Annotated in this window: 47 protein-coding genes and 2 pseudogenes (1 of these 49 running past the window's edge); 28 read left to right on the top strand and 21 right to left on the bottom strand. The window is 69.1% G+C overall.

Annotated elements, in window-relative coordinates:
* Positions 1–177: 177 nt before the first annotated feature.
* From AVHM3334_RS14855 to gtdA, 5 genes and pseudogenes are all read right to left on the bottom strand, one after another.
* Positions 178–327, bottom strand: coding sequence for a hypothetical protein (locus AVHM3334_RS14855; RefSeq protein ID WP_284413499.1), 150 nt, complete (start codon positions 325–327; stop codon positions 178–180).
* A 79-nt stretch (positions 328–406) separates the two neighbouring features.
* Positions 407–1,732: an MFS transporter gene (locus AVHM3334_RS14860; protein WP_284413501.1), complete on the bottom strand. Its 1,326-nt coding sequence runs from the start codon at positions 1,730–1,732 to the stop codon at positions 407–409.
* An 87-nt stretch (positions 1,733–1,819) separates the two neighbouring features.
* The gene (gene maiA, locus AVHM3334_RS14865) at positions 1,820–2,461 is read right to left on the bottom strand and encodes a maleylacetoacetate isomerase (RefSeq protein WP_284413597.1); all 642 of its coding nucleotides are present in this window, start codon (positions 2,459–2,461) and stop codon (positions 1,820–1,822) included.
* A gap of 16 nt (positions 2,462–2,477) precedes the next feature.
* Complete coding sequence (locus AVHM3334_RS14870; protein ID WP_284413503.1) at positions 2,478–3,176, bottom strand: fumarylacetoacetate hydrolase family protein; 699 nt, start codon at positions 3,174–3,176, stop codon at positions 2,478–2,480.
* 48 nt (positions 3,177–3,224) lie between these two features.
* A pseudogene (gene gtdA, locus AVHM3334_RS14875) lies at positions 3,225–4,212 on the bottom strand (gentisate 1,2-dioxygenase).
* Positions 4,213–4,489: 277 nt separating this feature from the next.
* Here gtdA and AVHM3334_RS14880 point away from each other — a divergent pair.
* From AVHM3334_RS14880 to AVHM3334_RS14890, 3 genes are all read left to right on the top strand, one after another.
* Entirely contained in the window at positions 4,490–4,948 is a 459-nt protein-coding gene (locus tag AVHM3334_RS14880; RefSeq protein ID WP_284413504.1) for a LysR family transcriptional regulator, read from the top strand.
* 12 nt (positions 4,949–4,960) lie between these two features.
* A complete protein-coding gene (locus AVHM3334_RS14885; RefSeq protein ID WP_284413599.1) occupies positions 4,961–5,626 on the top strand; it encodes a LysR substrate-binding domain-containing protein in 666 nt (221 codons plus the stop codon).
* A 313-nt stretch (positions 5,627–5,939) separates the two neighbouring features.
* Positions 5,940–9,635: a hypothetical protein gene (locus AVHM3334_RS14890; RefSeq protein ID WP_284413506.1), complete on the top strand. Its 3,696-nt coding sequence runs from the start codon at positions 5,940–5,942 to the stop codon at positions 9,633–9,635.
* 185 nt (positions 9,636–9,820) lie between these two features.
* Here the strand turns inward: AVHM3334_RS14890 and AVHM3334_RS14895 are convergent, their stop codons facing one another.
* Positions 9,821–11,584: an NEL-type E3 ubiquitin ligase domain-containing protein gene (locus AVHM3334_RS14895; RefSeq protein ID WP_284413508.1), complete on the bottom strand. Its 1,764-nt coding sequence runs from the start codon at positions 11,582–11,584 to the stop codon at positions 9,821–9,823.
* A 173-nt stretch (positions 11,585–11,757) separates the two neighbouring features.
* Here AVHM3334_RS14895 and AVHM3334_RS14900 point away from each other — a divergent pair, with 173 nt between their 5' ends.
* From AVHM3334_RS14900 to AVHM3334_RS14950, 11 genes are all read left to right on the top strand, one after another.
* Positions 11,758–12,966: a threonine ammonia-lyase gene (locus tag AVHM3334_RS14900; protein ID WP_284413601.1), complete on the top strand. Its 1,209-nt coding sequence runs from the start codon at positions 11,758–11,760 to the stop codon at positions 12,964–12,966.
* Positions 12,967–13,095: 129 nt separating this feature from the next.
* The gene (locus AVHM3334_RS14905) at positions 13,096–14,697 is read left to right on the top strand and encodes an OpgD/OpgG family glucan biosynthesis protein (RefSeq protein ID WP_284413510.1); all 1,602 of its coding nucleotides are present in this window, start codon (positions 13,096–13,098) and stop codon (positions 14,695–14,697) included.
* 80 nt (positions 14,698–14,777) lie between these two features.
* On the top strand, positions 14,778–14,933 hold the full coding sequence (locus AVHM3334_RS14910) for a hypothetical protein (protein ID WP_272549895.1): 156 nt from the start codon (positions 14,778–14,780) through the stop codon (positions 14,931–14,933).
* Positions 14,934–15,009: 76 nt separating this feature from the next.
* Positions 15,010–15,714 (top strand): 7-cyano-7-deazaguanine synthase QueC, encoded by a 705-nt coding sequence (queC, locus tag AVHM3334_RS14915; RefSeq protein WP_284413512.1) that lies wholly within the window; start codon positions 15,010–15,012, stop codon positions 15,712–15,714.
* A gap of 84 nt (positions 15,715–15,798) precedes the next feature.
* Entirely contained in the window at positions 15,799–16,311 is a 513-nt protein-coding gene (locus tag AVHM3334_RS14920) for a sigma-70 family RNA polymerase sigma factor (protein WP_284413514.1), read from the top strand.
* Entirely contained in the window at positions 16,308–17,291 is a 984-nt protein-coding gene (locus AVHM3334_RS14925; protein WP_284413517.1) for a FecR domain-containing protein, read from the top strand. Before AVHM3334_RS14920 ends, AVHM3334_RS14925 begins: the two co-directional genes overlap by 4 nt.
* 101 nt (positions 17,292–17,392) lie before the next feature.
* Positions 17,393–19,909 (top strand): TonB-dependent siderophore receptor, encoded by a 2,517-nt coding sequence (locus AVHM3334_RS14930; protein WP_284413519.1) that lies wholly within the window; start codon positions 17,393–17,395, stop codon positions 19,907–19,909.
* Positions 19,910–20,221: 312 nt separating this feature from the next.
* A complete protein-coding gene (locus AVHM3334_RS14935) occupies positions 20,222–22,084 on the top strand; it encodes a phosphoenolpyruvate carboxykinase (GTP) (RefSeq protein ID WP_284413521.1) in 1,863 nt (620 codons plus the stop codon).
* Positions 22,085–22,407: 323 nt separating this feature from the next.
* Complete coding sequence (locus AVHM3334_RS14940) at positions 22,408–23,691, top strand: efflux RND transporter periplasmic adaptor subunit (protein WP_284413523.1); 1,284 nt, start codon at positions 22,408–22,410, stop codon at positions 23,689–23,691.
* Positions 23,692–23,735: 44 nt separating this feature from the next.
* A complete protein-coding gene (locus AVHM3334_RS14945; RefSeq protein WP_284413525.1) occupies positions 23,736–26,903 on the top strand; it encodes an efflux RND transporter permease subunit in 3,168 nt (1,055 codons plus the stop codon).
* Positions 26,900–30,010, top strand: a complete 3,111-nt coding sequence (locus AVHM3334_RS14950; RefSeq protein WP_284413527.1) for an efflux RND transporter permease subunit — start codon at positions 26,900–26,902, stop codon at positions 30,008–30,010. The genes AVHM3334_RS14945 and AVHM3334_RS14950 overlap by 4 nt, the downstream gene beginning before the upstream one ends.
* 64 nt (positions 30,011–30,074) lie before the next feature.
* On the opposite strand, the gene AVHM3334_RS14955 is transcribed toward AVHM3334_RS14950, so the two are convergent.
* Positions 30,075–30,515: a hypothetical protein gene (locus AVHM3334_RS14955; protein WP_284413529.1), complete on the bottom strand. Its 441-nt coding sequence runs from the start codon at positions 30,513–30,515 to the stop codon at positions 30,075–30,077.
* A 127-nt stretch (positions 30,516–30,642) separates the two neighbouring features.
* On the opposite strand from AVHM3334_RS14955, the gene AVHM3334_RS14960 reads away from it, so the two are divergent.
* Entirely contained in the window at positions 30,643–31,617 is a 975-nt protein-coding gene (locus AVHM3334_RS14960) for a LysR family transcriptional regulator (RefSeq protein ID WP_284413531.1), read from the top strand.
* 31 nt (positions 31,618–31,648) lie between these two features.
* Entirely contained in the window at positions 31,649–32,527 is an 879-nt protein-coding gene (locus tag AVHM3334_RS14965) for a metallophosphoesterase (RefSeq protein WP_284413533.1), read from the top strand.
* Positions 32,528–32,617: 90 nt separating this feature from the next.
* Here the strand turns inward: AVHM3334_RS14965 and AVHM3334_RS14970 are convergent, their stop codons facing one another.
* A complete protein-coding gene (locus AVHM3334_RS14970) occupies positions 32,618–33,238 on the bottom strand; it encodes a TetR/AcrR family transcriptional regulator (RefSeq protein WP_284413535.1) in 621 nt (206 codons plus the stop codon).
* Positions 33,239–33,291: 53 nt separating this feature from the next.
* Positions 33,292–34,203, bottom strand: coding sequence for a LysR family transcriptional regulator ArgP (locus AVHM3334_RS14975; RefSeq protein WP_284413537.1), 912 nt, complete (start codon positions 34,201–34,203; stop codon positions 33,292–33,294).
* Between the two features lie 88 nt (positions 34,204–34,291).
* On the opposite strand from AVHM3334_RS14975, the gene AVHM3334_RS14980 reads away from it, so the two are divergent.
* A complete protein-coding gene (locus tag AVHM3334_RS14980; RefSeq protein WP_284413538.1) occupies positions 34,292–35,635 on the top strand; it encodes a D-amino acid dehydrogenase in 1,344 nt (447 codons plus the stop codon).
* A 35-nt stretch (positions 35,636–35,670) separates the two neighbouring features.
* Positions 35,671–36,243 carry an NAD(P)H-dependent oxidoreductase gene (locus AVHM3334_RS14985; protein WP_284413540.1) on the top strand — a complete coding sequence of 191 codons (573 nt, stop codon included), beginning with the start codon at positions 35,671–35,673 and terminating at the stop codon, positions 36,241–36,243.
* A 14-nt stretch (positions 36,244–36,257) separates the two neighbouring features.
* Here the strand turns inward: AVHM3334_RS14985 and AVHM3334_RS14990 are convergent, their stop codons facing one another.
* The gene (locus AVHM3334_RS14990) at positions 36,258–37,481 is read right to left on the bottom strand and encodes a M14 family zinc carboxypeptidase (RefSeq protein WP_284413541.1); all 1,224 of its coding nucleotides are present in this window, start codon (positions 37,479–37,481) and stop codon (positions 36,258–36,260) included.
* The gene (locus AVHM3334_RS14995; RefSeq protein WP_284413543.1) at positions 37,478–38,260 is read right to left on the bottom strand and encodes an alpha/beta fold hydrolase; all 783 of its coding nucleotides are present in this window, start codon (positions 38,258–38,260) and stop codon (positions 37,478–37,480) included. Before AVHM3334_RS14995 ends, AVHM3334_RS14990 begins: the two co-directional genes overlap by 4 nt.
* A 99-nt stretch (positions 38,261–38,359) precedes the next feature.
* On the opposite strand from AVHM3334_RS14995, the gene AVHM3334_RS15000 reads away from it, so the two are divergent.
* Entirely contained in the window at positions 38,360–38,917 is a 558-nt protein-coding gene (locus tag AVHM3334_RS15000) for a flavin reductase family protein (protein WP_284413545.1), read from the top strand.
* Positions 38,918–38,993: 76 nt separating this feature from the next.
* On the opposite strand, the gene minE is transcribed toward AVHM3334_RS15000, so the two are convergent.
* The 5 genes from minE to AVHM3334_RS15025 all read right to left on the bottom strand — a co-directional run bounded on the left by minE (position 38,994) and on the right by AVHM3334_RS15025 (position 42,489).
* Entirely contained in the window at positions 38,994–39,257 is a 264-nt protein-coding gene (minE, locus tag AVHM3334_RS15005; protein WP_092744488.1) for a cell division topological specificity factor MinE, read from the bottom strand.
* A 3-nt stretch (positions 39,258–39,260) separates the two neighbouring features.
* Positions 39,261–40,076, bottom strand: a complete 816-nt coding sequence (gene minD / locus AVHM3334_RS15010; protein ID WP_284413547.1) for a septum site-determining protein MinD — start codon at positions 40,074–40,076, stop codon at positions 39,261–39,263.
* Between the two features lie 57 nt (positions 40,077–40,133).
* Positions 40,134–40,925 (bottom strand): septum site-determining protein MinC, encoded by a 792-nt coding sequence (gene minC, locus AVHM3334_RS15015; protein ID WP_284413549.1) that lies wholly within the window; start codon positions 40,923–40,925, stop codon positions 40,134–40,136.
* Between the two features lie 346 nt (positions 40,926–41,271).
* A complete protein-coding gene (pssA, locus tag AVHM3334_RS15020) occupies positions 41,272–41,895 on the bottom strand; it encodes a CDP-diacylglycerol--serine O-phosphatidyltransferase (RefSeq protein WP_284413551.1) in 624 nt (207 codons plus the stop codon).
* A gap of 129 nt (positions 41,896–42,024) precedes the next feature.
* Positions 42,025–42,489 (bottom strand): Lrp/AsnC family transcriptional regulator, encoded by a 465-nt coding sequence (locus AVHM3334_RS15025; RefSeq protein WP_284413552.1) that lies wholly within the window; start codon positions 42,487–42,489, stop codon positions 42,025–42,027.
* Between the two features lie 150 nt (positions 42,490–42,639).
* Here AVHM3334_RS15025 and ocd point away from each other — a divergent pair, with 150 nt between their 5' ends.
* Together ocd and rocF are read left to right on the top strand one after the other, a co-directional pair.
* Positions 42,640–43,779, top strand: coding sequence for an ornithine cyclodeaminase (gene ocd / locus AVHM3334_RS15030; RefSeq protein ID WP_284413554.1), 1,140 nt, complete (start codon positions 42,640–42,642; stop codon positions 43,777–43,779).
* A 153-nt stretch (positions 43,780–43,932) separates the two neighbouring features.
* A complete protein-coding gene (gene rocF, locus AVHM3334_RS15035; RefSeq protein ID WP_284413556.1) occupies positions 43,933–44,898 on the top strand; it encodes an arginase in 966 nt (321 codons plus the stop codon).
* Between the two features lie 32 nt (positions 44,899–44,930).
* On the opposite strand, the gene AVHM3334_RS15040 is transcribed toward rocF, so the two are convergent.
* From AVHM3334_RS15040 to AVHM3334_RS15055, 4 genes are all read right to left on the bottom strand, one after another.
* Positions 44,931–47,114, bottom strand: a complete 2,184-nt coding sequence (locus AVHM3334_RS15040; RefSeq protein ID WP_284413558.1) for an acetoacetate--CoA ligase — start codon at positions 47,112–47,114, stop codon at positions 44,931–44,933.
* A 113-nt stretch (positions 47,115–47,227) separates the two neighbouring features.
* Positions 47,228–47,464 carry a DUF6139 family protein gene (locus AVHM3334_RS15045; protein WP_284413560.1) on the bottom strand — a complete coding sequence of 79 codons (237 nt, stop codon included), beginning with the start codon at positions 47,462–47,464 and terminating at the stop codon, positions 47,228–47,230.
* Positions 47,465–47,667: 203 nt separating this feature from the next.
* Complete coding sequence (locus AVHM3334_RS15050; RefSeq protein ID WP_284413562.1) at positions 47,668–48,498, bottom strand: M48 family metallopeptidase; 831 nt, start codon at positions 48,496–48,498, stop codon at positions 47,668–47,670.
* Positions 48,499–48,806: 308 nt separating this feature from the next.
* Positions 48,807–50,414: an IclR family transcriptional regulator domain-containing protein gene (locus tag AVHM3334_RS15055; RefSeq protein ID WP_284413565.1), complete on the bottom strand. Its 1,608-nt coding sequence runs from the start codon at positions 50,412–50,414 to the stop codon at positions 48,807–48,809.
* A 185-nt stretch (positions 50,415–50,599) separates the two neighbouring features.
* On the opposite strand from AVHM3334_RS15055, the gene AVHM3334_RS15060 reads away from it, so the two are divergent.
* The 7 genes and pseudogenes from AVHM3334_RS15060 to AVHM3334_RS15090 all read left to right on the top strand — a co-directional run bounded on the left by AVHM3334_RS15060 (position 50,600) and on the right by AVHM3334_RS15090 (position 57,174).
* Positions 50,600–52,084 (top strand): aldehyde dehydrogenase (NADP(+)), encoded by a 1,485-nt coding sequence (locus AVHM3334_RS15060; RefSeq protein ID WP_284413567.1) that lies wholly within the window; start codon positions 50,600–50,602, stop codon positions 52,082–52,084.
* A gap of 627 nt (positions 52,085–52,711) precedes the next feature.
* Positions 52,712–53,674, top strand: a complete 963-nt coding sequence (locus AVHM3334_RS15065; RefSeq protein WP_284413569.1) for a YopJ family acetyltransferase — start codon at positions 52,712–52,714, stop codon at positions 53,672–53,674.
* A gap of 104 nt (positions 53,675–53,778) precedes the next feature.
* Positions 53,779–54,435 (top strand): helix-turn-helix domain-containing protein, encoded by a 657-nt coding sequence (locus AVHM3334_RS15070; RefSeq protein WP_502869919.1) that lies wholly within the window; start codon positions 53,779–53,781, stop codon positions 54,433–54,435.
* Positions 54,432–54,974 carry a GNAT family N-acetyltransferase gene (locus AVHM3334_RS15075; protein ID WP_284413571.1) on the top strand — a complete coding sequence of 181 codons (543 nt, stop codon included), beginning with the start codon at positions 54,432–54,434 and terminating at the stop codon, positions 54,972–54,974. Before AVHM3334_RS15070 ends, AVHM3334_RS15075 begins: the two co-directional genes overlap by 4 nt.
* A gap of 196 nt (positions 54,975–55,170) precedes the next feature.
* Positions 55,171–55,398, top strand: a pseudogene (locus tag AVHM3334_RS15080) (FAD-dependent oxidoreductase); the annotation flags it as partial.
* Between the two features lie 76 nt (positions 55,399–55,474).
* Positions 55,475–56,509 (top strand): FAD-dependent monooxygenase, encoded by a 1,035-nt coding sequence (locus tag AVHM3334_RS15085; protein ID WP_284413573.1) that lies wholly within the window; start codon positions 55,475–55,477, stop codon positions 56,507–56,509.
* A gap of 101 nt (positions 56,510–56,610) precedes the next feature.
* A complete protein-coding gene (locus tag AVHM3334_RS15090; RefSeq protein ID WP_284413574.1) occupies positions 56,611–57,174 on the top strand; it encodes a gamma carbonic anhydrase family protein in 564 nt (187 codons plus the stop codon).
* 22 nt (positions 57,175–57,196) lie between these two features.
* Here AVHM3334_RS15090 and AVHM3334_RS15095 read toward each other — a convergent pair whose 3' ends face one another.
* Positions 57,197–57,671, bottom strand: the 3' portion of a protein-coding gene (locus tag AVHM3334_RS15095) for an MBL fold metallo-hydrolase (RefSeq protein ID WP_502869920.1). Its footprint extends 575 nt past the window's final position; the window shows 475 of its 1,050 coding nt (coding positions 576–1,050); the start codon falls outside the window, past its right edge; its stop codon occupies positions 57,197–57,199.

The raw sequence follows: 57,671 nt of genomic DNA on the forward strand, positions 1-57,671 counted from the left end.
CAGCATGCGCATTTCTTCCAACACATTGTGGGCCAGGGTGCGTCCGTCTCTTTTCATGCCGTCAATGAAAGCACCGATCGCCGCTCTGCGCAAGAGAGTGTTCTCTAAGTTACTGACTTATGAGTAACTCCAGTTTCCCAGACCCATTCGGGTGAACAACCTATTGAGACATCACACCTAGCGCTGAACGGGCTCCACCTCCATGTTGAGAAAGCAGTCGCAGCCCGCGCCGACCCAGTAGTCCGCCCGCTGCGCGGCAGGGGCGGCATCGGTGGTCCATGTACGGATGCCACATTCCATGGCCTGCCATTCGACGATTGTCCTCAACCAATTGCTATGCTTTTTGATACCACAGTGATTGGTACATAAGCGCTGCAGGCCGTTTTCAATTGAATTGATACCTGGCTCACGCCCCCCTGCGCACACGCCCGAGCAGCAGCACCGCCACAGCCGCCAGCACCGCGGGCACGGCGGCCACCAGGATGATGGATGCGGGCGTCCAGGCCGCGGCCAGCAGGGCGCCGCCTGCCAGCGGCCCGACGATGGCGCCGATGCGGCCCACGCCCAGCGCCCAGCCCACGCCGGTGGCGCGGATGTGGGTGGGGTAGATGGCGGCGGCCAGCGCGTTGCAGCCGATCTGCGCGCCCACCACGCCGAAGCCTGAGAGCGCGGCGCCGGCCAGCAGGCACGTGAGGTTCTGCCCGCTGAAGGCGATCAGCGCGATGAAGCCGGCCGATGCGGCGTAGGCCGCGCCCAGCACGGTGTAGGCGCTGAAGCGGTCGATGAGCCGGCCCAGCGCGAGCGCGCCGACCACGCCGCCCAGGTTGAGCATGGCGGTGGAGAGAATGGCCTTTTCCAGCGGCAGGCCGGCGCTTTTGAGCAGCGTGGGCAGCCAGTTGACCAGGAAGTACATGACCAGCAGGTTCATGAAGAACGCCAGCCACAGCAGCACGGTGGTGTGTAGGCGGCCGTGGCGGAACAGTTCGAACACCGAAAAGCCCGCCTGCACGCCGGCCGCCTCGCCGCGCAGGCCGGCCATCACGGTGGCCGCGTCTTCGCCGGGGTAGGCGCTTTTGACGATGGGCTCGTAGCGCGCGGGCGCGGCGCCGCTGGCGGCCAGGTAGCGCAGCGATTCGGGCAGCAGCGCGGCCAGCACCGGCAGCACCAGCAGGGGCAGCACCCCGCCCAGCACGAACACGGCATACCAGTCGAAGTGCGCGATGAGCCAGCTGGAGAGCAGCCCGCCCAGCGTGGAGCCGAGCGGAAAGCCGCAGAACATCACCGTGACCAGCGTGGCGCGCAGGCGCTGCGGCGCGTATTCGCTCGTGAGGGCGATGATGTTGGGCATGGCCGCGCCCAGGCCCACGCCGGTGATGAAGCGGTAGGCCAGCAGCTCGTTCATGCTGGTGGCCCAGGCCGTGAGCAGCGCGAAGAGGCCGAAGATGAAGGTGGACAGCAGGATGATCTTCTTGCGGCCCCAGCGGTCGGCGGCGGGGCTGGGCAGGAAGGCGCCGGCCATGAGGCCGAAGAGGCCGGCCGCGAAGATGGGCCCGAACTCCGAGGGCTTGAGCCCCCAGCCCTCGGCGATGCGCGGGGCCACGTAGGCGATGGACTGGGTATCGAAGCCGTCGAGCATGGCGACGATGGCGCACAGCAGCGTCACGCGCAACTGCAGCGGCCCGAAGGCGGCGCGGTCCGCCGCCGGAATGCCGGCGGCCAGGGATGGGTTCATGGTGTCTCTCTCCGTTTTCGGGGGATGGATGCCCGGCCCGTCCGTGCCGGGTCAGGCGCCCGGCCGGCGGATCTCAGGCGGTGGCGATCAGGGTTGGTGGTCGGGCTGCTCCTGCGGCCGGGCCGCGATGAAGGCGGGGTGCTGCTGCGCGTGCGCGCGCACGGCCATCACACGGGGGTAGGCATCGAGGGCGCAGCCCGCGCGCAGCGCGTTGGCCACCTGCGGCACCAGGCACACGTCGGCGGCGGTGGGCTGGCTGCCGAAGCACCACGGCCCGCCGCCGCCATGCAGCGCCAGCAGCCCTTCCAAGGCCTCGAAGCCCTCGGCCGCCCAGTGGGCGTACCAGGCGTCCTTCTGCGCCGCGCTCAGGCCCAGCGGCCCCTGCAGGTATTTCAGGATGCGCAGGTTGTTGACGGGGTGCATGTCGCAGGCGATGGCATGGGCCAGCTCCAGCACGCGCGCGCGCAGCCGGGGCTCCAGCGGGATCAGGCGCGGCTCGGGGTGGCGCTGGTCCAGGTAATCGAGGATGGCCATCGACTGGCCCAGGGCGAAGTCGCCGTCCACCAGCAGGGGGACGGCCCGCGATGGATTCAGCGCCGCGTAGCCCGGCGCGCGGTGCTCGCCGTTGCGGATGTTCACCCCGTGGTAGTCGGCGGGCAGCCCTTTGAGGGCGAGCGCGATGCGCACCCGGTACGAGGTGGAGCTGTTGAAGAAGCTGTAGAGCTGCATGGCGGGTTCCATGGCGTCAGACCACGTCCACCCGCAGCTCGCCCAGGCGTTCCACGCCCACCACCATGCGGTCGCCGCGCACCACCGGGCCCACGCCTTCGGGGGTGCCGGTGTAGATGAGGTCGCCAGGCTCCAGGCGGAACCAGGTGGAGAGGTCGGCGATGGTTTCGGCCACCGACCAGATCAGGTGCGACACGTCGCTGCGCTGGCGGTCCGCGCCGTTCACGGTGAGCCAGATGCCGGCCTGCGCGAAGTGGCCCACGTCGCTGGCGCGGTGGATGGGGCCGATGGGCGCGGAGGCATCGAAGGCCTTGCCGATCTCCCAGGGCCGGCCCATCTGGCGCATTTCCATCTGCCGGTCGCGGCGCGTCATGTCCAGGCCCACGGCATAGCCCCAGGCATGTTCCAGCGCGTTCTCGCGGGCGATGTCGCTGCCCGCTTTGCCGATGGCGACCACCAGCTCGGCCTCGTAGTGGAAGTTGTCGGTGCGGGGCGGATACGGCAAGCGCAGCGTCTCGCAATGGGCCACGGGGACCACGGCATCGGCCGGCTTGCAAAAGAAGAAGGGCGGCTCGCGGTCGGGATCGAACCCCATCTCGCGGGCGTGGGCCGCGTAGTTGCGGCCCACGCAGTAAACGCGGCGCACGGCGAAGGCATCGCCGCTGCCGGCAACGGGCACGGCAACGGAGGGAGGAGCGGGAAACACGAGGGCCATGGAGGTGTCTTTCAAAACGGGGAACGAAGATTCAGAATGCGCGGCGGCTCACAGGCGCTCTTCGCGCAGCAGGCCCAGGGCGGCCTGCACCGGGCGGTCGGAATAGCTGAACAGCACCGCGTCCTGCGTCGCGGCCAGTTGCACGGGCGCCCACGAAGGTGCGACGAAGGTGTCGCGCGGGCCGAACTGGAAGGTGCGCTCGCCGATGCGCGCCGTGCCCTGGCCCTCGACCACGCTGAACACGGTCGCATCGGTGCCGCGGTAGGTGCGGCCCTGAAAGCCCGCCGGCAGGAACTGCATGAACGTGGCCATGGTGGGCATGGCCCCCCACCGGTGGCGGGGTTCACGTAGCGCAGCTTGACGCCGTGCCAGGCGTCCAGCTCGCCCTGGCGGAACAGCTGGTCCAGCGCCTCGCGGCTGCGCTCGTAGGGGTAGCTGAAGAGGGGCGAGGTGGAACCCTCCGCCGCGCGGTGGCGCACCGGCACCATGTTGTGGCCGAAGGCGGCGAAGCTGTGCCCCTCGGCCCGGCTCACGGGCTGCACCGCTTCGGGGTAGTTCTCCGCAAAGCCGGCATCCAGGTGGCCGATGAGGGGGATGTCGAGCCCGTCGAGCCAGACCACGGGCTCGCCGCCGTCCGCCACTGCGGGGTTGCCGTGGTCGTGCCAGGTCCACGAAGGCGTGATGATGAAGTCGCCCGGGTGCATGGTGGTGCGCTCGCCGTTGACGGCCGTGTAGGCACCCTGCCCTTCCACGATGAAGCGCAGCGCCGACTGCGTGTGCCGGTGGCGCTGGGCGCCACCTCGCCGGGCAGGATGAGCTGCAGCCCCGCATACAGCGTGGAGGTGATGCTGGCGCGGCCGGGCAGGCCGGGGTTTTCCAGGATGAGCACGCGGCGCACCGCCTCCTCGGCGCTGATGACGTCGCCGGCCTGCATGACCAGCGGGCGCACGTCTTCGTATTTCCAGAAGGCCGGCACGGCCTGCGGGCGGGGCTCGCGCGGCACCAGGCTGTGCAGCGACTCCCAGAGCGGGGCCATGCTGTGGCGGGCGATGTGGTCGTAGTAGGCCTGCCGCTCGGCGGATGCGGATGCGGATGCGGATGCGGGGGCGGGGGCGGGGGCGGGCGGGGCCAGGGTGGGCGTGTCCATGCGGTTGTCTCCTTTTTGTCTGCCGCAAGCCATGCACGCGGCACTTGGAAGGGCGCCGCAGCCGGGCCGATGGGCCGATTATTCGAACCCTCCGATAGTCCGTAAGATCATTCATTGGTCTCATCCATAATCTTTTGGATATACCTTCACCCACGACACGCCCTCCATGGACTGGACCCACCGGCTGCGCCTGCGCCAGCTGCAAATGCTTTTGAGCCTGGCGCAGACGGGCAACATGAGCCAGTCGGCGCAGTTGCTGCACACCGCGCAGCCCGCGCTCTCCAAGTGGCTCAAGGAGCTGGAGGATGACCTGGGCATGGTGCTGTTCGAGCGCCACGCGCGCGGGCTCAAGCCCACGCCACAGGGCGAGGCGCTGATCGCCCACGCCCGGTGCATCGAGGCCCACCTGGACAGTGCGCGCGACGACATGCACGCCCTGCGCGAGGGCGGCAGCGGGCTGGTGGCGGTGGGCACCTCGGGCGCTTCGGCCTCCGACGTGCTGCGCATGGCCGTGCTGCGCCTGCTGGAGTGGCTGCCGCGCGCCCAGATCCGGCTGGCCGAAAGCAACATGAACGTACCCATGCAGCAACTGGCCCATGGCGAGCTGGACGTGGTGGTGGGCTGATCCGCGCCCGAGCTGCACGACACGCACATCCACACCGAAATGCTGTACATGGAGCCCATCCACCTGGTGGCGCGCCCGCAGCACCCGCTGCTGCGGCAGGAGCGCGCATTGGACTGGGGCGATCTCATGGCCTACCGTTGGCTGGTGTGGCCGCGCGGCACGCCGATCCGCAATGCGCTGGAGGGTGCGCTGGCTGCGGCCGGGCACGCGCTGCCGCAGGGCAGCGTGGAGTCCAACTCCGTCACGCTCAACCTCACGCTGCTGGGCCACAGCGACATGATCGGCATGGCCTCGCACCACGCGGCGCTGCGCTTTTCGCACATGGGCGCGCTGGACGTGCTGCGCGCCCTGGCGCGCGAGCCCGAGGCCGCCGCGGCGCTGCTGCAGGACTTCGCCGATGCCGCCGCCGGCGAGCCGCGCATCCTCCCCGCGCTTCGGCCGCTCCGAGACCTGCTGGCCCTCCCGCCCGAACAACTGGAGCCCCTGGGCCGCCGGCTCGTGCAACACCTGGTGCTGGTGGCACAGGCCTGCCTGCTGCGCCGCCATGCGCCGCACGCGGTGGCGGACGCCTTTGCGGCCACCCGCCTGGAGGACGGCGGCGCAGGCCGCGTCGCAGGGGCCATCGACCCCCGCGCGGTGGACATCGGGGCGATTCTGGAGCGCGCGTTTCCGGCGTGATCCGGCCCGCGGTGCCTTCGCACCAGGGCGCAGGGCTTCGCACGGCCGCATGGCGCGCGGCAGGCACCGTCGCACCATGCGGCGGCAGCAGCCACGGCCAGCCGTTGGCCCCCACGCCACGCGTGCGCAAGCAAAACGCCCCATGCTCCCCATCTCCACACGACCCACTCTTGCCGAAGCGCGATCGACCGTTGCCGGCGAACCGGCAGCACCAGAGGCGCCGAGCCGTACGCCTTCGCGCTCGCCGTCGCCCCGGCTTCGGCATGGCGCCCTGCCCGCCCGCTCGGCAACCCCACCGCCACCGGGCACACCGATGGCGCCGCGACCTGCCGGGCTCGGCGCCTCCAGCTCCAGCGAGCGGCTGCAAGCCTTGATGCGCCACCAGGCCGAAGGGGCGGTGGGCAATGCAGACATCACGACGGATTCGGATTGGGAGTCGCAGTCGGATTCGGACTCCGAGGCGAGCTTTGACGTCATCGTGGACGACAGCGCGATCCAGGCTGCGCGCCAGGCCCGGACCGCCGACATCACGCAGGCCATGGCGCGAGCGCGCACGCCCCAGGATTTGAACGCCATGGTGGCGCAAGCCCTGCAAGCGGCCCGGCAAGCGGCGCAAAGCAGCCCGCTGCCCACGGGCGAGGACATCTCCAGTGCCCTGCAGCCCACGTACGACCATCGAACCAACGGCTTCATGGAGGCCAAGCAGATCCTCCGGCGCCTGGAGACGGCCGCGAACGCCTGGAAGGCCGCGGTGCAGAACCACCAGGCCGCGCTGTCTGCCCGCGACCTGCTGCTGCCGCACGCAGGCAGTGATTTTCTCGACGAGCAACTGATGCCGCTGCAGGCGCTGGCCTGCCGGGTGCGCGCGCAGGAAAAGACCCTGGGCGGCCTCCTGCTGCTGCGGCAATTTCCCTACGCGGGCGCCGCTGGCAAGGCCCGCCACCACAACGAGGCCGCGGACCGCCTGCGCGAGGCTTGCGCCCTGCGCGAGCACGAACCCAGGGACGGCCTGCCCAGCGGTATGGCCGATATCGACGCGGCGCTTCGCCAGGCGTTGGCGGGCATCGGCCCGTCGATGAAGGCGCTTTTGAACGCGATCGACCCCAGCGGCAAGCTGAAGGGCACGCCGTCGCAGTTCGCACCGCCGGGAAGCCGTGCCAGCCAGCCCGAAGCCATCGAAGAGGCCTGGCTGACGCACTATGCGCAGTCCTGCGCCACGCTGGAAGGAGCCGCGCGGGACTTGCTGGCGGCCTGGGGCCACCCCTGCGATGGATCGACGGCCGAAGCGGCAGAAATGGCCAGGGCCCTGACCAGCCCCCCGGCCCAGGAACACCGGGCCGCCCTGCGGCGCGAAGCCGCGCTGCACCAGGCCGTGGCCCCTTTGCTGAACAGCGTGCAAGGGCTGCAAGACCGCGCCACGGCGCGGCAGGACACCGCACCGCAGGCGCCCTGGCTGCACGCGTTGGAGGTGTTCGGCGACCTGAGCCTCGCCCTGCGGAGCGCGGACGATGCCGGCCGCAGGCTCCAGAGCCATGCCGCGCAATGGAGCCCTGAACACCGCGAGGCCTCCCGGGAGGCGATCGATGGCCTGCAAACCCGTATCGCTACCGCCCAGAGCCAGGCATCGACACGGGCACGCGCAGCCCTGCACCAGTCGCTCGGCCACCTGATCGAGCAAGGAACCAGCGTGCTGCAGAAGGTGCGCAGCGAGGCCGGTGCCTCTCAGGCCACGGCCCGGGCGGCATTGCCGGACCTGGCCGCGGCAGCGCGTAGCGCACTGGCGCAGCTGCAGTCATCGGGGCTGCACCCCCGCCTCGCCCCCCTGTCGCTGGAACAGTGCCGTCAGGTATGCACCGCCGTCGCCCAGGCCTGCGAGGACATGGCCCAGGTGCCCGGGACGCTGGCCGAAGCGCAGCAACACGCGGCGCGCCTGCAACTGGCCGAGCAACGGGCGCGGCAGGCGGCCCAAGGGGAACTCGCGCCGTCCATGCATCTGTTGGCCGACCTCTGCGGCGCTGCCGCCAAGGACGCGCTGGACACCGCTGCGGCCATGGAGCTGCAAGCCGCCAGCCGGTTAAGCACGCAGCGCGAAGGGGCCCTGCATGCGGCCATGGAGCCGGTGCTCTCGGCGTTGGAAAACCGGCCGCCGCCTGCCGCCGATGCGCAGTCCGCGCCAGCCCATTCATGGCAGCGCCACAGCGACGTTTTCGAGCCGCTGGACCGGGGCCTTCGCGCCGCGCAGGAAGCGCAAAGCGCGCTCGACCGGCACATCGCCCCGTGGAGCGAGGCGCAGCGCCATGAATCCAGCGCCGTCATCGGAGCGCTGCAAGCACGCATCACCGCCGCCGGCACGGCCGTGCGCGAGACCGCCAGCTCCGCCGTGTACCAGGCGTTCGCGAGCATCTGGCGGACCGGGGCGGCGATGCTGTCGGGCGCGTCCGAGGACGGGCCGGACCACGCCGCGGCGCAGTCCCTGGCCCACCAGGCCCTGGCCGCCGCCCGCGATTTCCACGGCGCACTCCAAGCCTTCCTGGCAAGGGTGCCCCCGCAGGAACACGAGGGCCTTGCGCTTTTCGCCAAGGCTTTCCAAACCCTGTCCACGGCCGGGGAAGCGCTGCGCATGCCGCTGGACGAACCCGCCCAGGCCCTGGCACGCGCCGCCCTGCTGGAAACCGCAGCCAAGCAAGCGCGGGAAGCCGCGCGCTCCGAATTGAAAGCGCCATTGCAGCAGTGGGCGCTCTGGTGCGATGATCTTCGCACCGATGCCATCGGCGCCGCAGTGCTTCACGACATGAAAGCGATCGAAGCACTGTGCGAGGCCAGCGACGAAGCCCTTTCCGCGGCGACGTGGCAACTCAGCGATCGGCTCCTGGCAACGCATGAACTGGCTTTCGATCTGCCTTTCCAGGTCACGGACGAAGGCAAGGTGGAGATGGCCGAGGCATCGCCCGCGCCGCCAACGCCTGCAGAGGATCTGGCCATGGCAGAAGAAGCGGCAGCCATCGCGCAGCGTGCCGCCCACCTGCGCGCCAGCCTGCTGACCAAGATCCCGCACGGTGCGCTGCGGGAAATGGTGCAGAACCATCAGTCTTCTCGCAGCGAGCTCAGCGAGACGGCCTACTCGGCCCGGGTGGTCTCCAGCCTGCTGCCTCTCTTTCACGAGGCATCGCAGGCCATCGCCCAGGCGTCCCCGGGCGAACGGCACCGCGTGGCCCGGCGATTCGCCGAAGCCGCAAAGTCCTATCAGCAGGGCGCGACCGAGGCCCTGGGCGACTACCTGGAAGCCAGCATGCGCCTGCAATCGCGCAGCGACCGCCAGTCGGCCGCCATCGACGGCGCGAACGTGCGCCAGAGCGAACGGCTGGTGACGCTGATGCAGCGGAGCCTGGAGGGTCTGGCCGAGCTTCTGGAGTGCCGCAAGATGGTGATCGGCATCCACGCGCGGAAGGCCAACAGGCACCGCGAAGTCAAGGACGGCCTGATGACCATCAACAACCGGTACGGGCGGGCGGTCCAGAAGATCGACGACAGCATGGAGCAACTGGCGCAACGGCTGGATGTGGAAGCCCAGCGCCCGGGCTATGCCGACATCGCGAACGAGCAAAAAGACAATCTCATTGTCGCATTCAGCATGCTGATATGGCGGGGCAAATTCGAAAACGCCATCGTTCAGGCCCAGATGGCGATCGACTGGCTGGGAAGGTTCCTGGGCCCGGACCAACCGCAGCGCACGGCGTCGGAGCTGACGGGATGCATCGAGTTAGTCAACATGCTCCAGAGCATGCTGTCCGAACAAAACAAATTTGCCCTCGACACGGTGAAGCATGAGAGCAATACGCATCTGGTTCGGAAAATGCTCACGGCCTCGCTGGCCTGCGTGCAGCAGTTAAAGGTCTTGGAGGCGCGGATCGGCGTTTTGCCCCAGGCACTGGCCCCGGCCGCTGCGGCGTCGTCCAGCACGGCGCCGGCCACCGCCTCGCAGAAGACACGCCCACGCCGCAGGCGCTGAGGGTGCCTGCGGATCAGCGGATGGGCATCGCCATCGCAACGCCGAAATTGCTATAAATTCAATAGCAATACAGGCATACAAAATACCGGCATACCGCTGTTTCTGCTTGAAAACAGGTCAGGGGCATGCCGCGATGGCCCATGGCGCGCTCGTGGCCGTCCCGGCGCCCATGCCGGGTAGAACGCTCACACCGGCACGCCACCCCAGCGCTGCAGCAGCAACGCGTCTTCGGCAGCGCGCCGGCGGTGCATGAAGTCGGCGGCGGCCTCGTTGTAGGCCACGCGCTCCTGCACATGGGCATCGCCATCGCGCGGAAGGTCGCGGTCATGGAAGGGGTCTTCCTCGAACGCCGCATCGAGGCGGGCGAACGGCTCGCGGTGCAAGTGCCGCATGCCGACGCGCCAGGTTTCGTTGGACAGCAGGTAGGCCGTGAGTGGGCGCCCGTCGCTTTCGGCGTCCATCACGCCCGCAGCCAGCGCCGAGAGGTCGCCGGGCGTCAGGACGCTTTGCCCGGCATAGGTCATTTCAGAGGGCACGCTGTCCGGCAGCGCCAGCAAGGCTTTCAGGCTGACCTTGGCATGCAGCATGGTCTCCAGCGGCTCGCTGCGGAGCTGTCGCTCCATGTCCTCGGGAACACCGGGCGTCTCCAGCGCCTGCAGGATGAAGTGGTGCACGGCCGTCTCCAGCGTTCCCAGCCGAAACTGCTGCCGCGCCCAGCCGTCCAGCCCCGCCGCGTCGATCCGGCCCTCGCGCACCGCGTGGGCCATCTGGTGGTTGCGCACCATGAGAACGATGGCGGAAAAGCCTTCGGCCACGTTGTCGCCGCACGACCCGAGCGCGTTCTCGGCCATGGCCAGAACCAGCGCCCGGAGCCGGCCGTCGCCAGCGATGGCCCGAATCACCTGCGCACCCTCGTGCAGGAGGGTGGCGCCCGGCCCGTGCGCGTTCTCCAGCGCCAGCGTGGATGGCAGCCTCCGCTCCAGCAAGCGGGCGAACGCGGGGGCATTTTCTTCGCCATCGAAGGCCTCCTGGGCTTCCAGCCAGAGCGAGAAGGATTCGCGCAGTTGCGATGCAAGCCGGGACGGCACGGATTGGTGCAGGGCCCCGGCTCCGATGGCCCGGTAGCCCCGCTCCGCGAGGGCAGCGATTCCCTCGCGGGACAGCCGTGCGGCATGGTCCGGCGTGAGCGTGGATTCGCTATCGCAATGGGCCTGCAATGCACCTTCGGCGGCATCGCGCAGGGGTTGCGACAGCGATTCGTCACCGATCACCCGCAGGAGGTGGTTGAAGGCGGCGCGGTACTCGGGGCCCCGCATGGGGATCTCGCCGTCGGGGGCCACGGCCATGCCGTCCACCGGAACGCAGGCCCGCAGCAGGGACAAAGCCCGCTCGCCGGCCTGGGCCAGAAGGCCCGCACCATGGCGGCTCTCCTGGCGGGCCCGCAGTTGCGCCTTCAGGACCGACATCCACAGCCCCATTTCCTGGGATGGCGCCGGCAGATCGGGGCCCTGGCGCCAGCGCGCCTCCAGGGTTTGCGCGAGAAGCTGGCGCTGCTCGGGCGCCAGGGCCTTGGCATGCAGATATCGGGCGCTGGGAGACGCTTGCAGCCAGTCCTCCCATGCCGGCAAGGACAGGGCCGGCGCCTCGGCGGTTGCGCCTGGCGCGGGCGGCCCGGCGGGCGGCCCGGCCGTTGCCGGCGCATCCTGCGCGGCCCCTTCTGTGGGCGTGGGCAGGATTCTCAGCATCTCCCCCAGCGTGCGCCGTGCGGGGGCGGCGGATGCCAGCGTGTCGGCGGTCATTCCCGGCGCCGAAGGGGCGCGCGCCGCCAAGGCCTCCGGGGGCCGTCTCCACAGCGATCCGAGCGTTTGCCTCGCCGGCGCGTTGGTGGCCGAGCCGACGGGTGCGGCCGAGTGATCGGCCGGCCTCTGCGGCGGCAGCGCGGCAGGCATGGACGGCGCACGAACAGGGCCGGACAAGGGCATGGCGCATTGCGAAGTGAATAACACCAGCATGATGCACCGGGCCCAGGGCCGGTACGCCCACCACTCCGAAGAGCGCGCGCTGCAAGCGAACCGCGCTGCCCGCACCACCCATGGCGGCGCACGGTTCGGCACAGGCCACAATGGCGCCCATGCTCACGCTCCAAAACATCCAGGATGCCGCCGTTCGCCTGCGCGGCCATGTGCTCGACACGCCCTGCGTGGAATCCAAGACGCTCTCGCAGATCGTGGGCGCGCAGGTGTTCCTCAAGTTCGAGAACCTGCAGTTCACCGCCTCCTTCAAGGAGCGCGGCGCCTGCAACAAGCTCAGCCAGTTGTCGCCCGAAGAGCAGCAGCGCGGCGTGATCGCCATGAGCGCCGGCAACCATGCCCAGGGCGTGGCCTACCACGCGCAGCGCCTGGGCCTGCACGCCGTGATCGTGATGCCGCGCTTCACGCCCGGCGTGAAGGTGGAGCGCACGCGCGGCTTCGGCGCCGAGGTGGTGCTGCACGGCGACACGCTGGAAGAATCCCGCGCCCACGCCTATGCACTGGCCGAGGAGCGGGGCCTGACCTTCGTGCACCCCTACGACGACGAAGCCGTGGCGGCCGGCCAGGGCACGCTGGGCCTGGAAATGCTGCAGGCCGTGCCGGACCTGGACACGCTGATCATCGCCGTGGGCGGTGGCGGCCTGATCTCCGGCGTGGCGACGGGGGCGAAGGCGATCCGCCCCGGCATCGAGATCGTGGGCGTGCAGACCGCCCGCTTTCCGGCCATGGTGAATGCCATCAAGGGCACGCAGCATCCGCAGGGCACATCGACCATCGCCGAAGGCATTGCCGTGGGCACGCCGGGCACGATCACGCGGGAGGTGATAGCGCGGCTGGTGGACGATCTGGTGCTGGTGCAGGAGGGCGACATCGAGCAAGCGGTGCTCATGCTGCTGGAGATCGAGAAGACGCTGGTCGAGGGTGCGGGCGCCGCAGGGCTGGCGGCCCTGGTGCGCTATCCCGAGCGCTTTCGCGGCAAGAAGGTCGGCCTGGTGCTGTGCGGGGGCAACATCGACCCGCTGCTGCTGGCGGCCATCATCGAGCGCGGCATGGTGCGCTCCGGGCGGCTGGCTCGCATCAAGGTCAGCGCGCGCGACATTCCAGGGGTGCTCGCCCGCATCACCGCCACCGTGGCCGAAGCCGGCGCCAACATCGAAGAGGTACACCACCAGCGGGCTTTCACCATGCTGGCGGCCCAGAACGTGGAGATCGAACTGGTGCTGCAGACACGCGGCAAGGCGCATGTGCAGCAGGTTCTGGAGCAATTGCGCGCCGCCCACATGGAGGCCGACCTGATTTGACGGCGGCCATCGGCGTCGGCCCGCAGCAACCGGTTTTTTGTAGGAGAAAAGCGGTTTTTTGCGGAAATTCCCTGCCAAACACAGGACGTTGCATGGGATGGCGCACGGTTTTCGGCACACTGCGGGCCCATGCAGCAACCAAAACGACGCCATTTCCTGCGCACCCTCGGCCGAGGTGCCGCCCTGGCTTCCGCCGGCACCCTCGGCCTGAACTGGACCCAGGCCTTCGCCAAGCTCAAGCCGTTGGGCAAGCCGCAGCCTTTTGACTTCGCCGCCCTCAAAGGCCAGGCGCGCGCCCTTGCCGGCAAGGCCTATGCCCCGTACCAGGGCACTTTGCCCACCTCGGTCACTTCGCTCGACTGGGACCAGTACCAGTCGATGCAGTTCCGGCCGGACCACTCGCTGTGGGCCGACGAGAAACTGCGGTTTCAAGCCAAGTTCTTCCACCTGGGCCTGTTCTTCAAGAAGCCCGTGCACATGTACGAACTGGCCGACGGCCAGGCCCAGGAACTGGCCTACGACCCGGCCATGTTCGATTACGGCAAGAGCGGCCTGAAGGCCGGCGACCTGCCTGCGGACCTGGGCTTTGCGGGCTTTCGCCTGAACTTCCACACCGATCCGGTGCGGGACGTCGCGGCCTTCCTGGGCGCCAGCTATTTCCGCGCCGTGGGGGGCGAGTGGCAATACGGCCTGTCGGCGCGCGGTCTGGCCATCGACACCGGCATGCAGCGGCCGGAAGAGTTTCCCGATTTCACGGCGTTCTACCTGGAGCGCCCCGCGCCGGGCTCCAACACGGTGGTCGTGCTCGCCCTGCTCGACTCCCCCAGCGTGGCCGGCGCATACCGCTTCGCCATCACCCCCGGCGACACGCAAGTGATGGAAATCGACGCGGCGCTGTACCCGCGCAAGGAAATCGAGCGCATCGGCATCGCCCCCTGCACCAGCATGTTCCAGCACGGCGAAAACGACCACCGCATGGCCAACGACTGGCGACCGGAAATCCACGATTCCGATGGCCTGTCCATGTGGCGCGGCAACGGAGAGTGGGTCTGGCGCCCGCTCACCAACCCGCCGAACCTGCAGTTCAACGCCTTTGCCGACCAGAACCCGCGCGGGTTCGGCCTGCTGCAGCGCGACCGCAACTTCGACCACTACCAGGACGATGGCGTGTTCTACGAGCGCCGCCCTTCGCTGTGGGTGGAGCCCAAGGCCGACTGGGGTGCGGGCTCGATCCAGCTCGTGGAGATTCCGACGATCGACGAGACCTTCGACAACATCGTGGCGTTCTGGAACCCCGAGCGCAAGCCGCAGCCGGGCGAGGAACTGCTCGTGGGGTACCGCCTGTACTGGGGCGCGCATCCGCCGGCCAAGCCGGCGCTCGCCAGTTGCGTGGCAACGCGCACGGGGCTGGGCGGCGTCGTGGGCCAGCCGCGCAAGTACTTCTCGTGGCGCTTTGCCGTGGACTTCGCGGGCGAAAACCTCGCGGCGCTGGGCCGCGATGCCAAGGTCGAGCCGGTCATCACGGTGAGCCGGGGCAAGGTCGAGATCACCTCGGCCCGCCCGCTCGATGCAGTCAACGGCTGGCGCGCGATGTTCGACATCCGGCCCGAGGACGACAGCACGGCGCCCATCACCATCCGCATGTACCTGCGGGTGGGCAAGGAGCCGATCACCGAAACCTGGCTGTACCAGTGGGTGCCGCCTGCGCCGGCCGATCGCAAGCTGGTCTGATACCCGTCGAAACCCTGTGGCGGCCGCGCGGCGGCTGCCGCTAGAATTGCGTAACTTTCAGGCAGCTACCAGGAGACTCCATGGCCCACGACACGACCACCACCCCGCATGTCGGCGAACACCACCATGCCCCCGATGGCGTGGAGGCCGTGGTGCCACTGATGCCCATCGTGCTGCCCGTCGTCGGCGGCGTGCTGATGTTCCTGCTGGCCTTCATCGCCATCTACATGGCCTGATCGCCCGGCACACTCCCTTCGCAGAGCCCCGCGCCGCGGGGCTTTTTTACGCCCCCCTCCTTTGAAGGATGAACCCATGAGAGCCGGCCATGCCCTGGTCCTTTTTTCCGGTGGACAGGACTCCACCACTTGCCTGGCCTGGGCGCTGACCCACTTCGAGCGGGTGGAAACCATCGGCTTCGACTATGGCCAGCGCCACCATGTGGAACTGCAGGCACGCCAGGACGTGCTGGCCGGCGTGCGCGCCGGGTTTCCGCAGTGGGCCGACCGGCTGGGTGAAGACCACATGGTCGATCTCGCGGTGCTGGGCCAGATCAGCGATACCGCGCTGACCCGCGACACCGCCATCCAGATGACCGAGGCCGGGCTGCCCAACACCTTCGTGCCGGGCCGCAACCTGTTGTTCTTCCAGCTCGCCGCCGCGGTGGGCTACCGGCGAGGGCTGCACACGCTGGTGGGCGGCATGTGCGAGACCGATTTTTCCGGCTACCCCGACTGCCGGGACGACACGCTCAAGGCCCTGCAGGTGGCCGTGTCGCTGGGCATGGGGCAGCGCTTCACGTTCGACACGCCCCTCATGTGGATCGACAAGGCCGCCACCTGGGAGATGGCGCGCCAACTGGGCGGCGATGCGCTGGTGGACCTGATCGTGCAGCGCTCGCACACCTGCTACCACGGCGTGCGCGACACCCTGCATGCCTGGGGCTATGGCTGCGGGACCTGCCCGGCCTGCGAACTGCGCCGCACCGGGTACGAACGGTGGAAGGCAGGCTACCGGTAGCGGCTGGCGGCTGCTGGGCGACCGGCATGTTTAGAATGAGAACAATTCCCATCCACGTGATTTGCTCGTTCGGCGGCCCCCTCCATGTCAGCCTCTTTGCACCCCTTGGCCGCCGCTGCCGTCGAAACCATCTATCGCTCGCACCATGGCTGGCTGCTGGGCTGGCTCCGCCGGCGGCTGGGCAATGCCTCGCAGGCCGCGGACCTTGCGCATGACACCTTCCTGAGGCTCATGGCGTCGCGCGATGTCGCGGCGCTGCGGGAGCCGCAGGCTTTCCTTCGCACGTTGGCGCATGGGGTGGTCGTCAACCATTGGCGCAGGCTCGACATCGAACGCGCATGGGCCGAAGTGCTGGCAGCCCAGCCCGAGCCGCAAGCCCCTTCCGCCGAAGAACACGCCCTCGCCGTGGAGGCCTTGTGCCGCATCGACGCCATGCTCGACCGTCTGAACCCGAAGGCCCGCAGCGCGTTTCTGCTGTCGCAGATCGATGGAATGGCCTATGCGCAGATCGGGCAGCAACTCGGCGTTTCGGAGCGGATGGTGAAGAAGTACATGGCGCAGGCCATGCTGCAGTGCCTTCTGCTGGCCGGGCAATGAGCGGCGTCGCCGAGCAGCCGGCTTTCGAGGATCTGCAACAGGCCGCAGACTGGTTCGCCGTTCTCCAGAGCGACCGGGTGACCGAAGCGGAACGGCGGCAGTGGCAGCGCTGGCTCGACACAGGGCCGCGCCAGCAGGCGGCATGGCAGCGGGTGGAGACAGTGGCCGGCGATTTTTCCGGGGTGGCCCGCCCGATGGTGCGCCAGGTGCTCGAGGTTCGGCCGGCCGTTTCGCGCCAGCGGCGGACCATGCTGCGCGCCCTGGTGCTGGCACCGGCAGCGGGTTTGGCAGGATGGACGGTGACGCGCCATGCGCCCTGGCAAGGATGGACCGCCGCCTACCGCACGGACACCGGCGAGCAGCGCGCCTTCACCCTGGCCGATGGCAGCGAGCTGCGGCTCAACACGGCGACCGCCGTTGACGTGGACTATTCCGCCACGCTGCGCCGCATCGTGCTGCACCAGGGCGAGTTGCTCATCACCTCCGGCCACGACGCACACCAGCCGCCCCGGCGCCTGGTGGTGGACGTCGCCGCCGGACGATTGACGGCACTCGGCACCCGCTTTGCAGTGCGGCACGAAGACGGCGGCGCCGTCCGGGTGGCGGTTTTCGAAGGGGCCGTGCAGGTGCGCCCCGAGGGCGGGGCCGAGCCACGCGTCGTGCAGGCGGGGCGGCAGGTGCGCCTGGGGCGCGACGGCGTGGAGGACGCCACCGATGCGGCCAGCTACGCCGTTGATTGGCAGCAAGGCATGCTGGTGGCCGATGGAATGCGGTTGGGCGACTTCATCGCCGAACTGGGGCGCTACCGGCGCGGGCATCTGGCGTGCGCGCCCGAAGTGGCGGACCTTCGGATCGTGGGCGCCTACCCGCTGTCGGACACCAGCCTCATCCTGGCGGCCTTGCAGGCGAGCTTGCCGATCCAGGTGCGACGACCGCTGCCCTGGTGGACCGTGGTGGAAGCGCGCCCTGCGCCTCGCTGAAAAATTTTCGGTCCGGGGTTCCCTTTTCGGAGGAGCGGATTGGCATACCGGATGCCGACCACTTCACGGACCCGATAGCCACCATGCCTGCGCACCTTTCCTTGACCTCTCGTTCGCCGCTCCTGCCTTTTCGCGGCGCGGCGTCTGCCAACGCGCTGCGCGCCGCACTCATGGCACTGCCGGCTGCGATGGCAGCCGCAGCCGCCCTCCCCGCTCAGGCGCAGGGCACGATGGCCGCCGCGCGGGAATACGCCATCGCAGCCGGGCCCCTGGGCACCGTGTTGAGCCAGTTCGCGGGCCAGGCCGGCATTCTGCTGTCGGCCAATGCCGCCATGACCTCGGGGGTTCCCAGCCCTGGAGTGCGCGGCCGACTGAGCGTGAGCGACGGTCTCGCGGCAGCCTTGGCCGGCACCGGCCTGCAGGCCGTGCGCGGCCCGGACGGAATCTATACCCTGCTGCCGGGCGCTGCCGCCCAGACGATGTCCGAAGTGCGCGTGACCGGCCAGCGCACCGGCATGCTGGCTCCGGTGACCGTCACGGCCAGTGCGGCACAAGAGTCCAGCAAGGGACCCGGCAAGGGTTTCGTGGCCCAGAGCGCCACCGGGGGAACCAAGACCGGCACCTCGCTGCTGGAAACGCCGCAGTCCGTTTCGGTCGTCACCCGCGGCCAGATGGAGGCCCTGGGCGCCACCACCCTCGTCGAAAGCCTGCGCTACACGCCGGGCATCGTGGCCCAGTATGGCAACACCGACCTGCGCTACGACTGGTTCACCCTGCGCGGCTTCACGCCTCCGGCGCGCTATCTGGACAATCTTCGGCTGCCTTTCGGCGCCCGTGGCTATTCACAGCCCCGCATCGAGCCATGGGGCCTGGAGCGGACCGAAGTGGTGAAGGGCCCATCGTCGGTGCTGTATGGGCAGACCGCGCCGGGCGGACTGATCAACATGGTCAGCAAGCGGCCAACCGGGGAGCCGGTGCGCGACATCGAACTGCAGGCAGGCAGCCACCACCGCAAGCAGGCGGCCATCGACATCGGCGGGGCACTGGATCAGGAGGGCGTCTGGAGCTATCGCCTGGTCGGGCTGCGCCGCGAGGCCGACACCTCGTTCGACCATGTGTCCGAGAAAAAGACTTACCTGGCGCCATCGCTGTCTTTCCGCCCCAGCGACGCCACGCAGATCACTTTGCTGGGCCAATGGCAGTCGCTCGATTCGCCCGGCGGCGGCGGTGCACCCGCCCTGCCCGCTGCCGGCACGCTGGACACCAGCCGCTATGCCGCTTTGCCGACCCGGGCCTTCGTCGGAGAGCCGGGCTTCGACCGTTACCAGAACCGGCAGCGCTTCATCGGGTACGAGGCAGAGCACCGGTTGAACGACCGAACCACGCTGCGGCAGAACCTGCGCTACGGCAAGGTCACGGCAGAAACACGCCGCATCCAGGCGTTCTGCCAAGGCGCCTGCAACCCGTCGGCGCTGGCACGCTACGCCTGGGCCTTCCCGGAACAGGCCGAACTGCTGACCGTCGATACGCAGGCGCAGTTCGATTTCCGCAGCGGCTCGGTGGCCCACACCGTTCTGGCCGGAGTGGACTTCTCGGACGAAAAAGCCACTTACGACGAAAGCAACCTGCGCGTGCTCGCCACGCCGTTCAATGCCTACCAGCCGGTGTACGGCCGCGACAGCGGCGCGATCCCCTCGGTCGGCACCCACATCGATCAAACACGCCGGCAGCTCGGCGCGTATCTGCAGGACCAGGTGCAATGGGAACGCTGGACCGGTGTCTTCGCCGGCCGCTATGACCGCGCCGACACGGCCACCCGGACGCTCACCACCGCCACGGGCCGCACCGTTGCCGCCGATCAGGACGACGGGCAATTCACAGGGCGCGCCGCGCTCATGTACACGCTGGATGGCGGCGTTGTCCCTTATGTGAGCTATTCGACCTCGTTCCAGCCGGCCGCCGGCACCGATCGGCTCGGCGCAGTGTTCGACCCCACCACTGGCAAACAGATCGAGGTGGGCTTGAAGTACCAGCCGCCTGGCTCGAAGGCCTTGTTCACCGCGGCCATCTACCAGCTCACGCAGCAGAACGTGCTCACGCCCGACCCGCTGAGCCGCTCGTTCAACGAACAGACCGGCGAAGTCCGTGTGCGTGGGCTGGAACTGGAAGCACGCGGCCCGGTGGCCCGTGGCCTGGAGGCCGTGGCGTCGTACGCATACACCGACAGCCGCGTCACCCGCGCCAATCCGAACGCCGCCGGTGCGAGCCTTCAGGGCAACCGCTTCGCCTTCGTGCCGCAGCAGCAGGCGGCACTGTGGCTGGACTACGCGCTGCAAAACGACGCTTTCGCCGGCCTTTCGCTCGGCGCTGGCGTGCGCCATACGGGCGCCACTTTCGGCGATGCGGCTAATGTGTACCGCGTCCCGGGCGTCACGCTGATCGATGCGGCAGTGCGCTGGGATCTGGGCCGCTTGCAGCCTGCGTTGAAAGGCGTGCGGCTGGCCCTGAACGTGGCCAATCTGGCGGACAAGCAATACGTGGCGTCGTGCCTGGCGTCGGCGGGTTGCTACTACGGCGAGCGCCGAACCGTTTACCTGACGGCCCGCTACAGCTGGTAGGCAGGGCGCAGGAGCGCTGGTTTCAGCGCTCCAAAGGCCGGCGCCACGGCGCCGGCAACATAACCCCATGTTTTTTTTGCATGGATTTACCCATTGTCTGACAGACACGGGCGGGCGGGATTCATAAAATCGTCATCCCAGCCGACCCGCGGACCCTGCGGTCTTCATGCCCCGCAATCCCGCCCGCCGACTGAGCATCAAGCCGTTTTTTCAAAGGCAGCGCTCAGAAGACCCATGCGCAGGCCCAGACGTCGTGCCGCTCACCGGCCGCTTCCTTTGAAAAAACCGTTTTTCAACTTCAGGAAGCTCCCCATGAACGCACCCACCATGCAAGGCCTGGATCTCCAGGCTCCCGCATACGTCAAAAACGCCCGCCTGCTCGCCTGGGTGGCCGACATGGCGGTTCTCTGCAAGCCCGACGCCATCTACTGGTGCGACGGCTCCAAGGAAGAATACGACCGCCTCTGCGAGCAACTGGTCGATGCCGGCACCTTCCAGAAACTCAATCCCGCCAAGCGCCCGGGCAGCTACCTGGCCTGGTCCGACCCCACCGATGTGGCCCGCGTGGAAGACCGCACCTACATCTGCTCCGGCAACAAGGAAGATGCCGGCCCGACCAACAACTGGATGGCACCGGCCGAGATGCGCGCCACCCTGCAGCCCCTGTTCGACGGCTGCATGAAGGGCCGTACCATGTACGTGGTGCCTTTCAGCATGGGCCCGCTGGGTTCGCCCATCGCCCATGTGGGCATCGAGCTGTCCGACAGCCCCTATGTGGCCGTCAACATGAAGATCATGACGCGCATGGGCCGTGCCGTGTACGACGTGCTGGGCGTGGAAGGCGACTTCGTGCCCTGCGTGCACACGGTGGGAGCACCGCTTCAGGCCGGCCAGAAGGACGTGTCCTGGCCTTGCAACAAGACAAAGTACATCGTGCACTACCCCGAAACGCGCGAGATCTGGTCGTATGGCTCGGGCTACGGCGGCAATGCGCTGCTGGGCAAGAAATGCTTCGCGTTGCGCATCGCCTCCACCATGGGCCGCGACCAGGGCTGGCTGGCAGAGCACATGCTGATCCTGGGTGTTTCCAATCCGCAGGGCAAAAAGTACCACGTGGCAGCGGCCTTCCCGAGCGCCTGCGGCAAGACGAACTTCTCGATGCTGGTGCCGCCCAAGGCCTTCGATGGCTGGAAGGTCACGACCATCGGCGACGACATCGCCTGGATCAAGCCCCAGGCCGACGGCAGCCTGCGCGCCATCAACCCGGAAGCCGGCTACTTCGGCGTGGCCCCCGGCACCAACTACCACACCAACCCCAACTGCATGGCCAGCCTGGACAAGGACGTGATCTTCACGAACGTCGCGCTGACCGATGACGGCGACGTGTGGTGGGAAGGCATGGAAAAGGACACCGGCAAGCTGCCCGATCACCTGATCGACTGGCAAGGCAAGGACTGGACGCCCCAGATCGCCAAGGAAACCGGTGCAAAGGCTGCCCACCCCAACGCCCGCTTCACCGTGGCCGCCACCAACAACCCGGCGCTCGACGAAGCCTGGGACGACCCGAAGGGCGTGAAGATCGATGCGTTCATCTTCGGCGGCCGCCGTTCCACCACCGTGCCGCTGGTGACCGAAGCCCGCAACTGGACGGAAGGCGTCTACATGGCCGCCACGATGGGCTCCGAGACCACCGCCGCCGCCGCCGGCCAGCAGGGCGTGGTGCGCCGCGATCCCTTCGCCATGCTGCCCTTCATGGGCTACAACATGAGCGACTATTTCCAGCACTGGCTGAACATGGGCGAGAAAATCGCGGCTGCCGGCGCACAGCAACCGAAGATCTACACCACGAACTGGTTCCGCAAGGGCGACGACGGCAAGTTCGTCTGGCCGGGCTACGGCGACAACATGCGCGTACTCAAGTGGATGATCGACCGCATCGAAGGCCAGGCCACCGGCCAGGACACGCCGATCGGCACCGCGCCGCAGTACGGCGAGATCAACTGGACGGGCATTGAATTCACGCCTGCGCAGTTCGATACGGTCACTCGGATCGACCAAGCTGCGTGGGCCGAAGAACTGAAGCTGCATACGGCCCACTTCGATCAACTGGCCTATCACCTGCCGTCCGCATTGCTCGACACCAAGGCCGCACTGGAAAAGCGCCTCGCCGGCTGATCCATCGCCCGGTGGTGAGGGTGGTGAGGGTGGCGAGAGGCCACCTCACCGTGATCCGCCTCCAAGCGCCCAGCCCGCTCCGCGGCCTGGGCGCTTTTTGCTGGCCGAAGATCACCTTCCAATTAAAAGTCATTATCATTTGGTCTCTTCTTTCGGCTAAATTCGCAAGCTGCCAACCCAATGCGGGTATCGCGCGGCACACTTCTCCAGCGCCCCATCGCCTCGGGGCCTGAAAACCGCCGTTGCACCTTCCGGCCTGCCGGGTTGCGCACCGGCTTCCTGGGCCTGCGGCGCTGGCACTTTCTCCCCTCGACGGGCCTGACATGGTTGAAATGGTTTCTGAGCGGATGCCGGCGGCGTCCACACGCCGTCTCTGGCTCCGGCTGCTGGGCGGCGTGCTTGTGCTGCTGCTCGCCTGGCTGGCGTGGTATTTCCTATTGCGCCAGCCCGCACTGCAAGAGTCCGGACCCAGCCCCTGGACCGGCCCCATTCCGGTCCGCCTCGCCGGGGTTCAGCGCCAAGCCATGGATGAACAGATCAAGGCCATCGGGACGGTGACCGCACTGCAGAGCGTGACCGTGCGCAGCCGTGTGGACGGCCAACTGGCCCGCGTGCTGTTCGACGAGGGCCAGGAAGTGCGGCGCGGCCAGGTGCTGGCAGAGATCGACCCTGCCCCATTCCGTGTGAAGCTGGCACAAGCCGAAGGCCTGCAGGAGCAGATGCAGGCGCAACTGCGCAGCGCGGAGCGTGACGTGGCGCGCTACCGAACGCTGCTGCAGCAGGACTCGATTGCGCGGCAGCAACTGGAAACCCAGGAAGCCCTCGTGGCCCAATTGCGCGGCAGTCTGGCGACGGTGCGCGCACAGGTCGAAGAGGCGCGGTTGCAGCTGTCTTACACCCGCATCGAAGCCCCGGTGGCCGGCCGCCTGGGCATGCGGCGGATCGATGCCGGCAACCTGGTGGCGACGGCCGACGCGCAGGGCTTGGTGTCCATCACCCAGACACGCCCGATCACGGTGGTGTTCGCCATTCCCGAAATCCAGTTGCCGGCCGTACGGGCGCATGCGCGCGGCAACCGGCCGTTGGTGGTGCAGGCGTGGGACCGGGCCGAGTCAGCAATGCTGGCGACGGGCCGCTTGACGACGCTGGACAATCAGATCGACACCGCCACCGGCACGCTGCGGCTCAAGGCGCAGTTCGACAATGCCGACGACGCGCTCTTTCCCAACCAGTTCGTCAACGTGCGGCTGAAGGTGCGCACGCTCGACAACGCACTGGTGGTACCGGCCGATGCCGTTCAGCACGGTAGCCAGGGCCCTTACGTATACACGGTGCGGGACGGCAAGGCCGTGCTGCGCCGCGTGGCCCTTGGGGCCAGCGATGGCGAACGCATGGCAGTGACCCAGGGGCTGGCCGAGGGCGAAGCCGTGGTGCTGGAAGGCCTGGACCGCCTGCGCGACGGCATCGACGTGGCCCAGGTGGTGGATGGCGAACCACCGCAGACGGCGCTGCAGCTTCAGCAGCGGGCCCGCTCCCAGGCCGCCGCAGCCTCCGGCGCCGTGCCAGCGGCATCCGCCGCCATTGCCACGGCCAGCGCTGCGCGCTGACGGCCAGCGCCCGCTGCCGCATCCGCATCCGCTGCCACCCCGCCATGAATCTCTCGCGCCCTTTCATCCTGCGCCCGGTGGCCACGCTGCTGCTGATGCTGGCCTTGCTGATAGCAGGCTCCATCGCCTGGCGCCTGTTGCCCGTGGCGGCGCTGCCGCAAGTGGACTACCCCGTCATCCAGGTGTTCACCTTCCAGCCCGGGGCCAGCCCCGATGTGACGGCCCGTGCGATCACCGCACCGCTGGAGCGCCGGCTGGGCCAGATTCCGGGCCTCAGGCAGATGTCTTCCACCAGTTCCAGCGGGGCTTCGGTCATCACGCTGCAATTCATGCTGGACGCCGATCTGGCCGTGGGCGAGCAGAACGTGCAGTCCGCGCTCAATACGGCGGCGACCCTGCTGCCCGCCGACCTGCCAGCACCGCCGATCTACCGCAAGGTCAACCCGGCCGATGCTCCCATCCTCACCTTGGCCATCACGTCGACCAGCCTGCCATTGCACGAGGTGCATGACCTGGTCGAGACGCGCATGGCCCAGAAGCTGGCCCAGTTGTCGGGCGTGGGCATGGTGAGTCTGGCGGGCGGGCAGCGGCCTGCCCTGCGCGTGCGGGTCAATCCCACGGCGCTGGCCGCCCAGCAATTGAGCATGGAAGACGTGCGCAGAGCCATTTCCGGTGCCAATGCCAACCAGCCCAAGGGCAGCTTCGACGGCCCGTACCGCACCACGCTGCTCGATGCCAACGACCAGATCACCTCGCCGCAGGCCTACCGCCGGCTCATCGTGGCCTGGCGCACGCCGGCAGGCACCGTGGCCTCCGCGGGGGCCGGCACCGGCACGAGCGCACCTGCGCCAGGCGCTCCGATCCGCCTGGGCGACGTCGCCACCGTCGAGCCCGGCCCGGAAGACCGGTTCCTGGCTGCGTGGGCCGACCGCCAGCCGGCCGTGCTGCTGAACGTGCAGCGGCAGCCCGGCGCCAACGTGATCGAAGTCGCGGACCGGGTGCGCGCCCTGTTGCCGCAGCTCACCGCCACCCTTCCCGCCGCCGTGGAGGTGGCGTTGCTCACCGACCGCACGCAGAGCATCCGTGCATCGGTGCGCGACGTGCAGCTCGAACTCGTGTTCGCCGTGGGGCTGGTCGTTCTGGTGACCTTTCTTTTCCTGCGCAGCGCCACCGCCACCTTCATCCCTGGGGTGGTGGTGCCGCTGTCGCTGGTCGGCACCTTCGGCGTGATGTACCTGCTGGGTTTTTCGGTCAACAACCTGAGCCTGATGGCACTCACCATCGCCACGGGCTTCGTGGTGGACGATGCCATCGTCATGCTGGAGAACATCGCGCGCCATCGCGAGCAGGGCTTGCCGCCGTTGCAGGCAGCGCTCAAGGGCGCCTCGGAGATCGGCTTCACGCTGATCTCGCTCACCATCTCGCTGGTGGCCGTATTGATCCCGCTGTTGTTCATGCGGGACGTGGTGGGTCGGCTGTTTCACGAATTCGCCATCACGCTGGCGGTGGCCATCGGAATTTCGCTCCTGGTGTCGCTCACGCTCACGCCGATGATGAGCGCCCGGCTGCTCAAGGCGCCGTTGCATGCGCCGCCCGGCGAAAGCACTGGCGCGGCCCCGGGATTCATGGACCGCGCGCTCGAACGCTATGGCCGAGCCATCGACACCGTGCTGGCGCACCAGGGCCTGACGCTGCTGGTGATGCTGGCCACGCTGGTCCTCACGGTGCTGCTCTATCTGGCCGTGCCTAAAGGGTTCTTTCCGGTGCAGGACAGCGGCGTGGTGCAGGTGGTGACAGAGGTACCGGCTGAAAGCTCATTTACCGTGGTGTCGCAGCGCCAGCAGGCGCTGGCCGATGCCCTGCTGAAGGAGCCGGACGTGGCGAGCCTGTCGTCGTTCGTCGGCGTGGACGGCAGCAACGCCTCGCTGTCCAGCGGGCGCATGCTGATCAATCTGCGCGCCCATGGCGAGCGGCACGCCAGTGCGCCTGCCATTCTGGACAGCCTGCGCGCCCGTGCCGGGCAGGTGGTCGGCATCACGGCATGGTTCCAGCCCGTGCAGGAGCTTTCCATCGAAGACCGCGTAAGCCGCACTCAGTACCAGTTCACCCTGACCACGCCCGACCCCGCGCTGCTGGACATTTGGGTGCCGCGGCTGGTGGAGCGGCTGCGCGCTCGAAGCGAACTGGCGGACGTTGCCAGCGACCTGCAGCAGCAGGGCCAGCAGGCGCATGTGGAGGTGGACCGCGACGCCGCCGCGCGCCTCGGGTTGACGGTGGCCGACATCGCCACGGCCCTGCAGAACGCCTATGCACAGCGCCAGATCGCCACGCTGTTCACGCAGGCCAGCCAGTACCGCGTGGTGCTGGAGGTCGATCCCCGCCACGCCCGCGGCCTGGATGCGCTGCAGACCACGTTCGTCTCCACGCCCTCGGGCCGCAGCGTGCCGCTGTCGGCCGTGGCCCGCATCACCCAGCAGCCAGCGCCGCTGCAGGTCATGCAGCAAGGGCAGTTTCCCGCGGCCACGGTGTCGTTCAATCTCGGCACGGGGCGGTCGCTCGGGGCCGCAGTGTCGGCCATCGAACGGGAACTGGCCGCCACCGGCCTGCCTGCACAGATCGAGACGCGCTTTCAGGGCGCGGCAGAGGCGTTCCGGGCGTCGCTGTCCAACACGCTGTGGCTGGTGCTGGCGGCGGTGGTCACCATGTACATCGTGCTCGGAGTGCTCTACGAAAGCACCATCCATCCCATCACCATCCTTTCCACGCTGCCGTCGGCCACCGTGGGGGCGCTGCTGGCGCTGCTGATCAGCGGCCGGCCGCTGGATTTGATCGCGGTGATCGGCATCGTGCTGCTCATCGGCCTGGTCAAGAAGAACGGCATCATGATGGTGGACTTCGCGCTGGATGCGCAGCGCCGCCTCGGGCTGCCCGCCCACGAGGCCATCCGGCGCGCAGCACTGCTGCGGCTGCGCCCCATCCTCATGACGACGCTGGCCGCGCTGGTGGGCGCCCTGCCCCTCATGCTCGCACAGGGCTCGGGCGCAGAGTTGCGCCAGCCGCTGGGCATCGTGATGGTGGGCGGCTTGGTGGTGAGCCAGGTGCTCACGCTGTTCACCACGCCGGTGGTGTACCTGTACTTCGATCGGCTGGGCCAAAGGCTTTCGCGGCGCCGTGCGACGTGGCAGGACGACACGGCGGGCAACCCGCCATGAACCTGGCACGCCTGTGCATCCGCCGGCCGGTGGCCACGTCGTTGCTGTCGCTGGCGCTGGTCCTGCTGGGGCTGCTGTCGTGGCGGCTGCTGCCCGTGGCTGCGCTGCCGCAAGTGGACTATCCGGTGATCCGCGTGAGCGCCAGCCTGCCCGGCGGCAGCCCGGAAAGCATGGCCGCCACCGTGGCCGCGCCGCTGGAACGCGCGCTGGGCGCGATCGCCGGGGTGTCCGCCATTTCGTCCACCAGCAACCAGGGCGCCACGGAAGTGAAGCTCGAATTCGTGCTGGGCCGCGACCTGGATGCCGCGGCGCGCGACGTACAGGCGGCGATCAACGCGGTGCGCAGCCAGTTGCCGGCGGGAATGAAGGGCAACCCGACATTCCGCAAGATCCAGTCCTCGCAGCGGCCCATCGTGGTGCTGGCGCTTTCCTCGCCACACCTCGCGCCATCGGCCTTGTACGACGCGGCATCGACCATCCTCGCGCAGAAGATCGCACAGGTTCCGGGCGTGGCGGACGTGTCGGTCGGCGGGGCTTCGCTGCCCGCCGTGCGCGTGCAGCTCGACCCCGGCGCACTGGCACACCAGGGGCTCGCGCTGGATGACGTGAGGTCGGCCATCGTGCAGGCCGGGTCGGTGCAGCCCCTGGGCGCCGTCGAGGAAGGGGGGCGCCGCTGGCCCCTGGCCCTGGACGGCGCGCCTGCCCGTGCGGCCGACTACGAATCGCTGGTGGTGCGCTGGTCCGAAAACGCGCCGGTCCGTCTGGCCGATGTGGCCCGCGTGAGCGACTCCACCGAGAACCGCTACAGCAGCGGCTTTCACAACGACCGTGACGCCGTGATCCTGCAGGTGCGGCGCCAGCCGGGTGCCAACACCGTGGCCACCGTGGATGCGATCCACGCGCAGTTGCCCTACCTGCGCACGCTGGTGCCGGCCAGCGCGCGGCTGGACATCGTCGTCGAGCGCTCGCAGGGCATCCGTGCCACGCTGCGCGAGGCGCATTTCACGCTGGCGCTGTCGGTCGCCCTCGTGGTGGCCGTGGTGGCGGCTTTTCTCGGGCGCCTGCGCACCGCGCTCATTCCCACCGTGGCGATTCCGGTGTCGCTCATCGGCACGTTCACGGTGATGTATTTGGCGGGCTTTTCGCTCAACAACCTGTCCCTGATGGCCTTGATCGTGGCCGCCGGCCTGGTGGTGGACGATGCGATCGTGGTGCTGGAGAACGTGGAGCGCTACATCGAGCGCGGCATGACGCCATTGCGCGCCGCACTGCGTGGGGCGGGCGAGGTGGGCTTCACGCTGGTGGCGATGACGCTCGCTCTCGTGGTCGTCTTCGTTTCGATCCTGTTCATGGGCGGGGTGGTGCAGCGCTTGTTCCGAGAGTTCTCGGTCACCCTCGCCGCCGCGGTGGTGATCTCGCTCATGGTTTCGCTGACGCTCACTCCCGTGCTGTGCGCCTACGCCCTGCGCGGCCAGCGCAGCGCGCGCCGCGTGCAGGCCCGCCACGCCTGGACGGCGCGGCTGGGGGCCGCCATGCTGGCCGACCTGCGCCATGGATACGACCGCAGCCTGGGCTGGGCGCTGCGCCACAGCGTCGTGGTCCTGCTCGCCTTCGTGGCGGTGATCGGCGTGAATGCATGGCTCTACCAGTCGCTGCCCAAGATCATGATGCCGCGGCAAGACACCGGCATCGTCCACGCGTTCATCCGCGGAGACGACGGCTTTTCGTTCCAGGTCATGCAACCCAAGATCGAAGCCTACCGCCGGCTCCTGCTGGCCGACCCCGCGGTGGCCCACGTGGCCGGAACCAGCGGCGGCATCGGCAGCATCGCCAACAGTTTCTTCATCGTGAGCCTGAAGCCTCTGGCGGAGCGTGGTGGCGAACCGACGCAGGCCGTGGTCAACCGGTTGCGCGAGAAAGCGCCTGCCGTGCCGGGCGGCGTGCTGAGCCCCAGCATCGAGCAGGACATTCAGATCGGCGGCGTTTCGTTCGGCGAGGCGGAGTCCGCCGTCATTCTGCGGTCGGGAGAGGTTCGGGCGCTGCGGACCTGGGCGCGGAAGGTCTCGCTGGCCATGGGCGAGGCCAAGGAGTTCACGGACGTGCAGGCCGTGAGCGACGGCGGCGCCCAGCAGGTGATCGTGGACATCGACCGCGAGGCGGCCCAGCGCCTGGGGGTGGACATGCAGGCCGTGGCATCCGTGCTCAACAACTCCTATGCCCAGCGCCAGGTGACGACGCTGTACGACCGGCTCAACCAGTACCGGGTGGTGATGGAGGTGGACCCGCGCTTCACGGCACAGCCGCAATCGCTTGCCCAACTGCAGGTGCTCACCGCTGACGGGGCTCGCGTGCCGCTCACGGCTTTTGCCACCTGGCGCTATGGCCTGGCGGAAGACCAGGTCTGGCACGACGCGCTGTTCGCCTCCATGTACATCGGATACAGCCTTGCCCCCGGCGTCACGCAGGAACAAGGCAAGCAGGCGCTGGATGCCGTGATGGCGCGCGTCATGCTGCCTGCGTCGGTGCATCTGGCGCCGTCCGGGGAAGATGCCGCGCGTGCCAGCGCCGTGCGCTCCCAGCCCTGGCTCATCCTGGGCGTGGTGCTGGCGGTGTATCTCGTGCTGGGGGTGCTCTACGAGAGCATGGTCCACCCGCTCACGATCCTTTCGACCGTTCCGCCGGCAGGGGTCGGCGCATTGCTGGCGTTGTGGCTCACCAACACTCCCTTCAGCCTCATGGCCCTGCTGGGGCTGTTTTTGCTCATTGGCGTGGTGATGAAGAACGCGATCCTGATGATCGACTTCGCACTGGACGCCCAGCGCCGCGATGGGCGGTCGCCGCAGCAGGCCATCCGCCGGGCGGCCGCGCTGCGGCTGCGGCCCATCTTGATGACCAATCTGGCGGGCTTCCTGGGGGCGCTGCCCCTGGTGCTCGGCACGGGCGAAGGCTCTGAGTTGCGGCGGCCGCTGGGTCTGGCCATCATGGGCGGCCTGGCGGTGAGCCAGCTGCTGACGCTGTACACCACCCCCGTCATCTATTACGGCCTGGAGCGCTGGCGGCAGCGGTGGGTAGGCGGCCAAGAGTCCCTGGCATCGGTCCAGCCATGAAAAAAGGGCGCCTGGAAGGGCGCCCTTGAAAGAGGAGACGTTGCGGCCGGTCGGGCCGCCGATCTCAGTAGTAGCGGCGGATGTTGTCCACTGCGATGCCGTTCATGGCACGGCTCAGGTCGGCCATGATGCGTGCGTCGTGCAGTGCGGCGTTCCAGGTCTTTTCGTCTTCTGCTTCGCGGCGGCGGGCTTCGGCCCATGCCTTGTAGCCGGAGCGCAACAGTGTGCTGGCGCGGCGGGCAGGCCCGGCCAGCAGAGCCAGGGCGGCGAAAGCGATGACCCACATGACCATCCACGCAGCCAGCATGTGGCCTTCGGCGCGGCTGTCCACCACTTGGTTGGCCACGACCAGCACGGCAGCCACGACGGCAGCCAGCAGGAGGGAAGACGCACCGCGCGAGCCGTCAAGGCTGGCTGCGGCGCCCTTCAAGGAAGCAGCGAAGCGCTCTGCGCGCTCCACGCCAGGATGTTCGGTGCGGTATTCGATGTGTACAAAATTTGCCATGATGAGAACCCTTTTCAAACGCTTTTGGCGAAATTGCCGGGCGAATGAGCGAATCTTAGGGTTTACCCCATAGTTGTTCCACTTTATATTTTGAATCTCAGTCATTCATTGAAGTGATGATTCAAACATGCTGCCGCTCAACTTCCGCTCTCTCGACCTGAACCTGCTGCGCGTGTTCGACGAGGTGATGACCGAACGCAACCTCACCCGCGCCGCGCAGAAACTCTCGCTCACCCAGCCGGCCGTGAGCAATGCCCTGCGGCGCCTGCGGGAAGTGCTGGGCGACGACCTGGTCGTGCGCAGCGGTCAGGGCGTGCAGCCCACACCCCGCGCCCTCACGCTGTGGCCCCCGGTGCGGCAGGCGCTGGCGCAACTGCAGCAGTCGCTGGCACCCGGTGATTTCGATCCGGCCACCGCCAACTCCACGTTCGTGCTGGCCATGGCCGATGCCACGGGCGCCACGCTGATCCCGCCCTTGGTGGAGATCGTGGAGCGCGAGGCGCCCGGCGTATCGGTGCGGGTGGTGCCCCTCACCACCCGCGACCCGCGCAGCATGCTGGACGATGAATCCGCCGACATGGCGGTCGGCTACTTCCCGGCGGTCATGGCCGACCTGACCGCGCGCGCCCAGACCGACGCCGTGGTGGCGTTCGAAAGCGTGCGCCTGTATGACGGCGAGTACGAGTACGTGTGCGTGATGCGCCACGGCCACCCGCTGGCCCAGGTGCCCATGACGCTGGACCTGTACTGCGGCGCGCGCCACCTGCTGGTGAGCTTTTCCGGCAAGCCGTACGGGTTCATCGACGAGGCGCTGACCGCTTTGGGCCGCGAGCGGCGCATCGTGCTCACGGTGAACCAGTTCTTTACCGCCGGGCGCGTGGTGACCACCACCGATCTGCTCACCGTGCTGCCGCGCCACTTCGTGGGCGTGGCGAGCATTGCCGGCGAACTGGTGTGGCGCCCGCTGCCCATGCCGCTGCCCACGGTGCATGTGGATGCGCTGTGGCACCGCCGCCGCCTGCACGACGCGGCCCACCGCTGGCTGCGGGGCGCGATGGTGCGGGCCGCCATGCACACCGCCCGCCGGCCCGCTGCGGCCTGAAGGCGGGCCCGGGAGCCTCCACAATCGGCGCATGAAGATTCAACTGCTGTCCGACCTGCACCTGGAAGCCCACCCCTCCTTCGCCCCCAGCCCCGCCCCGGGCGCCGACCTGCTGGTCCTGGCTGGCGACATCGGCTCGTACCAGTCCGGCTCGCAACTGGCCGACGACGACTTCGGCCTTGCGCGCTTTTCCCCGCTGCCGCAGTTCGCGGGCTGGCCGACGCCCGTGGTGTTCGTGCCCGGCAACCACGAGTACGACATGCAGGATTTCGACGCCGCCCAGCAGCGCCTGCGCCAGGTGTGCGACCGGCTCGGCCTGATCTGGCTGGAGCGCGAAAGCATGGTGCTGGACGGCGTGCGCTTCGTCGGCACCACGCTGTGGAGCGACTTCGATGCGCTGGCCGAGGACGAGGGCAGCACCGACCTCGCCCAGCGGCTGCGCCAGCGCGAGAAAGCCTTCCGGGCCGCCAACTTCTACCTGCGCAAGACCGGCGGCACCCGCGGCGGCGAGCCATTTCTGGCGGAACCCATGCGCGAGCAATCGCTGGCTTGCCAGACCTGGCTGCGCGAAACCTTGGCCCGCCCGTTCGACGGCCCCACCGTCGCGGTGACGCACTTCGCCCCCAGCCTGAAAAGCGCCGATCCGCGCTACGGACTGATTCCCGGCACCGCGGGGTTCTGCAACGCGCTGGACGATCTGTTGCCCCATGCGCAGCTCTGGATGCACGGGCACCTGCATTCGCCGAGCGACTACACGGTCAAGGGCGTCCTCGCCGACGGCACGCCCTGGCGTTGCCGCGTGGTGGCCAACCCGCTGGGCTATGCCCGCAAGGGCGAGCAGGACACCTTCGCGCCGCACTTCACCGCCACCGTATCGCGCGCCGGGGCGCCGTCGCCCAGCGCATCGTGAAGACCGGCCCGGTGGGCGAGACGCTCGGCAAACAGCCAAGTGCCCGTGCTGCTGGTGCGCTGACCCCTGCGCTCACCAGGGCGCGCCGGCTCAGGCCGGGCGCGCCGCCAGTCCGCCGAAGCAAGTCTCCACCGCGCAGTCCAGGATGCGTGCATCGCTGTATTGGCCGGTGGCCCGCAGCATGGCCGGCAGAGGATCGGCCGAGCGGGCCAGCAGCGCCCACAGCACCACATCGGGCGGCCACTGCGCGCTCAGCTGGCCGGCCTGCTGGGCCTCGACGATCCAGGTGGTGATCTCCGCGCTGGCGGCCTGGAGAGCGGCCTGGTAGCGCTCGCAATCGCGCAATGGGCCGGCCAGGCCGGAGTTGCGGCTCAGCAGCAGCGGCATCTCGTCGGTCAGTTGCAGCGAGAGTATCCAGCGCAGCAGCGCCTGCAGGCGTTCGATGGCCGACTGGCCGGGCGGCACGCCCTGCAGGAACCGCTGCAGGCGGTCCACGGCATGCACCATGGCGGCGGCGCACAGGTCGTCCTTGCCGGCGAAATGCTTGTACAGGCTGGCCTTGGCCACGCCCACCTGGGCGGCCACTTCGTCCAGCGTCATGGCCTCGAAGCCCTTTTCGCCGAGCAGCCGGCCAGCGGCTGCCACGATGGCTTCTTCCCGTGCCAGGTGCATCTGCGCCTTGAAGGACGGGCGGGGCGGGGGCGTGTTCATGCGGCGCATCTTAGCGACAGCGTGCCCGCCCCGGCACAGGAGCCCCCAGGGAGTCAGACCGCCAGCATGCGGGCCGCGGTGCGGGTGAGCGCTTCGGACAGCGCATCCAGCACCTCGGATTCGAGGTTCCAGCAATGCCAGTAGAGCTGAATCGGCAGCGAGTGCCCCGGCGCCAGGTCGATCAGGCTGCCATCGGCCAGCGCACCGCGCACCAGCAACTCGGGTACCACGCCCGCGCCCCAGCCGGCAGTGGCGGCGCGCACCTGGCCTTCTGAACTGGGCACGAACAGATGGTGCAGCGCCACCCGCTTGAGGCCGAAGGCGCGCATCACGAACTCGGCCTGCATGTCGTCCTTGCGGTTGAACGACAGGAACGGCACGTCGCGGAAATTGTGCGGCGTGAGCCCATGCGGCAAATACCGCGCCGCCAGCGCCGGCGACGCCACCGCCACGTAGTGCATGGCCCCGAGCGGCACCACCTTGCAGCCTCGCAGCGCCTGCTTGAGCGTGGTGACGCAGCCCAGCACCTGGCCCGAACGCAGCCATTCCTGCGTGAAATCCTGGTCGTCCACGATGATCTCGACCGGCAGGCGCTGGCGCACCAGATCGTGCAGCGCCTCCAGCGCCCAGGTGGCGATGCTGTCGGCGTTGATGGCGATCGAGATGCGCTCGTCTTCGCGCGCGCCGCCGGGGGCGCTCGGTGCCAGCTCCTGCAGATCGCGCTCCAGGTCGGCGCGCAGCAGGCGCAGCTGCTTCGTGTGCTTGAGCAGCAACTGGCCGGCCGTGGTGGGCTTGAGCGGGCGGCTGCGCACGATGAGCACCGAGCCCACCTGCGCCTCCAGGGCGCGCAGCCGCTGCGAGACGGCCGATTGCGTGACATTCAGGCGCTGGGCGGCGCGCTCGAAACCGCCCTCTTCCACGATGGCGGCCAGGCATTCCAGCGCGGCGGGGTCGAAGCTGCTCATGGGCGTGCGTGCATTAGGCGTTCTGATGAATTTGGATGAAGTTTAATTTTGCTTTTAATTCGCCGCAACGCGATCCACACTCCGGCCCATGAAAACCATCGTCTTGGGCGCCGGCATCATCGGCATCAGCACCGCCTGGCACCTGCTCGAGCGCGGCCACGAAGTCACCGTGGTGGACCGCCAGCCCGGCCCGGCGCTGGAAACGAGTTTCGCGAACGCGGGGCAGATCTCGGTGAGCTACTGCGAGCCCTGGGCCAACCGCGATGCGCCGCTCAAGGCGCTCAAGTGGATGTTCGACAAAGAGGCGCCGCTGCTGTTTCGCCCGCAGCTCGACTGGGACCAGTGGCGCTGGGGCCTCAAATTCCTGGCGCAGTGCAACGACACGGCGTTCGAGCGCAACGTGCAGCAGATCGTGGCCCTGGGCGCCTACAGCCATGCCGCCCTGAAGGACGTGGTGCGGGCCACCGGCATCGAATACCACCGGCTGGAGCGCGGCATCGCGCACTTCTACACCGACCAGAAATCCTTCGACGCCGCGGGCCATGCGGTCGAGGTGATGCGCCGCCACGGCGTGCAGCGCCGCCTGGTCAGCCGCGACGAACTGCTGCAGATCGAGCCCGCCTTCCGCGCCTATGGCGAGCACATCACCGGCGGCACGTACACCAGCACCGACGAAAGCGGCGACGCCCGCCTGTTCACGCAGGAACTCGCCCGCCGCTGCGCCGAGCGCGGCGCGCAGTTCCTCTACGGCCACGACGTGGTGCGCCTCAACCAGGCGGGCGGCGCTATCGAATCCGTAGCTGTTCGCGCACGCAGCACAAGCGCTGGAGGCCAAAAAGAACAAAACCTCACCGCCGAGGCGATCGTCGTGGCATGCGGCACCTACAGCGCGCCGCTGCTGCGCACCGTGGGCGTGGACCTGCCGATCTACCCCGGCAAGGGCTACAGCGCCACCTTCCCGCTGCTCAAAACCGAGGGCGCGCCGCTGGTCTCGACCATCGACGACGGCAAGAAGATCGCCATGAGCCGCCTGGGCAACGTGCTGCGCGTGGCCGGCACCATCGAACTGGGCGGCTACGACCTGTCGCTGGACAGCCCCCTGGCGCGGGCGCGCTGCCACATGCTGTCGCGCCGCATCGAGGCGATCCTGCCCGGCGTGTGCGACACCCGCACGCCCGAGGAAGGCGGCAATCCGCAGTACTGGACCGGCCTGCGCCCGGCCACGCCGACCAACATTCCGTTCATCGGCCGCACGCGCGTGGACAAGCTGTGGGTCAACGCGGGCCACGGCACGCTGGGCTGGACGCACGGCGCGGGTTCGGGCAAGGCGGTGGCCGAGCTGATCAGCGGCGAGCGCCCGGCCATGGCTTTCGGCTTCCTGGGCCAGGGCATGGCTGCGGGCGGCGCCGCGTCCGCGCCGGTCGCGGCCTGACCTGACCGGGGGCCGCAACCCTGGCCGGCGCTACCATGCCGGCCATGCCATCCCACACCCTCTTTCTCACCACGTCCACCCGCGAGCCCGGCCAGGTCGGCAATACCGAATGGCTGGCCCGGCAGGCCGCCGCGGCCCTGCCGGCGGACACCGCCCAGACCTGGTTGAACCTGGCGCGGATGGACCTGCCGCCCTTCGTGGACCAGCGCCACACCAGCGGGCAGTACCCGGCGCCCACGGGCGACATGAAGACGCTGCTGGAGGCCACGCTCGCCGCGAGCGACATCGTCTTCGTCGCGCCCGTGTACTGGTACAGCATTCCCTCGCCGCTCAAGACCTACCTGGACCACTGGAGCGGCTGGATGCGCATTCCCGGCCAGCCGTTCAAGGAGCCGATGGCGGCCAAGACGCTGCGGCTCATCACCACCAGCGGCGACCGCGCCAAGGCCCAGCCGATGATCGATTCGGTACAGCTGTGCGCTCAGTTCCTGTCGATGGCCTGGGGCGGCGCCCTGTGGGGCAAGGGCGGCCCGCCGGGCGCGGTGCAGGCCGATGCGGCGGCCATCGCGGCAGCCGCTACGTTTTTAATAGCACAACCCCCTAGATGAATATGCGCTGGAGGCTATTTTTGCGGTGAAGGCTGGCCGTCCACCACCGCCAGGTGGTCGTCCATCCAGCGCAGCAGGTCGCGCCACATGAGGCGGACCTCGTCGTCCTTGGGCATGCGCAGCTCGTGCTGCAGTTCGATGGTGACGACGGGCAGGCCCAGGTGCACGCTGCCGTAGTTCCCGAGCGACCCCGGAAAGATGCCCAGCTGGTCCAGGCGCAGGCGGCCCAGGCGGCTGGGCGGTGGCTGCGGGCCGTCGAAGTCGAGCACGCCATAGGGCGCGTGGATGCTCACCACCAGATCGGGCTCGAACTGCGCCATCTGCGTGTGCAGAAACTGCGACTCCGGTTCGGACAGCGATGACGGCCCGGGCCAGCGGCGCGGGTCGCGGCGGGTGCGCTTTTCCCAGTACACGGGCGCATCGCGCTCCCAGTTGGGCGTGGGGAAGTTGCGGTTCAGGTCCACGCCGCGGGCGTTCACGCGGGTGGCGGGCTTGGCGAGCATGCCGTCGGGGTTGAGCGCCGGAATGAAGCGCCAGTGCACCGGCCGCCGGGTAGGCTGCACGCGCGACTCGGCGAACCCGATCCAGCGCAGCGCCAGCGATGCGGCCGTGGGCTCGTCGCCGTGCATGGCGCCCACCACCAGCACGCGCAGCGGCGTCACGTTCGGCGCAACGCCCACGGGTGCCACGTCGCGCCAGAACAGGGGCACGCCGTTGCGCGACACCGCCCCGCTGGGCGCGAGCCGCGCGGCCTCGCACTGGGCCCGGGAGATGCTGGGCAGGCGGGCCAGCAGCAGCGGGCAGGCGGTGTCCGGCGCATTGGCCGCCAGGGCAGCGGCGCCGGGCGGTGCGGGCACCGCGGCCGGTGTCTGGGCCGCTTTGGGGGGCACGCCGGCGCCTGCGGCCCGTGGCGAGGAAGGCCGGGTCGAAGGCGATGGTGAAGAAGACCGCTCCGGCACACGGGCCGCCTGGGCGCCCTGAGACGGCCCGCCCGGCGCTCCGGGCCGCACGATCACGGCGGACTGGACGCCCGCCATGCGCGGGGCGACCGTTCCCTGCGCGGCGCCGGGCCCGTCGCTCAAGGGCAAGGGCGCGCGCGCGCCGCCCACCAGATCCGGATTCCAGATGCGCGTGCCCATGAAGGACAGCGCCAGGGCCGCGGCCAGCGGCAGCAGCCAGGGCGCCGCAGCGGTGAGCGCGCCGCGCGGTGCTCGGTGGTGCAGGGCGGCGCCGCTCAATGCAGCACCCGGTCGGAAGCCGCCAGGAACGCCAGCAGCGCGCCGTCGAAGCCCTCGGGGTCTTCCAGCTGCGGCCAGTGGCCGACATGGGGCAGGTCCAGATGGCGCGCCTCGGGCAGCACCTGGGCCAGCGCCTGCAGGGCCTCGGGCGGGGTACAGCGGTCCTGTTCGCCCCCCAGCAGCAAAACGGGCATGTGCAGGCGCGACAGCTCGGCCGCGCTGCGCGCGAAAGTGGGCAGCGCTTCCAGCGCGCGCCGGTAGGCCGATCGGTGCACCTGGCCCATGGCGTGGCTGGCCAGCCGCACGCCCTCGGGCAACGCACCGGTGCCGATGTGCCGCGGCACCAGCCGCTGGGCGATCTGCTCCATCGACTGCCCGGCATCGAGTTCGGCCAGGCGCGGCGCCACCCATTCGTCCAGGCTGCGCGCATCCAGCGCGGGCCCGCCGCCGCACAGCACCAGCCGGCGCACCAGCGCGGGCTCGCGCAGCGCCACTTCGATGGCGATCATGGCGCCCAGGCCGTGGCCCACCAGCACGGTGGGGCCGCACTGCAGCGCCCGCAGCAGCTGCGAGCAGCTTTGCGCCAGGCCCTTGAAGCTGTAGGGCTCGATGGGGGCGCTGTGGCCGTAGCCCGGCATGTCCCAGGCCACGGCCCGGTAGCCGGCCGTCGCCAGGGTTTCGACCTGGGGCGCGAAGGTGAGGTGGTCGCCGTCCGCGTCGTGCAGCATGAGCACGGTGGGGCCGGAGCCGAGGGTGGTGAAATTGGGTAGAAGGGCCATGAAGAGAACGGTGGGAGCCACGCCGCCCGCAGCAACAATGCAGGCGCCGGACCATAATAGCCGACCCCCTCCCACCCGGCCGCCAGCGCCAGCGCCTTCGTGAACAGCCCCCTGCACCGCCCCATCGCCGCCCGTCCGCCCGGTTTTTCCACGCGTGAATTCCGCGACGCGCTGGGCATGTTCGCCACGGGCGTGACCATCGTCACCGCACGCGGCGCGGCCGGCGAGCTGATCGGCCTCACGGCCAGTTCCTTCAATTCGGTGTCGCTGCAGCCCCCGCTGGTGCTGTGGAGCCTGGCGCACAAGGCGTCCACGCTGCCGGCCCTGTCGGCCGGCTCGCACTACGCGATCAACGTGCTGGCGGCCGACCAGCGCGCCCTGGCAGAGCGTTTCGCCTCGCGCGGCGTGGACCGCTGGGCCGGCGTGGCGCACCAGCCCGGCGTGGCGGGCGCCCCGGTGCTGGAAGGCGCTGCCGCGGTGTTCGAATGCTTCAACCGCAGCCAGTACGTGGAAGGCGACCACACGATCTTCGTGGGCGAGGTGGAGCGCTGCAGCCACCGCGAGGGCGCCTCGCCGCTGCTCTACCACGGGGGCATGTTCTACACCGAGCACCCGCTGGGCGCCGCGCCCGCGGTGCAGGCCGAAATCCGGAAATGACAACGCCGCGGGCCCGGCAACGGGCACCGCGGCGCGGCATGGACTGGCAGGCATGGCGAGCGGCCTTCGGCGGCGGCTACTTCACGCCGTCGGGCAGTTCGATCTTGACCTCGAGCACTTCCAGGTTGTCCTGGCGCTCCAGGTGCACCTTGATGTCGTCGGCATGGATCGACACGTATTTGGAGATCACCGCCACCAGTTCGCGCTGCAGCGCGGGCAGGTAGTCGGGCGTGGAGGCGTTGCGGCCATTGCGTTCGTGCGCCAGGATGATCTGCAGGCGTTCCTTGGCGACCGAAGCGGTCTTCTTTTTCTCGCCCAGCAAGAAAGACAACAGGGACATGCGTTACCTCCCGCCGAAGATGCGCTTGAAGAAGCCGGGCTTCTGCGCGTCGATGAACCGCAGGGGCTTGTCCTCGCCGAGGAAGCGGGCCACGACGTCCTTGTAGGCTTCGGACACGTCGGTGCCCTGCATGTGGATGGCCGGCGTGCCCTGGTTGGAGGCCTGCAGCACGTTCTCGGACTCGGGCACCACGCCGATCAGCTCGATGCGCAGGATGTCCTGGATGTCCTCCAGCGACAGCATCTGGCCGTCTTCCACGCGGTTGGGGTTGTAGCGCGTGATGAGCAGGTGCTCCTTGATCGGCTCGCCGCCGGCGATGGCCCGCTTGGTCTTGCTGCCCAGCATGCCCAGGATGCGGTCGGAGTCGCGCACCGAGGAGACCTCGGGGTTGGTCACCAGCAACGCCTCGTCGGCGAAGTGCATGGCCATGAGCGCGCCGCTCTCGATGCCGGCGGGCGAGTCGCAGACGATGTATTCGAAGCCCATGCCGGACAGGTCGTTCAGGATCTTCTCCACGCCGTCCTGCGTGAGCGCATCCTTGTCGCGCGTCTGGCTGGCGGCCAGCACGAACAGGTTGTCGCACTGCTTGTCCTTGATGAGGGCCTGGTTCAGGTTGGCCTCGCCCTGGATCACGTTGATGAGGTCATACACCACGCGGCGTTCGCAGCCCATGATGAGGTCCAGGTTGCGCAGGCCGACGTCGAAGTCGATCACTGCGGTCTTGTGGCCGCGCAGTGCGAGGCCGGATGCGAAGCTGGCACTGGTGGTGGTCTTGCCCACGCCACCCTTGCCGGAGGTCACGACGACGATTTTGGCCATGTTGTGAAGATTTCCTGCGTTGGTCCGAATGAAAGAAGAAGGCGGTCAGAACGTGTTCTAGAGCGGCTCGATGAGCAGCTTCTCGCCGTCCAGGCGCACCTGGGCCGGCTTGCCGCGCACGGCGTCCGGCAGCTCGGTCTCGGTGGTGCGGTAGATGCCTGCGATCGACACGAGCTGCGGCTCCAGGCAGGTGCTGAAGATGCGTGCGCTGGTGTCGCCACGCGCGCCGGCAATGGCCCGCCCGCGCATCGGCGCATAGACGTGGATGTTGCCGTCCGCGATCACCTCGGCCCCGAAGCTCACCACCGCCATCACCACCAGATCGGCGCCGCGCGCGTACACCTGCTGGCCCGAGCGCAGCGGCTTGTCCACCACCACGGTGGTCGGGCCGCCGGCGGGCACTTCGCGCACCACTTCGACCTCGCGGATGACTTCCCGCACCACCTCGCGCACGCCGGGCAGCGGGCGGGCTTCGTCCTGCGCGGACTCGGACGCCGGGGCATGCCCGCGGGCCGGGTGCGCCTCGGGCGCGGCGATCAGGCCGGCCGTGTGGGCCGCGTCCATTTGCGCGGGGCTGCCCCCGCGCACGGCCACGGGCAGGGTGTGGTGGCTGCGCAGCGCGGCGCACAGGGCGCCGAAATCGATGGCGTCTTCGGCATCGCGCACGCCGGCCAGGTCGATCAGCACGGGGTCGTTGTCGAAGAAGTCCGGATCGCTCTCCAGCCGCGCGGCCAGATCGGCGGCGAGCACGCCGACGTCGGTGGTCTTGAGCACCACCGCCACCACCGGCAGTTGGGCGCTCTTGAGATCAAAGCTGGTGCGGGCGTGGCCCGCCGTGTCAACGGCCATTGGACAAAGGAGTGCGAAAAAAGGGGGCGCGGAGGGAGCGGAGGGAGCGCGAAAGGCGCTGCCCAAAGGCGCGAAGTGTAACTTGGGGCACCGCCCGCACCTGTCGCCGGACGTATCCGTGCGCGGCGGGCACCGGGCACCGGGCACCGGGCGAATCACGCTGGCGGCGCGGGGCCCCGGCCCATCCCGCCGGCGATGCGGCGACCGCCGGGGGACCAGAACGGCAGAGAGGCACCGCCGGGACCAAGCATGAAAAATGGCACCAGCGCAATCAAATCAACGGCAGCTAGCTATTCATTCAATAGCAAACCCCTGTCGCCACCGGATTTCGCCCCTTTTCAGAATTTCAGAACTTCGGAATCCGGATGCGGCTGATCATGAGCGAGCCCGACAGCGCGAACAGCAGCACCAGCGGGTGCAGCGTGAACCCGCCCAGCACCACGCTGCCGAACCAAAGCTGCTCGCGCACCGCGCCCATCGACGCGGCCAGTGCCATCAGCCCCACGAGCACGATGGAGGTCGGAATCGGCGTGCCCTCGAAGTACTTCACCTTGCCCGAGCCTTCCGACAGCGTTTCGGCGGTGACGTTGTAGCGCGCCAGCCGCGAGACGCCGCAGGCCACGAAGTACGCCAGGACGATGCGGTCGTACATGCCCTGCATGCCGCAGGCGTAGGCGATGATGGCCGGGGCCACGCCGAACGAGATCACGTCGGCCAGCGAATCGAGCTCGCGCCCCATGGCCGAGGACTTTTGCCGCCAGCGCGCGATGCGGCCGTCCAGCACGTCGAAGATCAGTGCCGCCAGCACCAGCGCGCAGGCGAAGTACACGTGGCGCACGTCGCCCTTTTCCAGGAACGTCATCGACGAGAACAGCGCGCCCACGCCACACACGGCGTTGCCCAGCGTGAACCAGTCGGCGAGATGGAACTCGCGGATCATCGAAAAGCGCTTGGGCGTGGGATGGGACATGGACTCTCCTGGGGTTGGCGGCGACCGCTGGCGGCCCGTTCCCGGAGGAACCGGCACCGGCCAGGGTGGCGCGATGGCAATGCCCGTGGATTATGGGCGGCACACGGGAGCGGCACCGTCAGGCATGTCCTACGGTTCGGACAGCGAGGCCCGGCCGCCCGGGGCGATGGGCGCGCGCACGGTTTCCAGGTGGATGCTGGTTTCGGTATTGCTGATGCCCTTGATGAGGCGGATGCGTTCCAGCGCGTGCGCCAGCTCCGCCAGGCTGCCCACCTGCAACTCGGCCAGCAGGTCCCAGCGGCCGTTGGTGCTGTGCAGCGCCAGCACGCTCGGTTCGCCCAGCAATGAGGCGGTCACGCGGCGCGCGTCGTTGCCTTCGATGGAGATGCTCGTCCACGCCTGCAGCGCGCCGCCGGTTTCGCTCTCGGGCCGCAGCCGCACGGTGTAGCCGACGATCACGCCCGTGTCCTCCAGCCGGCGGATGCGGTTGGTCACCGTGCCGCGCGACACCCCCAGGCGGGCGGCGAGCGTGGCGACGCTGGCCCGGGCGTTGTGGCGCAACTGCGCGATGAGTTGCTGGTCGATCTTGTCCATTTCGCCAAACTCCTTGTGCAAAAAGCTATTTTTTTGCGCTTATGCATGCATTTTTGACGATTTGAATTGCTACGCCCTTGTGGGACGCTCTTCCCATGCCGCCAAACGACGCCCCGTCGTGCCTCGCGGATCACCGACAGGAGCTTTCCGATGACCCCCGATCAACGCCCCGCCCCCGGTTCCATGTCCACCGAATTCCTGAGCGCCACGCGCGCCGCGCAATTGGTCGGCCGCACCGGCGTGGTGGAGTGCCTGCGCGGCATGGCGCACGCCATCGAAGAGGACTACGCCCGCTGGCACGACTTCGACAAGTCCGCGCGCACCGCGAGCCATTCGCCCAACGGCGTCATCGAGCTCATGCCCGTGGCCGATGCCCGCGACTACGCCTTCAAGTACGTGAACGGCCACCCGGTCAACACCCGCCGCGGCCTGCCCACGGTGATGGCCTTCGGCGCGCTGGCCGACGTGGCCACCGGCCACCCTTCTTTCCTGAGCGAACTCACCCTGACGACCGCGCTGCGCACGGCGGCCACCTCCGCCATGGTGGCCCGCTATCTGGCGCGGCCGGACAGCCGCAGCATGGCGCTGATCGGCAACGGCGCGCAAAGCGAGTTCCAGGCCCTCGCCTTCGTGGGCCTGCTGGGCATCGGCGAATTGCGGCTGTACGACATCGACCCCGCCGCCACGGCCAAGCTGGCCGCCAACCTCGCGCCGATGGTGGAGCGCGGTGCGTTGCGCATCGTGCGCTGCGCCAGCACCGCCGAAGCCGTGCGCGGTGCGGACATCGTCACCACCGTCACGGCCGACAAGGCCTACGCCACCATCCTGCACGGCGCCATGGTCGAGCCCGGCATGCACATCAACGCGGTGGGCGGCGACTGCCCCGGCAAGACCGAACTGGCGGCCGACGTGCTGCGCGCCGCCAGCGTGTTCGTGGAGTACGAGCCCCAGACCCGCATCGAAGGCGACCTGCAGCAGATGCCGGCCGACTTCCCCGTGACGGAGTTCTGGCGCGTGGTGCGCGGCGAAGCGCCGGCCCGCGTGTCGCTCGCGCAGGTGACGGTGTTCGACTCGGTCGGCTTCGCGCTCGAGGACTATTCCGCCCTGCGCACCATGCGCGCGCTGGGCCGGGGCGCGGGCCTGCTGCAGCGGCTGGAACTGATCCCCGAGCAGGCCGACCCGAAGGACCTGTACGCGCAGCTTCGCCCCTGGATCGCGCACGAATCCTCCCCCGCCGCTGAATCGCCGGCCTGCGCACCGGCACGCAGCCCGCAGGCGCAAGCCGCGTGAGCGAATCTTCGGCACTGACCATTTTCACCCGCCCCGCCTGCCGCGTGCAGGCCGCACGCCCTTGCCAGCCCATCGCCTACATGGCGGCCGGCGATCACAGGCAAAATTTTGGCGCACCCCGCCCGCACGGCCTTTGCGCCAGGAGATGACCGCATGACCCCCAACGACACCGCCCCGCACACCCGCGCCACCCTGATCGGGGCGCCCACCGACGCCGGGGCGGCGCGCCTCGGTGCCGCCATGGGGCCCGACGCGCTGCGCGTCGCCCAGTTGGGCCCGGCGCTGGCGCGGTTCGGGGTGGAGGTGCAGGACCTGGGCAACCTCTTCGGCCCCCCCAACCCGCAGAGCCCGCGCGGCGACGACGGACTGCGCAACCTGGCCGAATGCGTGGCCTGGAACCGGTCGGTGCACGACGCCGTCTCCGCGCAGTTCGCGGCCGGGCGCCTGCCCATCCTGCTCGGGGGCGACCACAACCTGGCGGTGGGCTCGATCAGCGCCGTGGCGCGCCACTGCCGCGCGCAGGGCAAGCGGCTGCGGGTGCTCTGGCTCGACGCCCATGCGGACTGCAACACGCCCGCCATCTCGCCGAGCGGCAACGTGCATGGGATTCCCGTCGCCAGCCTTCACGGCTATGGCCCCGAATCGCTGTCGGGCCTGGGCGGCGCGGTGCCGGCGCTGCAGGCCGGGCAGCTGTGCCAGATCGGCCTGCGCAGCGTGGACGATGAAGAAAAGCGCCTCATCCGCGAGCTGGGCATCGAGGTGTACGACATGCGCTCCATCGACGAGCTGGGCATGCGGGAGGTCATGCGCCGCGCGCTCGACGGGCTGGAAGGCGAGGCCGGCGACGACGTGCACCTGCACTTGAGCTTCGACGTGGATTTTCTCGACCCCGAGATCGCGCCCGGCACCGGCACCACCGTGCGCGGCGGCCCCAACTACCGCGAGGCGCAGCTGTGCATGGAGATGATCGCCGACACCGGCCGGCTCGCCTCGCTGGACATCGTGGAGCTGAACCCGGCGCTCGATGTCCGCAACCAGACCGCCGAACTGGTGGTGGACCTGGTGGAAAGCCTGTTCGGCAAAAGCACGCTGGTGCGCGCCCGCGCGCCGGCCCCCTGACCGGCTGGGCCAGCGCGCCGCCCGGTCGGTGGCTACGCCATGGGCGCGTGCCGCTGCGGCGCCGCGGCGCTGGCCGCATGCTGCCGGGCGAACGCCACGTACCAGGGCAGGCAGGCCGGGTTGGCCATGGCGTCCCGGTTGACGACCTTCTCCAGCGGCTGCCCGAGCAGCAGCTTCTTGATCGGCAGCTCCTGCTTCTTGCCGGTCAGCGTGCGCGGCACTTCGGCCACCTGCACGATCTCGTCGGGCACGAAGCGCGGCGACAGCGCGGTGCGGATGGCGGCGGCGATGCGCCCGCGCAAACCATCGTCCAGCACCGCGCCCTCGCGCAGCGCGACGAAGAGCGGCATATAGCTCTCGCGGCCCAGGCTTTCCAGATCGACGACCAGGCTGTCGAGCACCTCGGGCAGGGCCTCCACGGCCCGGTAGATCTCGCTCGTGCCCATGCGCAGGCCGTGGCGGTTGATGGTGGCGTCGCTGCGGCCGTAGATCACGCAGCCGCCGTGGCGGCCGATCCTGAGCCAGTCGCCATGGCGCCAGACCGGGCCCATCTCGGCCGGGCCATCGCCCCCGCCGGGCTTTCGGCCATGGCCGGGCGGGTACATGTCGAAATAGCTCGACAGGTAGCGCTTGCCGTGGGGATCGCCACCCGCTCGGGTGGCATCGTTCGCACCATCGCCGGCCTCGGCGGCGGCGGGGTTCGCCGGGTCCAGGTCGCCCCACAGGTACAGCGGCATCGAGGGAATGGGCTGCGCGCACACCAGCTCGCCCACCTCGTCGATCACGGGCTGGCCTTCGGCGTTCCAGGCTTCGACCGCCGCGCCCAGCATGCGGCACTGCATCTCGCCGGGCACCTGGGGCAGCTCGCGGTGCCCGCCGATGAAGGCGCCGCAGAAATCGGTGCCGCCCGAGATGTTGTTCCACCAGATGTCGCCATCGGCATGCCCCGCGCGCCCGCCCAGCGCACGGAACTGCCCCGTGCCCCAGGCCTGCACTTCGGGCGCCAGCGGCGAACCCGTGGTGCCCAGCGCCCGCACGCGCGACAGGTCGCCGCAGTCGGCCAGCGACAGGCCCGACTTCATGCAGTTGGCATAGAACGCCGCGCCGGCGCCGAAGAACGTCACGCCCGTCTCGGCGGCGAAACGCCAGAGCGTGCCCCAGTCGGGCCGCTCGCGGCTGCCGCCGGGGTTGCCGTCGTAGATCACGCAGGTCGTGCCCGCGAGCAGGCCGCTCACCTGGGCGTTCCACATCACCCAGCCGGTCGAGCTGTACCAGTGGTAGCGCTCGCCGAACGAGTTGGCCTCGTAGCTGCAGCCGATGTCGTTGTGCAGGCTCTTGAGCTGCAGCGCCACCAGCACCATGCCGCCGTGGCCGTGCACGATGGGCTTGGGCAGACCCGTGGTGCCGCTGGAATAGACGATCCACAGCGGGTGGTCGAACGGCAGCCACTCGGGCTCGAACGCCGCCACTTCGGCATCGTTTTGGCCGCTCGCCGCCGAATAATCTGCCGTGTCAGCTATGGTTTCAGGAGCATGCAGATGGTGGATCACCACCACGTGCCGGACCGACGGCAGCGCCGCACGCAGCTCGGCCAGCACGCCCGTGCGGTCGTGGTCGCGTCCGCCGTGGGTGACGCCGTCCACCGCGATCAGCACCTTGGGCGCGATCTGCTGAAAGCGGTCCAGCACGGCGGCGGTGCCCATGTCGGGCGCGCACACGCTCCACACCGCGCCCAGGCTGGCGGTGGCCAGAAGCGCCACCATGGCTTCGGGAATGTTGGGCAGGTACGCGGCCACGCGGTCGCCGCGCCGCACGCCCTGGCGGCGCAGGTGCAGGGCCAGCGAGGCCACCTGGCGGCGCAGCTCGGGCCACGACAGTTCGCGGTGCAGGCCGCGTTCGTTGCGGCTCACGACGGCCGGCAGGCCGGCGGCATGGACCGCATCCACATGGCGCAGCACCTGGCGCGCGTAGTTGACCTGCGCGCCCGGAAACCACACCGCGCCGGGCATCGCGTTGCGCGCCAGCACGGCCGTGTGCGGGGTGGGCGACTGCAGGTCGAAATAGTCCCAGATGCTCTGCCAGAAGGCATCGAGATCGGTGACGGACCACTGCCAGAGCGCGTCGTAGTCGGCAAAGGCGAGGCCGTGGCGGGCCTGCAGCCAGTCCTGGTACAGGCGGATCTGGGGAACGAACGGGGGGGTGTTTTTTGTCTCCATGGCGCCGCAGCGTAGCGTGCGCCACCGCCGCTGTCACCGGGCGGGCGTCCCCGAATGGACAAAGCCGCCGGCAGGGGCCTGCGGGCGGCTTTTTCAACGGGGGCGTGAAAGGCTCAGTCGGTCAGTTCGCGCACGCTGGTGATGGCATAGCCCTTTTCTTCGATCTGCGCGGCCGGTTGCGGGATGCCGTAGTCGTCCCAATGGCCGGCGTTCTCGTCCATCTCCTGGCCGCGGGCTTCGGTGTCCCAGTCCACATTGATCGCCTCTTGGGGAATGACCCGTCCTTCGGGCACGGCGAGGTGGGAGAACTTGCCATCGGGTTCGGCTCGGCGATAGATGTCCACGCGCATGTTGGAGTCCTTCTCGGAAAGTGAAACAGGGCTCTCCACTCTAGCGAGGGGGGTGGCGCGGGGGCGTAGGAAAACACCTCCGGCCACAGGGATGGGCTCGCCGGCAGCGCGCGGGCCATGAAAAAAAGGGCGGCTGGGCTTTCGCCCGCCGCCCTCCCATCCGTGCTCGTCAGCGCCTCGTCAGCGCTTACTTGCGCTGGCGATCACTTGCCCGCTGCCAGGTCGCGCATGCGGTCCGCACGGCCGCCCGCGTCGGGGTGGGTGGACAGCATGGCGTCCATGCCGCCGCTCTTGCCGCTCAGCGACGCGATCTTGCGGAAGGCCGATTCCATGGCCTGCACCTTGTACTTGTGCTTCTTCATGAAAGCCAGGCCGTAGTCGTCGGCAGCGGTTTCCTGGCTTTGCGAGAACTGGCTGTTCACCAGCTTTTCGCCCAGTGCGCCCAGGTCCGTGTCGGCCAGGCGGCCCACGCCGCCCGCGGCCGAGGCGGCCTTGCGGCCGGCGGAGGCCATGTAGGCCGTGCGCATGGCGGACAGCGAGTGCTGCAGCTTCACGTGGCCGATTTCGTGGCCGATCACGCCCAGCAGTTCCTGGTCGTTCATCATGTCCATCAGGCCGGCATACACGCGGATGGAGCCGTCCGCCGTGGCGTTGGCGTTCACGTCCTTGCTCAGGTACACCTTGAAGTTCAGCTTCATGCCGTCTTCGTTCACGTGCTTCTTGGTCAGGCGAGCCAGGCGCTGGGCATACTTGTTGCTGGCCGGGGCGGCGCTTTCGGTGCGGTCTTCGTAGTTGCGGTACTGCAGCGAAACGGTCTTCAATTCTTCATCCGAGACCGTCACGGCCTTGAAGATGTCCAGCGCGGCGCCGGCCTTGTTTTCGGTGGTGCCGGAGCCGGAACCGCCAGCGGTGGCGGCACCCAGAACGCTGGAGACGGCCGACGTGCCCGACGAACTCTTGCTGCCGTCACCGGTGGTGGCGCAACCTGCCAGCAGCAAGGCGAGCGCGACGGCGCTCAGTGAGAACTTCTTCATGGAAATGCTTTCGTTGAGGGTCTGAGGAAATCGCACCGGCCTTGGCGCCAGATGCCGCGCCCGGGAGGTGGCTTTTCACCCCCTGTGCAGTCGCTTCGGACCGGGCAGACGGAAATTGTTTCACGCAGGCTTTGCCAGGCAATGGCATGCACCCTTCAGGTGCATCCAGTTGTATCCGAGCGTCTTTGCGCCCCGGATGAGCTTTACAAAGTAACGGCGCGTTCGTGTCGCTCCTTGCACCCGTTTCATTTACAACTTTTTGTTTCAATAAATGGCTGCAGATGAGGAAACAAAACGACGGATGCCTTCTACACCGCCACTTCGAACAGCCGGCCGGACAGCGGTGCCTTGGCCAGCACATCCAGCGGCACCGGTTGCCGCGCGCTGGTGATGAAGAGCCGCCGGCCGTCCGCGCCCCCCAGTTCCACGTCGGTGGGCGTCGGCACCGGCAGGGCGACGACGCGGTCCAGGCTGCCATCGGGCAGGAAACGCATGACGCTCCAGCCGTCGCGCAGCGCGGTCCACACACCGCCATCGGCATCCAGCGCCAGCCCGCTGACCCGGCCCGAGCCCTTGGGCACGGTGACCAGGCGGCGCATGGCGCCGGTTTCGGGCTGCAGCGACAGGATGGCGCCGGTGTCCGGCACGGTGGCCCAGAGCGTGCCGTCGGCCGCCCGCCAGCGCAGGCATTGCACCGGCTCCGCCAGTCGCCAGCGCACGTCCAGCGCGGCACCCGGCCGCAGGCAGCCCACGTCGCTGCCGCCTTCGGGCGTTTCGCGGGCGAGCCATAGCTCACCGCCGCTCCCCTGGCAGACGGCCTGGGCGGGCAGCGCCGGCCATTCGGGCAGCCGCTCGGCCGGGCCGCCGTCGGGCGGCAGCGCGAACGCACCGTGGGCGCACCAGGCGATGGGCGGCGGGGTGCCTCCACCACGCTCCGTTCCCTGCCCCAGCAGCAGGCCATGCACCGGGCCCTCGGTTTCGGCCCAGAGCGCATCGCCCTCGTCCCCCGGCCCCACCGACCGCAGCGCGGGCGCCAGGGTGTCGGCCCAGAAGAGGCGGCCGCTGGTGGAACACCAGCGCGGGTGCGCTCCGTGGAAGGCCCAGGGACCGGGCACGGGGCGGGCCTCGGCATCGCCCAGGGCCGGCCGCAGGCCGGGCAGTTGCGCGCCCACGCGCCGGGCGGCTTCGGCCACTTCGGGGCCCAGCAGTTCCAGCCGCTCGGGCGTGAGGCGCCACGCCGGCCCGGCCACGCTGAGCGCGCCGCGGACCTGGCCCAGGCCATCGACGATGGGCGCGCCCACGCAGCGCACGCCCGGCACGATCTCTTCGTCGTCGATGGCGTAGCCGCGCGCTGCCGTCACGCGCAGCTCGGCCAGCAGGCGGCGGCGGTCGGTCAGGGTGCGGGGCGTGAGGGGGCGCAGCACCAGCCCGCGCACGAGCGCGTCGCGCGCGGCGGCATCCATGGCCGATAGGATCGCCTTGCCCTGGCTGGTGCAATGCACCGGCTTGCGCTGGCCCAGCGCGCTGGCCGAGCGCTGGCTGTGCGCACCGTCGCAGCGGTCCAGCGACACCACGTCGCGCCCGTCCAGCGCGGCGAGGTAAGTGGTCTCGCCCGTCAGGTCGCGCAGCGTGCGCAACTCCAGCACGGCCGCCGCCGCCAGGTCGGGCATGGCATGGGCCTGGCGCGACAGCTCGAAGCAGCGCACGCCCAGGCAGTACGCCTTGCGCAGCGGATCGCGCCGCAGCATGCCGCGCGCCACCAGCGTGGCCAGCAGGCGGTAGGCCGTGGTGCGCGGCAGCGCCAGCCGGGCGGCCAGGTCGGCGTGGCTCAGGCCTTCGGGCGACGAACCCACCGCCTCCAGCACGTCCAGGGCTTTTTCCAGCGCGGCAGTGCCGTCTCCAGGCGATGCGCCCATGTTTGTCTCAAATTTTGGAACTGAAGGCCGCCGGCATTTGCGGCGGAGCGTGGCAGGGCATTCTAGGCGGTGCCCTCTTCATTACGATGGCAGGCCCTCGCTGGCGCGCTGGCGCCTCTCGGCGAACGATTCCATTCAGTGAGACAAGCAGGCCGCCCCGGCCTTTGCCCTTTTCAGGAAACTCCATGCCCGACCACACCCTGCAATCCATCGACGCCCGCACGGGCCAACCCCACGGCACCGCCTGGCCCGAATCCACCCCGGCAGAGATCGACGCCGCCGTGGCCGCCGCCGCGAGCGCCGCCGATGCCTTCGCCGCCACCTCGGCCGCCGACCGCGCCGCCCTGCTGCGTGCGCTGGCCGAGGCCCTGGAAGCCCAGCGCGAGGCCCTGGTGCCCGTGGCCGACCGCGAAAGCGGCCTGGGCCCCGTGCGCCTGAACGGCGAGCTGGACCGCACCGCCTTCCAGCTGCGCGGCTTTGCCGACGTGGTGGAAAGCGGCACCGCCCACACCGTGCTGGACGATGCGGCCGTGGCCGGCGCACCGCCCGCAGGCCGGCCCCGCCTGACCCGCGTGCGCGTGCCGGTCGGCCCGGTCGCCATGTTCTCGGCCAGCAACTTTCCCTTCGCGTTCTCGGTGCTCGGCGGCGATACGGCTTCGGCCCTGGCGGCCGGCTGCCCGGTGGTGGTGAAGGCGCACCCCGCGCACCCCGAACTGTCGCGCCAGACGGCCGCGCTGGCGCAATCCGTGGTGGCTGCACGCGGCCTGCCGGCCGGCGTGTTCCAACTGGTGCAAGGCGGCTCGATCGACGCGGGCGTTCGCCTGGTGCAGGCCCCGGCGATCACGGCCGTGGCGTTCACCGGATCGTTCAAGGGCGGCACCGCGCTGGCCAAGGTGGCGGGCGAGCGCCCCCGCCCCATTCCGTTCTACGGCGAACTGGGATCGGTGAACCCGCTGGTGGCACTGCCCGCAGCGCTGGAGGCCAACGGCGCCGCCCTGGCCGAAACGCTGGCCGGCTCCATCTGCCTGGGCTCGGGCCAGTTCTGCACCAGCCCCGGCGTGATCGTCGTGCGCAAAGACGCCTCGGGCGATGCCTTCGTGCAGGCCCTGGCGGACAAGCTGCGCCCTCTGGCACCGCACGCCATGCTCACCTCGGGCATCCGCGGCGCGTTCGACCGGGGCGTGGCCGCATGGCGCGCGCACGGCCAGCTGAAGGCCCTGGTGAGCGAAACAGCCGAGGCCGGCGCCACGCCAAGGCCGTTCCTGGGCGAAGTGCAGGCCGCCGACTTCATCGCCGACCATGCGCTGCATGAAGAGGTTTTCGGCTCCGCCGCGCTGGTGGTGCGCGTCGCGTCCATCGATGAAACCGTGGCCGTGCTGAACGCCATCGGCGGCTCGCTCACCGTCACCGTGTGGGGCGCCGAGGCCGACACGCCCGAGCACCGCACGCTGGTGCGCGCCGCCACGCAGGTGGCCGGCCGCGTGCTGTTCACCGGCGTGCCCACCGGCGTGGCCGTGACGGGCGCACAGATGCATGGCGGCCCCTACCCCGCCAGCACCGCGCCGTTCACCACCTCCGTCGGCTATGCGGCCATGGACCGCTTCCTGCGCCCCGTGGCGCTGCAGGATGCGCCGGCCTGGCTGATCGAACGCAACGGCGTGCCCTGCTGAAGCGCTGAGGACGGTTGCCCTGCGGTGCCGCGGAGGCATCAACTCGCATTCCACACAAGAGCGAGGACGCGAGCCCTCGCCTTGCAAACAGGACGTGTTTGTCGTGTGGAACTGCTTCGTTGAACGCGCCGAGGCTTCGTACGCCGACGACAAGCCTTCCGCTCAAAACCTCATCATCAGAGCACCATGCTGGCACGCCGGCGCACTTTATGGCTGATGCTCATGAATCGACTCACCAATTTTTTGACCCCTTCAGTAAGAAGTAGTGGAAGCGGGAGGGCAGAGCAAGTAGTCGCAAAGACCACTTCGCGGAAGCCCCCTACCAGCGAATCCACATCTGCCGGACCAGAGGCAAGGCGCTCCAAGGGCCTAGGGCACAGCATCCTCGGCCTCGCGAGCCGATTGTGCGGTCAGCCACCCAGCAGCGCGGCAAGTCTTTCGCCACGTCGCACAGGGCCACTTCCCGGGCCGCTTAACAAACCGGGTTCCCCCCCGCAATCCACGTTGGCTGGATCGCTGAAGGCAGAGACATCACCCACTGGACTGCGGGCTGCTGAGGGGGCACCTGCAAGGATCACCCTCTCACATCTATTGCAAGCGGAAGCAGCGACTGAGCGGCGCGAGAAAATGCTGGATAACTTGGTAAGGGTGCAGAACCATTTCGCATCACTGAAGGCAGCGAACTGCTCCCCAACCCTGGAACTCGACAACGCCATGAATCTTGCGATTCTCAAAGTTGTTGCACTGGCCGAAAATGCCCGCAAGCCAGGCCTTAACCTGCAGACGTTCGACTCGTTTTCAGCGTTCGCACAAGTCTTGAAATCGGGTGTTCAGGCCCCGTTCCGCGGACTTATCCCCATGCCGAACGACAGCCAGCACCGACTGGCGGTAGACGTTACGTTTCAGGACGGTAAGGCGTCAATCATCGCAGTCGAATCGATGAACATAGAAGGACTTCCCGAACACTTCGATCTACACCAGCTCGGAATGTTGGCAGAGCTACCGGAATCAGCGCGGATGACGGTAATAGCATCCAACGCGCAGATGTCGCAAGCTGACTGTGCGATATTCGCGGCTTCCTCAGCGCTGAAAATGCACGAGAACGCAGAGTTATTCGCCACAATGCATCGTCAGCAGTTCGCCGGAGAGCCACTCGGCGAGACCGCGTTGAAAGAAGACCAAGATGCTTCTGAAGGCCGCATTGGCCTAGTCGACGGTACTTCATTGCTTCCGGCCGGTTTCGTCAAGCACGCAAATTCGAAGACTCAGTTGAACGCTTGGCTATCGGTGAATGGCGGTGCCGCCAACGTTCCTGCCAGTAGCAAACGCCCAGATGGCCCTACCCTGCTAAGTCGGCATGAAAACCTGCGTGTCACCCGCACTGGAGAAAACGGGCCGAAGCCCATGGGTATCTCTATCGAGGATAAACGCATGACGCTGTTATCGCGGTGCATTCGTTACCTGAGCCAAGCGCCAGACAATGAAGTCAGCATGGCCTTGCAGAGCTTTGAGCGATATACGCCCGACCTTGACGAAAAACTGCATAAGGCCGCCCCGCTTGTGACGGGACAGATATACCGTAAACCGTAAGCGGCAGCCAGCGCGCGAACATGCTCGACCTCGCCGCGAGTCAAATCCTGAGCCATCATCTGATCGCAAGCGGTGACCAGCCAAACACTCGCCCCCTGTTTCCCTTGTTCGATCTGCATCGCGTGGTTGGTGCGCGTGCCGAGCGCTTGACCCAAAGGATCACCACCCGCCTGGCCCGCCGCGTGCGCGAACTGCGCGATGCGCGCGGCCTTTCGCTCGACGCACTGGCCGCGCGCAGCGGCGTCAGCCGCTCCAACATTTCGCTCATCGAGCGCGGCGAGAGCAGCCCGACCGCCACCGTGCTGGACAAACTCGCCAGCGGCCTGGGCGTGGCGCTGGCATCGCTGTTCGATGCGCCCCAGGCCGGTGGCGAAGCCCGGGCCGCGCCGTCGCCCGTGGCCCGCGTGGCGGAGCAGCCCGTGTGGACCGACCCCGCCTCGGGCTACCTGCGCCGCAACGTGTCGCCGACCGCTCCCTCGCCGCTGCAGCTGGTGGACGTGGTTTTCCCCCCGGGCCAGCGCGTGGCCTACGGGCGCGCCGACCACGGCAGCGAGATCCATCAGCAGATCTGGATGATCGACGGCCGCATGGACATCACCGTGGACGGCACGACCTGGCAGCTGGAGGCCGGCGACTGCCTGGCGCACCGGCTGGAGGGCCCCATCGAATACCACAACCCCACGCGCCGCCCCACGCGCTACCTGGTGGCGCTCGCCACGCTGCCCAACGCATCTTCCCCACCCCACCGGAGCCAGCCATGACCCAAGCCCCTTCCCCCGCCGTGACCGTGCGGCGCCTGGGCACCAACGAAGCCGCGGCGTGCGTGCCGGCGCTGGCCGAGGTGCTGATCGACTGCGTGGCTGGCGGCGCCTCGGTGAGCTTCATGCACCCGCTGGCGGCCGAGCGGGCGATGGACTTCTGGCGCGGCGTGGCCGATGGCGTCGCCCGGGGCGAGCGGGCGCTGCTCGTCGCCGAAGCCCCCGGCAGCGGGGAGCTGCTGGGCACGGTTCAGCTCGTGCTCTCGCAACCCGAGAACCAGCCCCACCGCGCCGATGTGGCCAAGATGCTGGTGCACCGCCGTGCCCGCCGCCAGGGCATCGCCCAGCGCCTGCTGGCCGCCGTGGACGAGGTCGCGCGGCAGGAGGGCAAGTCCGTTCTGGTGCTGGATACGGTCACGGGCGGCGACGCCGAGCGGCTGTATGCCCGCGCCGGCTGGCAACGCGTCGGCGAAGTGCCGGGCTACGCCCTGATGCCCGACGGCGAGCCATGCGGCACCACGTTCTTCTACCGGGCGCTGTAGCGCCGGGGGCGGCCGCCGAAGGCACCAAGCCTTTTTTCCCTCCAGCGCAATCATCACTAGGGGGTATAGCTATCAATTCAATAGCAATTCAGCGAGGTAGTTCCAGCGCCATCCCTTGACCCAATGCAAGCCCCGCGCGCCAGGGGCGCCGCACAATGGCCGCCCACGCCCGCCGGGCGCACTGCCTTCTTGCACCATGCCTCACCCGCCAACGCAACCGCAGCGGCAGCCACAGCCAAAACCGCAGAAGCCGCACTGCGATGTCCTCATCGTCGGCGCGGGCCCGGCTGGCCTGTCACTCGCCATCGCCTTGTCCCAGGCCGGGTTCACCAGCACGGTGCTCGACCGGCAATCCGCATCGGCCCTGGCCGATCCCGCACCCGACGGCCGCGAGATCGCGCTCACCCACCCCAGCGCCGATGCGCTGCGGCGCCTGGGCACCTGGCAGCAGCTAGCAGCAGCTGGCACCGCACGAAATCGGCCGCATCGCCGAAGCGCGCGTGCACGACGGCCCCCTGGGCCGGCACGCGCCGCTGTCGCTGCACCCCGGCCATGCCGGAGGGGTCGGCAGCCCCGGGCATTTGGGCTGGATCGTGCCCAACCACGCGCTGCGCCGCACCGCGCAGGCCGTGGCCTCGCGCCTGCCGGGCGTGCGCATCGAGGCCGGCGCGCAGGTGTCGCAGGTGCACGTGGCAGCGGACCATGCCGCGGTGGAGATCACGCGGGCGGGCGCTGCCGGCAGCCCGCAGGCGCACCGCGAACGCCTGCAGGCCCGACTGGTCGTGGCCGCCGACAGCCGGTTCTCGGCCGTGCGGCAGCAACTGGGCATCGGCGTGCGCAGCGTGGACTTCGGCCGCACCGTGATCGTCTGCCGCATGCGCCACGCCCTGCCCCACCGAGGCATCGCGCACGAAGCCTTCGGGTACGACCGCACTTTGGCCGTGCTGCCGCTGCCGGACGACCTGGCGGGCGGCACGCCGCAATGCTCGGTGGTCGTCACCACCGGCACCCCCGGCACCCCCGACGCCGCGGCGCTGATGGCCCAGGGCGCAGACACCTTCGCCGCGCAGGTCGAAGCACCGTTCCAACGGCGGCTGGGCGCCATGCGCCTGGTGGGCGAGCGCCACGCCTACCCGCTCGTCGCCACCTATGCGGACCGCTTCGCAGGCCACCGCTGCGCGCTGATCGGCGACGCCGCCGTGGGCATGCACCCGGTGACCGCCCACGGTTTCAACCTGGGCCTGGCCGGCGTGGCAAGCCTCGTGCAAGCGCTCACCGAAGCCCGCCGCCAGGGCCGCGACATCGGCGAGGCCGCCGCGCTGCAACGCTACGCCCGGGACCACCATCGCCGCGCCTGGCCGATCTACCAGGGCACCAACGCCATCGTGCGGCTGTACACCGATGCGCGGCCGCTGCCCCGCGCGGTGCGGCACATGGTGCTGCAGGGCGCGCAGCGACTTCCGCCCTTGAAGGCAGGAATCGTGGGGCTGCTCACCGAGCGGCTTGCCGCCGGGCACGGCGCGGGGCAGGTGTGACCCATACCGTCACGCAGCCGGAAACCTCGCCGTCGCACCGCTGTACAGGGCACGCGCTGCAGTAACCTCGAGGACATCTTTTTCTTCTCCGCGATCGTCCCATGCCCCTCGCCCCCTACCTCGACACCGCCCCCACGCTCGACGCCGGCGTGTACCTCCACCCCTCGGCACAGGTGATCGGCGACGTGCACCTGGGGCGCGACAGCTCGGTGTGGTGCAACGCCGTGCTGCGCGGCGACGTGAACCGCATCACGGTGGGCGAATGCTCCAACGTGCAGGATCTGGCGATGGGCCATGTGTCGCACCGCCATCCGGGCAAGCCCGAAGGCTCGCCGCTGGTGATCGGCAGCCATGTCACGCTGGGCCATTCGGTGATCCTGCACGGCTGCACCATCGGGGACGAGTGCCTCATCGGCATGGGCAGCATCGTGATGGACGACGCGGTCGTCGGCGACCGCGTCATGCTCGGCGCGGGCAGCCTGGTCACGCCCGGCAAGGTGCTGGAAGGCGGCTACCTGTACACCGGCCGCCCCGCGGTGCGGCAGCGGGCGCTGACGCCGCAGGAGATCGCCTACCTGCGGTACTCGGCCGAGCATTACGTGCGGGTGAAGAACAACTACCTGGCGACGGCGCAGGGCACCGCTGGCGCCGGAACAGGCGCCTGATCGGCGCGCGCCGGGCCTTCCGTCAGCGCGCAACTGGCGCCGCGGCCTCTCGCCACCACTGCCGGGACAGCGCCGGCTCGCGGATGTCCAGGCGCTCGCCCATGACCGGCGCCACCAGCGGCACGCCGGCCGCCGCGGCGAGGGCGGTGATGCGCTCGAACGGTTCGTCCCAGGGGTGCAGCGACAGGTCGAACGTGCCGTTGTGGATCGGCATCATGTGGCGGCCCTTCACGTCCTGGTGCGCTTGAAGGCTCTGCTCGGGCTGCATGTGCACGTCGGGCCAGTCGGCGTTGTAGGCGCCCGTTTCCACCATCGTGAGGTCGAAGGGGCCGAAGCGTTCGCCGATGGCCTTGAATCCGTCGAAATAGCCCGTGTCGCCGCTGAAGAAGATGCGTGCATCGCCCGCCATGATGACCCACGACGCCCACAGCGTGCGGTTGCCGTCCGACAGGCTGCGGCCCGAGAAATGCTGCGCGGGCGTGGCGACCAGGCGCACA

This window comes from Acidovorax sp. SUPP3334, from assembly GCF_030159055.1.
Classification (GTDB): domain Bacteria; phylum Pseudomonadota; class Gammaproteobacteria; order Burkholderiales; family Burkholderiaceae_C; genus Paracidovorax.

Bases quoted from the DNA above. Each gene is read 5' to 3' on its own strand.
- AVHM3334_RS14860 (WP_284413501.1), bottom strand. From the start codon at position 1,732: ATGAACCCATCCCTGGCCGCCGGCATTCCGGCGGCGGACCGCGCCGCC.
- maiA (WP_284413597.1), bottom strand. From the start codon at position 2,461: ATGCAGCTCTACAGCTTCTTCAACAGCTCCACCTCGTACCGGGTGCGC.
- AVHM3334_RS14870 (WP_284413503.1), bottom strand. From the start codon at position 3,176: ATGGCCCTCGTGTTTCCCGCTCCTCCCTCCGTTGCCGTGCCCGTTGCC.
- AVHM3334_RS14880 (WP_284413504.1), top strand. From the start codon at position 4,490: ATGGACTGGACCCACCGGCTGCGCCTGCGCCAGCTGCAAATGCTTTTG.
- AVHM3334_RS14890 (WP_284413506.1), top strand. From the start codon at position 5,940: ATGGCGCCGCGACCTGCCGGGCTCGGCGCCTCCAGCTCCAGCGAGCGG.
- AVHM3334_RS14895 (WP_284413508.1), bottom strand. From the start codon at position 11,584: ATGCCTGCCGCGCTGCCGCCGCAGAGGCCGGCCGATCACTCGGCCGCA.
- AVHM3334_RS14900 (WP_284413601.1), top strand. From the start codon at position 11,758: ATGGCGCCCATGCTCACGCTCCAAAACATCCAGGATGCCGCCGTTCGC.
- AVHM3334_RS14905 (WP_284413510.1), top strand. From the start codon at position 13,096: ATGCAGCAACCAAAACGACGCCATTTCCTGCGCACCCTCGGCCGAGGT.
- AVHM3334_RS14910 (WP_272549895.1), top strand. From the start codon at position 14,778: ATGGCCCACGACACGACCACCACCCCGCATGTCGGCGAACACCACCAT.
- queC (WP_284413512.1), top strand. From the start codon at position 15,010: ATGAGAGCCGGCCATGCCCTGGTCCTTTTTTCCGGTGGACAGGACTCC.
- AVHM3334_RS14920 (WP_284413514.1), top strand. From the start codon at position 15,799: ATGTCAGCCTCTTTGCACCCCTTGGCCGCCGCTGCCGTCGAAACCATC.
- AVHM3334_RS14925 (WP_284413517.1), top strand. From the start codon at position 16,308: ATGAGCGGCGTCGCCGAGCAGCCGGCTTTCGAGGATCTGCAACAGGCC.
- AVHM3334_RS14935 (WP_284413521.1), top strand. From the start codon at position 20,222: ATGAACGCACCCACCATGCAAGGCCTGGATCTCCAGGCTCCCGCATAC.
- AVHM3334_RS14940 (WP_284413523.1), top strand. From the start codon at position 22,408: ATGGTTGAAATGGTTTCTGAGCGGATGCCGGCGGCGTCCACACGCCGT.
- AVHM3334_RS14945 (WP_284413525.1), top strand. From the start codon at position 23,736: ATGAATCTCTCGCGCCCTTTCATCCTGCGCCCGGTGGCCACGCTGCTG.
- AVHM3334_RS14950 (WP_284413527.1), top strand. From the start codon at position 26,900: ATGAACCTGGCACGCCTGTGCATCCGCCGGCCGGTGGCCACGTCGTTG.
- AVHM3334_RS14955 (WP_284413529.1), bottom strand. From the start codon at position 30,515: ATGGCAAATTTTGTACACATCGAATACCGCACCGAACATCCTGGCGTG.
- AVHM3334_RS14960 (WP_284413531.1), top strand. From the start codon at position 30,643: ATGCTGCCGCTCAACTTCCGCTCTCTCGACCTGAACCTGCTGCGCGTG.
- AVHM3334_RS14965 (WP_284413533.1), top strand. From the start codon at position 31,649: ATGAAGATTCAACTGCTGTCCGACCTGCACCTGGAAGCCCACCCCTCC.
- AVHM3334_RS14970 (WP_284413535.1), bottom strand. From the start codon at position 33,238: ATGAACACGCCCCCGCCCCGCCCGTCCTTCAAGGCGCAGATGCACCTG.
- AVHM3334_RS14975 (WP_284413537.1), bottom strand. From the start codon at position 34,203: ATGAGCAGCTTCGACCCCGCCGCGCTGGAATGCCTGGCCGCCATCGTG.
- AVHM3334_RS14980 (WP_284413538.1), top strand. From the start codon at position 34,292: ATGAAAACCATCGTCTTGGGCGCCGGCATCATCGGCATCAGCACCGCC.
- AVHM3334_RS14985 (WP_284413540.1), top strand. From the start codon at position 35,671: ATGCCGGCCATGCCATCCCACACCCTCTTTCTCACCACGTCCACCCGC.
- AVHM3334_RS14995 (WP_284413543.1), bottom strand. From the start codon at position 38,260: ATGGCCCTTCTACCCAATTTCACCACCCTCGGCTCCGGCCCCACCGTG.
- minE (WP_092744488.1), bottom strand. From the start codon at position 39,257: ATGTCCCTGTTGTCTTTCTTGCTGGGCGAGAAAAAGAAGACCGCTTCG.
- minD (WP_284413547.1), bottom strand. From the start codon at position 40,076: ATGGCCAAAATCGTCGTCGTGACCTCCGGCAAGGGTGGCGTGGGCAAG.
- minC (WP_284413549.1), bottom strand. From the start codon at position 40,925: ATGGCCGTTGACACGGCGGGCCACGCCCGCACCAGCTTTGATCTCAAG.
- pssA (WP_284413551.1), bottom strand. From the start codon at position 41,895: ATGTCCCATCCCACGCCCAAGCGCTTTTCGATGATCCGCGAGTTCCAT.
- AVHM3334_RS15025 (WP_284413552.1), bottom strand. From the start codon at position 42,489: ATGGACAAGATCGACCAGCAACTCATCGCGCAGTTGCGCCACAACGCC.
- ocd (WP_284413554.1), top strand. From the start codon at position 42,640: ATGACCCCCGATCAACGCCCCGCCCCCGGTTCCATGTCCACCGAATTC.
- rocF (WP_284413556.1), top strand. From the start codon at position 43,933: ATGACCCCCAACGACACCGCCCCGCACACCCGCGCCACCCTGATCGGG.
- AVHM3334_RS15040 (WP_284413558.1), bottom strand. From the start codon at position 47,114: ATGGAGACAAAAAACACCCCCCCGTTCGTTCCCCAGATCCGCCTGTAC.
- AVHM3334_RS15045 (WP_284413560.1), bottom strand. From the start codon at position 47,464: ATGCGCGTGGACATCTATCGCCGAGCCGAACCCGATGGCAAGTTCTCC.
- AVHM3334_RS15050 (WP_284413562.1), bottom strand. From the start codon at position 48,498: ATGAAGAAGTTCTCACTGAGCGCCGTCGCGCTCGCCTTGCTGCTGGCA.
- AVHM3334_RS15055 (WP_284413565.1), bottom strand. From the start codon at position 50,414: ATGGGCGCATCGCCTGGAGACGGCACTGCCGCGCTGGAAAAAGCCCTG.
- AVHM3334_RS15060 (WP_284413567.1), top strand. From the start codon at position 50,600: ATGCCCGACCACACCCTGCAATCCATCGACGCCCGCACGGGCCAACCC.
- AVHM3334_RS15065 (WP_284413569.1), top strand. From the start codon at position 52,712: ATGCTGGATAACTTGGTAAGGGTGCAGAACCATTTCGCATCACTGAAG.
- AVHM3334_RS15075 (WP_284413571.1), top strand. From the start codon at position 54,432: ATGACCCAAGCCCCTTCCCCCGCCGTGACCGTGCGGCGCCTGGGCACC.
- AVHM3334_RS15090 (WP_284413574.1), top strand. From the start codon at position 56,611: ATGCCCCTCGCCCCCTACCTCGACACCGCCCCCACGCTCGACGCCGGC.